The sequence below is a fragment of the Bradyrhizobium sp. LeoA1Lang genome (assembly GCF_055413685.1).
In genome coordinates this window covers 57672-115342 of record NZ_JBVAPG010000009.1, presented here as the reverse complement: position 1 = coordinate 115342, position 57671 = coordinate 57672, and the positions used below count along the sequence as shown (strand labels likewise).

Genomic DNA, 57671 nt, shown 5'->3' with positions numbered 1-57671 from the left:
TGAGCGGGCCGAGGAATTGACCCGCCTCGTCGTCGCGGAACAGGAGGATGCCGAGGGCCGGTGTCGAGATGTCTTCGCTCCGCACGGCAATGAGCGGCCAGAACAGGTCGTTCCAGTGGGCCACTACCGAGAAGATGCCGAAAGCGGCAAGCGCTGGCGCGCTCATGGGCATCATGATGCGCCAGATGATCTCGAACTCACCGAGTCCATCGAGCCGCGCGGCGTGGATGATCTCGTCGGGGATGGATCGGAAGAACTGGCGCAGCAGGAAGATACCGAAGGCAGAGATGATCCAGGGAAGAATGAGAGCCGCGTAGGTGTCGAGCAGCCCGAAGACGTAGAGCAGGACAAAATGGGGAATGGCCAGGGCCTGCGGGGGTACGAGAAGCCCCACCAGTACCGTGGAAAACAAGGTGTCGCGTCCGCGGAAGCGCAGTTTGGCGAGGGCGTAGGCGCATGGCACGCAGATCACGAGCTGCAGCGCGAAGATGACCGCGCAGACGAAGACACCATTGAGCAGGAAACGGAGCATCGGCGCTGCGGTCAGCGCAACGCGATAATTTTCAAGGCCGTGGAAGGTTTTGGGCCAAAGGTGGAAGTCGGGTTGAAAGATCTCATCCGGTGGCTTCAGGGACAAGCTGACCATCCACACGAAAGGCAGCAACGCGAATGCTGCCGAAACGACAAGCAAAGCGTGGCGCGCGATGCGTCCCGCGAGCCGGGATCGGCGGCGATGCGCGCTCACGAATAGTGCACCCGGCGTTCGATGAAGCGCGCCTGGGCAAGCGTGAGGGCGATCACGATAGCAAGGTAGACCACTGTCAGGGCTGCGCCGTAGCCGGTGCGCAGATAGTCGAAGCTTTCGGAATAGAGCCGATTCAGCAGGACCTCGGAGGCGTAATTCGGACCGCCCTGGGTGAGCACGCGCACGCTATCGAACACCTCAAAGGCGCGGCTTGCGGTGAGGACGATGACGAACATGGTGACCGGCCCCAACATGGGGAGAGTCACGATGCGCAGCCGGTCAAAGAGGCCGTCCGCTCCATCGACTGCAGCGGCATCGTAGAGCTGTTGGGGCACCGCCTTCAGGCCGGAGACAAAGAGTACCATCGCGAAGCCAAAACCCTGCCAAACGCCAATAAGGGCGACGGCGAGGAGCGCGGTGTGCTCGTCCCGCAGCCAATTGATGCCGGTCACGCCGAATGCGGCGAGCGCCCGGTTGACCAGGCCGATGCTGGGATGAAGCATGGTGCCCCACACCACGGCCATCGCCGACATGGTGGACATGACCGGCAGAAAGTGCACCGCGCGATAGAAGCCGCGCAGGCCAGGGCTCGCCTCGATGAGCAGAGCTGTGGCAAGGCCAAGCCCCACCGTCCCCGGCACCACGATAGCGACATAGATGCAAGTGTTGACCAGGGCCTTCAAAAAGGGCGGGTCCGCCCACAACGCAGCAAAATTCTCGATACCGACGAAGTGGAAGGTCGTGGCGCCCAACTGCCAGTCGGTGAACGAGAACAGGATCACCGCCGCGGCCGGGCCAAAGAGCAGGCAAATCAGCAGGATCAAGGCCGGGGAGACGGCGAGCCAGCCGACCGTGGCCTCTGCAGCCTGATGCTGCCGACGACGGGCAACCGGGCGAGCGCGGCGGTGGACCAAGGCCATCACGCTCATGCTGCCACCCGCTCGATATCGCCGCAGCGCCTGCCAGCCTCGTCGAACTGCATCAGTCGCGCAGCATCGACCTTGAGCCCAACCGCGCAGCCGAGCGAAAAGCGTGGTTCGTCGGGTGCGGTGCGGATCACGACGGTTTCCGAGCCGTCGCGGAGCGCCACATGCACGAAGATATCTGAGCCGAGATTTTCAAGATCCGTCACGGTGCCACCGGGCAGGCCAGCGGTTGGCGTGGTCAGGACGGCTGCTTCTGGACGAAATGCGAGGTGCCTGGTCTGCGGTGCAAGGATTGCCGACAGAATCGGTCGATCGTCCGCCCAACGGCCGCGAGCGACCACGTTGATCTTGGGGCTGCCGATCATCTCGGCCACCCTCAGATCCTGCGGGTCCCGATAGAGCTTTTCTGGAGGGCCCACCTGGAGCAGCTCGCCGCCGATCACCACGGCCACGCGGTCCGCCATCGTCATGGCCTCTGACTGGTCATGCGTGACATAAACGAAGGTAACGCCGAGGCGGCGGTGCAGCGCGGTGATTTCCGTGCGCATCTGCACTCTGAGCTTGGCGTCGAGATTGGATAGCGGCTCGTCCATCAGAAAAACGGTGGGATGCCGCACCATTGCGCGCCCGAGGGCGACGCGCTGGCGTTGACCGCCGGAAAGCTGGCCGGGCTTGCGGTGGAGCAGATGGGCCACGTCGAGCATGGTGGCGGCCTGCTCCACCTCCATGCGAATGCTCCTTTCGATGCCGGTGCGACCCGGCAGGAGCCGTCCGATGAGCGGCAGGCGCTGTGCGAAGGAGAGCCGCCGCGTGCGCAATGGCAGCGCGATGTTGTCGAATACGGTGAGATGGGGATAGAGGGCGTAGGACTGAAACACCATGGCGACGTCCCGGTCCTTTGGACGGGCGCCATCCACGGGCCGGCCGCCCACGCTCACCTCGCCGGCGTCTTGATCCTCGAGCCCGGCGATGATCCGCAGCAAGGTGGACTTGCCGCAGCCGGACGGCCCCACCAGGGTCAGGAATTCCCCATCCTGAATCTTCAGGGAGACGCCCTTCAGGACCGACACCTCCCCATAGCGCTTCTCGATGCCGCGCAGCTCGATCTCAGCCACAGTCGCCTCGCTGTAGCGCGTTGCCGTCTGTGCCGGAGCCGGGCAGACCGAGATGAGCAAGAATGGTCGACGCGATGTCGATAACCGAGGCTGCTTTGGAGCGCACCGCGCCGGCCAAGAAGCCCGGACCCGAGATCATCAGGAAAGGCGACTGCTCGGCAGCCCCAAGCCCACCGTGCTGACCTGCGCCGATGACATCTTCCTTGCCTTCGGAACGCTTGGCGGCAAAGCTTGTCCCGACAATGCCGAAAGCGTTGGGAGCCTCGGTCTCGCGCATGGAGACGGCACAAGCGAGTCCGTTGTCGGTGGACTGGCCAATACGGTGCAACTCGGCCCTCATCAGTACGGTTCCGGTCCAGTCTTGGCCAGCCAGGAAGCTTGCGATTGCCGCCTCGCGCCCAGCGGCGTCCGGGTGAAGATAGATCAGTGCCGAAGTGCCGTTGGAGGCCACCACCACCTCGTCGGAATCGAGACTTTCCTTGAGGCCTGCGGCGACCAGCTCAGCCTCGATGTGAATGACGTCGCTCACGGTTTGATGACCGTGATCGGATCCAAGGAGAAAGAGCACATCCTCGCGGTCGGGCAATTGCGCCACCGCGTCCATGACGCGCTTCGCGTTCCGATCGGCTTCCATCAGGACGGCCAGGTGTTCGGGCGAGCCCAGCGGCAGAGCGTGCTGGGACGAGTCGGGTTCGCCCAGCCACATCAGAGTGAGGGCGGGAGGACTCGCGGCCAGCACAGTCTCCGCAATGAAACGCTCGGTCATGGCTCGATCGCCAGCCACGTCCAGGGTCACGCGAAGCTGCTCAGCTTCGGGTAGGGGAATGCGGCCTCGCCCGAACGAGCCGGCGCGATGATAGACGCGTCCGTGGCCGTCGGGATCGTGAGCATAGGCCGCACCAGGCGACACGTTGCTGAATATCACAGCGCCACCGTGCTCACGCAGCCGCTCGGCAAGAGTCGGAACGCCAAGGGACCGTCCGGTGACACGTCTTTTGTGCTGGAGAAAATCCGGCCGGCCCGCATCGTGACGCACAAGGCGGCCGTCTTCAACGAGGACCATGGTGTTGCCCTGGAGCCCGTGGCGCGCCGGCAGGCAGCCGGTGGCGAGGCTGGCGGAGACCACGCGCGTGCATGAAGGAAAGATCGTGCTGTAGTCTGAGAATTGCTCGGCACGCGCAGCAAAGGCAGCTAGGTGCGGCGTGGTCTCGGGACCGACGAGGTCCCGGCGCAGGCCGTCGAGGATGACGAGGATGGCGCGGCGCACGTTTACGCTTCCACCTCGTTGAGCAGCACGAAAGAGGCGCGGCATCCGCGCAGCACCCGTGCTGGGTCGCTGGTGCGACCGGCCTTCAACCGATGTTCGACCGTCTCTGGCCGCTCGGGCCACGCGCGGAGTTTTCCGTTCACGTCCTGAGCAAGCCGGATCGGCGTCGGTTCACCACTTTGCATGTCGTTCCATCGTTTGCGCCTGAGAGGAGGCGACTCCTAACGGTGGCCGACGACACTTTTGTGACTATACAGGTACATTTGTTCCATGCACCGAATTGCGATGTGGATCGTGCAGCATGGAGGCCGGATGTACTGGACCAAGCAAACAAAGACGAAAACGCGCGCGGCGCTGATTTTGCGCTCATGGCGCGGGTCTGCTGGCACCACTTCAAGGAAGGACAAACCCAGGATGTGATCGCCCAACATCTCCAATGTCTGTGACTACGTTCACCCTAGGTGCGCTTGCGCATGATCGAAGGCTCCTCGAAGTCTGTCCGGCGGATCTCGTTGAAGAGTGCTTCAGCGGCTGCCGATAATGTGCGACCGCGCCGACGGATCAGATAGATCGGACGAGAGATCCGTGGCGCTTGCAGAACTCTAACGCCAAGTGTCGGACGCTCGAACTGGTGGAGGCTAAGCGACGGAACTATTGTGATGCCCAGACCCGCTTCCACCATGCCGGCAAGCGTCGCCATGTAATTCGCCTCGAGATGGGCTTTTAGTTTCACGCGCTCAAAGGCAGCATCGAGGGCGCGGCGAACACTACTATTGCGTGTCAGGTGAATAAACGGATAGGACGCGATGTCAGCGGCAGCGATCTTCTTTTTCGACAGCAACTCATGATCTTTGCGGCAGACGAGGTAGAAGTGATCAGTCGCCACGACCTGCCCGTCCAAGTCTTCTGCACCGTCAAGCGTCGACAGGGCAAAGTCAACGTCGCCGTTGCGTACCAATGATACGCACGTCTCCGCCATTGCGTCGGTCAGCGACAACTGAACGTTTGGATGCCGGGCTGCAAATCTTGACAGTATTTTCGGCATCCAGCCGGCAGAGACCGATGGCAGTGCCGCGATCGACACCCGGCCCCGGCGGCGCGCCGCCCGGTCACGGAAAATCTGAATAACGTCGGACAAATCTGCATGCAACTGATGAGCGAAAGGCTCGAAGACCTCGCCATCGGGAGTCATTTCGACCCTCCGCGTGGTCCGGTCGAACAGCTTGGCTCCTAACGCGTGTTCGAGCGACGAGATGCGGGTGCTGAACGCCGATTGCGACAGCCCGCATCGCGCGGCCGCCCGCGTGAAATTCTTTTCCTGAGCAAGGGTGAGGAAGATATGGAGGTCTTGGCTCGTTATATTCATAGAATCGATCAATCATTATGATCTTTCGATTTATCAGATTTGTTGCCCACAAGTAAGCTTCCTTCACAAATCTAAAGGAGCAGGGTCACCATGGTCGGACTGTCTCGCAGGTCGTGGTTGGGCGGTGTCGGTGCGCTGTCCCTGGCCGCGTCGTGGCCCAGGAGATCGTCGGCGAACGATAAGTTCCCGTCACGGCCTATCACGCTGATCGTTCCGTTTCCGGCCGGCGGAACGGCCGATACCACGTTCCGCGTACTGGCGACTGCCGCGGCAACGCACCTCGGCCAGCCGATCGTCGTCGAAAACCGTCCAGGCGCCAGTGCCACGCTGGGTGCGGTTGCGATGCTGTCGGCGTCGCCCGATGGCTACCGCATCGCGGTCACCCATTCGGCGGTTCTGCGCGTCCAGCTCATGCAGAAGACGCCCTATGACGCGTTGCAGGATTTCACGCCGATCATCCAGATCGGCGCTTTCAACGTCGGCATGGTCGTCCGCCAGGATTCACCGTTCAAGACCTGGGGCGACTTTGTCGCCGAGGCCCGCAAGCGGCCCGAGGAGGTCAACTACGGGACGAACGGTCCGGCGACCGCGCAGAACCTGGCGATGGTTCAGGTCGCCGACATCGAGAAGATCAAGCTGATCCACGTGCCGTTCAAGGGCGACTCCGAGGGCATCGCCGCCTTGCTCGGCGCCCACATCGACGCCCACGCGGGCGGCACGATCCTCGGCGATCTGGTCGACAACGGGCAGGCACGCTGGTTGGCGGTCTTCTCTGACGAGCGGTTGAAGCGTTGGCCCGACGCGCCGACCCTTTACGATCTCGGCTATGACGTGACCGCCGCGAGCCCGAACGGCTTGATTGGTCCAAAGGGAATGCCACAGGAGGTGGTCCGGCGGCTGCACGACGCTTTCAAACTGGCGCTTTTTGATCCGCAACATGTCGCGATCCAGGAGAAGTACGGGCAGTCGATCCAATATCGCGACGGCGCCGATTTTGGCGAGGTGATCAGGAAGAACTTCGAGATCGAACGCGAGAAGATCCGCCGCGCCGGCCTTCTGCGGTCCTGAGCGACTTCAAATCCAGCGGGGTGAAGAATGCAGGTTGGCGTCGAAATTGGCGGGACATTTACGGACCTGGTCTGGGTGGACGAGGAAGGCGTGGTCTCCGTCGGCAAGGTTCCGTCGACACCGAGCCAGGTCCACAAGGCAGTTGAGAACGCGGTCGATCAGGCTGCCGTGCGGTTAAAGGAGGTAACGCGCTTCTCGCACGGTTCGACGATCGCCACCAACGCGTTGATCACGCGGCGCGGCGCGCGCACCGGGCTTCTCACTACCAAGGGCTTTCGCGACATCACCGAAATCGGCTTGCACGATCGCGTTGGCAACATCTATACGGCTTTCTATCACAAACCCCGCGCACCGGTAGAGCGGCGCTTCATCCGCGAGATTCCGGAACGCATCGACGGGCGCGGCAATGTGGTCGAAGCCCTCGATGAAGAGGTGGCACAGCAGGAAATCCAGTTTCTCCTCGACAACGGCGTGACGTCGATTGCGATCTGCCTGTTGCACGCTTACCGCAATGGAGTTCACGAGGATCGCCTGCGCGAACTCATTCTCTCGATGAGCCCCACAACGCGCGTCGGCTGTTCGAGCCGCGTATCGCCTGAGTTCCGTGAATACGAGCGCACCGTGACGACGGTGGTCAATTCCTTCGTCTCCCCGGTGGTCGTCGATTACGTCGATCGGCTGGATCGCGGTCTGACCGATCGCGGCTGCCGCAGCGGCTTGCAGATCATGCAGTCGAATGGCGGCATCATGCCGGCGGAAGCAGCGGGTGACAACGCCGTGCGCATGCTGCTGTCGGGGCCGGCCGCAGGCGTTCAGGCCGCCGCATGGTTCGCACGCCGCAACGGCATCAATGACATCATCACGATCGATATGGGGGGCACCAGCACGGATGTGGCGGTCGCGCCCATGCTGGAGCCGCGGGTGGTGCAAGAGCTTATGGTCGATGACCTGCCGATCCGCACCACCGCGCTTGACATGGTTACGGTCGGCGCCGGCGGCGGCAGCATCGCGGCGTTTGATTCCGGCGGCTTCCTCAATGTCGGGCCGGCCAGCGCGGGAGCAGAGCCTGGACCGGCATGCTACGGCCGCGGCGGCAAGCTGCCGACGGTGACAGACGCGCAGTTGATCGCCGGACTGCTTCGGCCGTCGCACTTCTTCGCGGGCAAGATGAAGCTCGATGTCGGAGCCGCGAAAGATGCATTCGCGTCGCTGAAGGTCCCCGGCGACCTCAGGCACAAGGCGGATGCCGTGTTGCAGATGGTCAACAGCAACATGGCGGCGGCGGTTCGCCTTGTCTCGACCGCGCGGGGCATCGATCCACGTGACTTCACCCTCGTAGCCTATGGCGGTGGCGGCCCGCTGCACGCAGCGACAGTGGCGGACGAGGTCGGCATGAACCGCGTTCTTGTTCCGTGGTCGCCCGGGATCACCAGCGCTTTCGGCCTGCTGATCGCCGACCTCAAGGTCGACTTCATCAAGGCGAGATTGCAGCCGTTGACTGCCGAAGCGCTCGCCGAGATCGGCGTAGCCGATCTGGCCGCGACATGTGACCGCTATGCCGCGAGTCTCGGCTTGGCCGCTGGCGGCTACGACGTCCAGATGGGACTCGATCTGCGCTACGCGGGCCAGGGATTCGAGTTGACGGTCTGGACAGACGTGGCACGGGCAAGCCCGTCGGAATTGCGTGCCGTTTTCGAAAGCCTGCACCGTGAGCGCTATGGCTACACGCGATCGAACCTGCCGGTTCAGATCGTCAACGCGCGGGCGCGGCTTACCCGCAAGAACAAGCTCAATGTCGTTACTCCCAAGGGAGATCCTGGTCGGAACGGTGAGCGCGAGACGTGCGATATCGTCCTCCAGGGCAAATCCGTTGCCGCGACCTTCATGGATCGTTCTGATCTTGATTTCGGCGAGACAATCACGGGCCCGGTCATTCTCGAAGAGCCGACGACCACGACACTGGTGCCGCCGGGCTGGACGGCGCGCTGCTGCGAGAGCGGCGATCTGCTGCTGGAGAAAAAGTGATGTTCGGTGAACAGACCAAGCTCGCGATCCTCGCCAACGCGATCCGGGCGATCGCGAACGAGATGGGGGCAATTCTTGTCCGCTCTGCGTTCTCGACGATCGTGCGCGAGGCCCGCGACTGCTCGACCGCGATCCTTGACGCGCATGGCAACGTGGTGTCGCAGGCCGAAATGATCCCGATCCACAATGGCGGGTTGAGCGAAGCGTTCAGGGCATCGGTCGCGCAACTCGACATCTCCGGAATCGGGCCCAACTCCGCGATCCTGCTCAACGATCCCTATGCCGGCGGGCAGCATCTCAACGACTTCATCATCTTCCAGCCCGTGTTCGCCGATGAGGTCCTGATCGGATGGGTCGGTAATACGGCGCATCATCTCGACGTCGGAGGCGGCGGTGCTGGAATCAACATTGATGCGACTGAATTGCTGCAGGAGGGAATCGTCATTCCGCCTCTCCTTATCGATGTCGAAAAGGACCTGATGGGCGGCGCGATCGATCGCCTGATCTTCGCCAACGTCCGGACGCCAGAAGTCGGCCGCGGCGACTTCTACGCTCAGCTTGCCGCCAACCGGACCGGCATCGAGCGTCTCCAGCAACTGGCCGAACGTCACGGCTACGATCTGGTGGTCCGCGCGATGGCGGAGACGCTCGATTATACGGAGCGCCGCATGCGGGCGGCCATCGCGACGATTCCGAACGGAACGTGGACCGGCGAGGCTTGGATCGACGCGGATGTACGTGGCGATATTCCGCTAAAGGTCGTTGCGACCGTTACGGTCGCTGACGGAGCCATGGTGCTGGACTTCACCGGCACGGCACCAGAGGTGCACAGCATGTTCAACAGCTCGAAATCGTCGTCGATCGCTGCGGCGATCTCGGCTGTTCGCTGCCTGCTCGCCGATAAGGACATTCCGGCCAACGATGCCTGCAATCGTCTGATTGATATCAGACTGCCCGAGGGCACGATCGTCAATCCGGCGCCCGGCCGACCGGTGCGCGCCCGCATTGCCGTGTCCTACCGCGTGCTTGATGCGATACATGAGGCATTCGGAAAGGCGCTTCCGGATCGGGTTCCCGCGCAGGGCTTCAACTCCACCACCGGCCTCTACCTTGTGCAGGAGCGCCCGAACGGCGGCACGCGCATCTACGCGGACGTGCTCGGCGGCGGCTATGGCGGCGCACCGGGCTACGACGGCGCGCACGCCCTTGCCGGCGTCTTGTCGTCGAGCCGCAATACGCCGATCGAGTCGATCGAGCAGATCCATCCTCATATCCGCATGCTGCGTTATGGCCTTGTTCCGAATTCCGGTGGCGCGGGAGAATGGCGCGGCGGTCTAGGCTTTACGCGCGCCATCCAGGTGCTGGAGGATAACGTCGTCCTCAGCTACTACTCGGAACACTTCCTCTATCCGGCACGCGGCAGGATGGGCGGCGCCGATGGAGCCCGCGCATCGTTGAAGGTGATCCGAGGCAAAGACGTCATCGACCTGCCAACCACCGCGGTCATGACCCTGCAGAAAGGCGATATCGTTCAGCTCACGGTCGGCGGCGGCGCCGGTTGGGGCGATCCGGCGAAGCGCCCGGTCGAACTCGTCGAGCGTGACTTCGAGCAAGGGCTGATCACCGCGGAGTTTGCGATAAGACACTACCCCCAGGCTTTCAAGCCAGCGCAGGTTGCCTGACGGGAGGTCTCGCATGTTCTACCGTCCCGAACGCACCCTGACGACCGACACGGCTGCTATCGATCTTATATCGGAGCTTGGCTTCGCGCTTCTGGTTTCGACCGAAAACGGTGAACTGCATTTCTCCCACATCCCGGTGCTGGTTGATGTGAAAAACGGTGCGGTAACCCACATTCGCGGTCATGTCGCGCGCGCCAACGAGCATTGGAAATCGCTGGAGCGCCAGCCGAAGGCGGTGTTCGTCTTCAACGGCCCAAATGCGTATGTGTCGGCTCAGTGGTACACGAAGGAATGTCCGGCGGCGCCGAGCTGGTCGTATGCGGTGGTCCATGCCCACGGTGACGTCCGCCTGCTCGACCGCGCTGGCCTCGATCAGGTTGTCGATGACCTGGTGCGTGTCAACGAAAGCCGCTTTCCCGCCCAGTGGTCGATCGCGGACTACAGCCCGCAGCGCCGCGCCGCCTTGATGCCGCACATCGTTGGCTTCTCGATGGCAGTGACGCGGCTCGAACCCAAATTCAATATCAAGCGCCACTACAGTGACGCCGACAAGCGCGGCGCCATCGCAGGGCTCATCAAGACCGGCAAGGATGATGCCCGACAGATCGCGGGACTGATGGCTGAGACGCTCTCGGCGCAGGGTGATCGCCCGGCTAACGATATTCTTGACAATTATTCAAAGGGCTAGCGCCGAGCTCGCCGTGAGCGACCACGGGTCGGCCGCCAGCGACTAAGCGTCGACGACGCAGACGGAAGAACCGTCGATCAATCCGTATGGAAGACAGGTGTCGCGCTGGGGACAACGAATAATGAGTCCCGCAGCATGTCCAACTCGGTACGCCCCGAGATTGTGAAATGCTATTCCAGAATCCGCTCGAACTATGAAGTCTATTTTTAGCTCGAAGCCCCTATAAGTCCCCGATACGCAACCGAATTGCGCAACGTCGTTGCTAGTCTTTCCGCAAGGCAGAGATGTCGTGTGGAGCGAGCAGCAGGAAATGCGAACGATTGGCTTGATCGGCGGAATGAGTTGGGAAAGCACCGCCGTCTATTACCGACGGCTCAATGAACAGGTCCGAACCCGGTTGGGTGGACTTCACTCCGCTGAAATCCTGATGCGATCGGTCGACTTCGACGCAATCGTCAATCTGCAGAAGCAGGGACGCTGGGATGAAGCCTGCAGAATTCTTGCAAGCATCGCCCGCGAGCTGGAGGAGGGCGGCGCCGGCTGCCTCCTGATCTGCACCAACACCATGCACAAGCTCGCTGACGAGGTGCAGCGGGCGGTATCGATCCCGCTGTTGCATATCGCCGATGTTACCGCCAGCGCGATCAAGGCCGGCGGATGCAAGCGCCCGTTGTTGCTGGCGACACGCTACACCATGGAACAGGATTTCTATGTGCAGCGGCTACGCGAGCAGTTTGCGCTCGATCCGATCATTCCCGACGAAGCAGATCGCATCGCTGTCCATGACATCATCTTCGATGAGCTGTGCCAAGGCGTCGTCAGCGACCGGTCGCGCCGGCGCTACCTCGATGTCATCGCGCGCGGAAAGTTAAACGGTGCCGACAGTGTGATCCTCGGTTGTACCGAAATCTGTCTGTTGGTCGGACCGCAACACATTGATCTTCCGGTGTTCGACTCGACGATGCTGCATGCTGACGCCGCCGTGGATTTCTCCATGACGAAACAAGCGTCTCATCCGCGTGCAGCGCAGGGAGTGCAATCCTGAAGTGGCACCGATCTTGCCTAAAAAATCTGCGAGCCGCGGGTAGGTTTGTAAAGAAGTGAGTGACATGGCTTTGACTATCAATGCAGTGAAGCCCGTTCTCGATCACGCCGTCATTAATGTGATGGGGAAGCTCGACGAGGCGGCCGCGCAATATGGCCGGCTCGGCTTCAAGCTGACAGAACGTGGTCATCATTCGCTCGGCTCGAGCAATAACCTCGCGATCTTTGGCGAGAACTACCTGGAACTGCTCGGATATCTGCCGGGGAGCGAGACCAGGCGCGCCGATCTGTGGACGCATCCGCCCGGGCTGACCGGGCTGGTGTTCAAATCAGTCGACCCCGATCTTGTCTTTGCCGCCTTGAAGCAGCGCGGCGTTCCAGCGGAAGAGCCGATGAGCTTTTCGCGCCCAGTGTCGCTTCCGGGCGGTACGCAGGATGCGCGCTTCAGGGTGGTTCGCGTCGGCAGCGAAGAGGTGCAGAACGGCCGTACCTTCTTCTGCCACCACGATACTCCGGAACTGGTCTACCGACCGGAATGGCGTGCGCACCCGAACGGTGTGACCGACATCGTCGAATTCGTCATCGCGTCGAAAGCGCCGTCGCGCACCGCTGCACTGTATGAGCGAATGTTCGGCGTGCCTTTGCTCAGTGAGGTGCCTGGCGGCGTATTGTTCCGTGCCGGCACCGCCACCATCCGTGTGCTGGAGCCATCGGCAGTTGCCAAACGCTATGCCGATGCTGCGCTGGTCAGCGAGAACGGCTCGGATCGCATGGTCGCGCTAGTGTTCAAGGTGCCTTCGCTCGAGGCTCCGCGGACGGTGTTCGAGAGGTCGGGGATCGGTTACCGGCCCTACGCCGACGGGATCATCGTCAGCCATACGGATGCAGCCAACGTGGCACTCGGGTTCACGGCGCCATGATGATCGATTTCACCGAGAGCTTTGCGTTGGACTATGCGGGCGCCCGCGCCAAATTCCGCGCGACTGCGGCCGAGCTGGGTGGCGCGCTTTCCGAATATCGTCATCCGACTCTAAGGGCGCCTGACGGCCAGGATCTCGTGGTCGACGTCGCGCGGCTCGGCGATGCCGCCGCTCCGTCGCAGTTGATCGTGATCAGCGGCACGCACGGCCTTGAAGGTCTCAGCGGCTCGGCGGCGCAGGTCGCGTGGATCAAGAGCGCTCCGGCGCGGGCGCTGCCGCCGCATGTCTCAGTGTTGCTGGTGCATGCGATCAATCCGTATGGTTTCGCGTGGGGCACCCGCACGACCGAGAATAACGTCGATCTCAATCGCAATTTTGTCGATCACGAAGCGCCGCATCCGGCCAATCCCGGCTATGCAACGCTGTATCCGGATCTGGTCCCGGATGATTGGACGCCGGCGGCCCTTCAAGCCTATACCGGAGCGCTCGATCGCTTTCGTGCTGCGCATGGCGATGATGCATTGTTCAATGTGCTCGCGAGCGGGCAGTACGACTTCCCCAGTGGCAACAATTTCGGCGGCGTCGCCCGCGAGTGGTCGAACGTTACGTTGGAGAAGATCGTCGCCGATCACCTCGGTCAGGCCGAGCGTGTCGGCTTCATCGATTGGCATACCGGCATCGGAGGCTGGGCCGAGGCGTTCTTCCTTTGCTTCAACGACGAAAACGGACCGCTGCACGCCGAGGCCGTGCGCTGGTGGGGCAAGGAGCGGCTCATCGGCCAGCGGCCACACAACATGGCGCGGCCGAACTATCAAGGGCTGGTGTTCCACGGACTGACGAAATTCCTCGGTCGCCGGCCGATGGTCGGCGCTGTCGTCGAGTTCGGCACCCGCGGCGTCCATGTCCGGCGCGCGCTGCAACTCGATCTATGGCTCAAATTCAAGGCCGAACGCGGCAGCGAACGGGTGCGGCTCTTGAGAGCCGATCTTCACGACTGCATCGTGCCGGTATCGGCCAATTGGCGCGAGCAGACCACCGAACAGGCGATTTCGATAACCCAACAGGCGATCGACGGACTGGCGACCTGGTCGCTTGCCGCGGCGGCCTAACACGGAGCTGAATGACAAGATGCGTGCCCTAGTCCTTCGCGAACATGGCGACAACGACAAGCTTCAATTCGTGCCCGATTATCCAACGCCGAAGGCGGCGGAGGGTGACGTCGTCGTGCGGGTCAAGGCCTCCTCGATCAACTACCACGATGTGTTCACCCGCCGCGGCATGCCCGGCATCAAGGTGCCGCTGCCGGTCATCATCGGCCTCGACGTGGTCGGTGAGATCGCGGAGATCGGCGCGGGCGTTACCGGCTGGAAGGTCGGCGATCGCGTGCTGATTGATCCGGTCAACCGCGTTGAGGGCGGCTTGATGGGCGAGACTCAGGACGGCGGCCTCGCGGAATATTGCCGGGCCAAGGCGCACCAATTGGTCAGGATTCCCGACAATGTCGGCTTCGAGCAGGCGGCGGCGCTGCCGGTGGCTTACGGCACGGCGATCCGCATGATGAACACGATCGGCAAGATCAAGCCGGGCGAAAAGGTCCTGATCCTTGGCGCGAGCGGTGGCGTCGGCGTCTGCTGCGTGCAGCTCGCCAAACTGGCGGGTGCCTATGTGATCGCCTGCGCCGGCAGCGAGGAGAAGGGGCGGCGGCTCAAGGAGCTCGGCGCCGACGAAATCATTCTCTACACACAGACCGATTTCATGAAGGCAGTCTTCGAGCGCCACGGCAAGCCGCATCGCCGGCGCTTCGTTGAAGGCGGCGGCGTCGATGTGGTGGTCAATTTTACCGGGGGCGACACCTGGGTGAAGTCGCTTCGCTGCCTGAAGCTGGGAGGCCGTCTCCTGACCTGCGGCGCCACGGCCGGATTTTCGCCCACCGAGGACCTCCGTTTCATCTGGACATTCGAGCTGCAGATCCTCGGCTCCAACGGCTGGGAGCGCGAGGATATCGAAAAGCTGTTCGATCTGGTGCAAGCGGGCAAGCTGCAGGTCCTGATCGACAAGTCCTATCCGCTCGAACAAGCCAAGGAAGCCGTGCGCGTGATCGAAGATCGGGCCGTGTTCGGCAAAGTCGTGGTGACGCCGTGAGCAAGACAGAAGTCACCACGCTAACCGCGGCCGATATCCAGAAGATGCTGGATGTCTCGCCGTTCAATCTGTTCCTCGGTCTGACTGTCATTGACGCCGATCCGGTCAAGCAAGAAGTCACCATGCGCTCGGTGATGCGTCCGGAATTCGAGCGTCGTCCCGGCTCGAAGCAATGGCATGGCGGCGTCATCGCTTCCGTCATCGACACGGTCGGCGATTTTGCCGTCGGCATGATGGTCGGACGCGGCCTGCCGACCGTCAATTTCCGCGTCGACTACCTCAAGCCTGCGGTCGATACGGCGCTGGTTGCGGTGTCTCGCGTGCGGCGCGCCGGCAAGAGCGTCGGTGTCGCTGATGTCGATGTGTTCGACGAGAAGGGTTCGTTGCTTGCGATCGGAAGGGGCACCTATTCGACGCTGGATACAAAGTAACAGCAATAACGCGGCCGGTTTGACGCAATCATAGAGGGGCCAGACGATGAGCAGGTTTTCGAGACGTGACTTTCTGATCACCACGGCGGGTGCCGCGCTCGCATCGAGCATGGCTGGACCTGCGCTGGCTGGGCTGGAAACGCCAAAGCGTGGTGGTACGCTGATCGGCACCTGGGGCGGCTTCGAGCCGCAATCCCTGTTCGTGCCGCCGGGCGGCGGCTCAAGTCCGTACTTCACCTCGACCAAGGTACTGGAGCGTCTGATCCGCCTGACGGTCGATCTGAAGTTCGAGCCGGTGCTGGCCGTCGACATCAAGCCATCGGCCGACTTCAAGAGCTACACGATCAAGCTGCGCGAGGGCGTCACCTGGCATGACGGCAATCCGTTCACCGCCGAGGATGTCGTTTTCAACGCGATGCAGTACTGGAAGCCGATCTCGGCCGGCGTCTCTCTCGATGCGCTCGAAAGCGCGGAGGCTACCGACCCGCTCACCGTGGTGCTGAAGTTCAAGGCCCCGGTCCCTGAATTCTTCCTCAAATCTGTGCTGGCCGGCAAATCCGGCTTGGTAATTCCAAAGCACATCTATGCCGGCAGCAACATCATCACCAATCCGATCAATAACGCGCCTATTGGTACCGGCCCGTTCAAAGTCAAGGAATGGGTACGTGGCAGCCATGTCGAGTATCTGCGCAACGAAAAATACTGGAATCCGGGGCTGCCGTATCTCGACCGCCTGGTCATCCGCTGGTGGCGCGATCCGGCGTCACGGGCGGCTGCCTTCGAAGCGGGGCAGCTCGACATCGGCACCTTCAATCCGATCCCGATGCCGGATATCGCGCGGCTGGCCTCCGGTGGCAAGATTATCGCCGAGACCAAGGGATATGCGAACTCGGCTTGGGTCACCACCATCGAGTTCAACCAGCGCCGCGACATCTTCAAGAAGCGCGAGGTGCGTCAAGCGCTGATGCAGGCCATCGATCGGCAGTTTATTGCGGACACCGTGTTCTTCGGCCGTGCGCGTCCCTCGCTCGGCGCCGTTCACAGTTCCAATACGATCTTCTTCACCAAGGACGTCCAGGACTATCCGTTCGACGTCAAGAAAGCAGGGAAGATGCTGGATGCCGCGGGATTTCCGGTGAAGGGCGGCTCGCGCTTCAAGCTCAGCCTGGTTTCGGCCGGCTGGTTCGAGGAGAACATCAAGATCGGCCAATATGTGAAGCAGGCGTTCGAGGACCTCGATATCGCCGTGGATCTCGCGGTGCCGGATCGTGCCACCTCGCTCAAGCGGATCTACAGCGATTACGACTATGACGTCGCGATCTCCAATAATTCCGGCGGCATCGAGCTGATCCCGAGCACGACGCAATATTACACCACAGACGGCATCGTGAAGGGCGCCGCGTTCCGTAACGCGACCGGCTATTCCAATCCGAAGCTCGACGAGATCGTTGCCAAGATGACGGTCGAGACCGATGAGCCGAAGCGGATCGTGCTGGCCAAGGATTTCGATCGCCTGGCCACGATAGAGGCTCCGCTGCTTCCCATGGTCGATCTGGAGCCGGTGACGATTGTCCGATCCGACGTCCGCAATCACTCCGCTACCGCCGACTTCATGGGGGAAAGCTGGGCTGAACTCTGGCTCGATCGCTAGATAAGGGAGCACCGACTTGAACCGCATCGTGCTTCGCCGATTGGCTCAGGTAATCCCGCTGGTTCTGGCGGTGATCGTGCTCAACTTCGTGCTGATCCACCTCGCGCCGGGCAGCCTGTTCGACGTCATGACCGCCGAGCAGCAGATCTCCGATCCGGCGATGCTGGATCAGCTACGTCACACCTACGGCGTCGACCAGCCGACCTGGGTGCAGCTTGCCAAGTATATCTGGTCGGTGATGCGGCTCGATCTGGGCTTCTCCTACCGGCAGAACGCACCTGTACTCAACGTGATCATGGACCAGTTGCCGGCCACCGTGATCCTGATGCTGGCGGCGACTTCGGTGGCACTGCTGGTGGGGGTCACGGCGGGCGTGCTGGCGTCCGTCAGAGTCAACACGATCTGGGACAATTTGATCTCGCTTGCTGCAGTGTTCTTCTTCGCCGCGCCCAGCTTCTGGCTCGGCATCATGATGACGGTGCTGTTCGCGGTCAAACTCGGCTGGTTTCCGGTCGGTGGCATGCGGACGATCGGAGCCGGCAACGGCGCGTTCGCCGATGCGCTCGATGTCATGCACCATCTGGTGCTTCCGGCGACGGCGCTCGGACTGTTCTATGCCGCGACCTATGCGCGGGTGATGCGGGCCTCGATGCTGGAAGTGTTCCGGCTCGATTTCGTCCGCACTGCGCGCGCGAAGGGACTCTCGCCGGCGCGCGTTGTGCTCGCGCATGTCATGCGCAACGCGTTGCTTCCGATCGTGACGCTGCTCGGCCTGCAGCTTGGCACCATCCTGGGTGGCTCCGTCGTGATCGAGGCCGTGTTCAGTTGGCCCGGCATCGGCAGCCTGCTGTTCGACAGCGTGATGAGCCGGAATTTTCCGATGGTGCTTGGCGTGCTCGTGCTTGGCTCGCTGCTCGTGGCGGTCGCCAACGCAACCGTTGATTTGCTCTATCTGCGGCTCGACCCGCGCATCCGGGCGAGGTAGGCGGATGCTCAGGCTCGGGATCGATTTTGGCCGTCGCTTCGCGCGCAACCGCGCCGCGCTGATCGGCCTTCTGCTCGTCATTGTCGTGATCGGCGTCGCGCTGGCGGCGCCTTGGCTGTTCCCGCGCAACCCCTTGCGCATCGTCGGCCGTCCCGAGATCTGGCCCTTCGTCAATTCGCGCTACCCGTTAGGCACCGACTCGCTTGGCCGGGACATCGCGGCGATGATCGCTTACGGCGCACGCACGACACTGTTGATCGGACTATGCGCCAGCCTCACCGCAACGCTGATCGGGATCACGATCGGCGCCACCGCCGCTTACTTCGGCGGCTGGGTCGACGAAATGCTGATGCGTTTCACCGAGCTGTTCCAGACCATTCCGAATTTGATTTTCGTACTGACCATCGTTTCGATCCTCGGCCAGAAGATTGAATATGTCACGATCGCTGTCGGTATCGTTACATGGACTCCGATTGCGCGACTGACGCGGGCGGAATTCATGGCGCTGCGCGATCGTGAGTTCGTCCAGGCCTGCCGCGCCATGGGCATGGGAAACTTGCGCATCATGCTTGGCGAGATCCTGCCAAATGCGCTGCCGCCGGTGATCGTGCTGTCTTCGCTCGTGATAGCCGGCGCCGTGCTGTTCGAATCCGCGGTGTCGTTCCTGGGGCTTGGCGATCCCAACGTCTCGAGCTGGGGGCGGCTGATCGGCGATGGCCGGACCCTGATCCGCACCTCCTGGTACATCTGCGCCGTGCCGGGACTAGCGATCATGCTCACGGTGCTGGCGCTCAACCTGGTCGGCGATGGTCTCAACGATGCGCTTAATCCGAAACTCAGGGATCGCTGACATGGCGGCTGGCAACGGCCCGGTTCTCGAGATCGACCGGCTGAAGGTGTCGCTGTTCACGCGCCGCGGCGTGCTGCCGGCGGTGGATGGGCTGTCGTTGACGGTGGCGGCGGGCGAGACGGTAGCGATTGTCGGCGAGTCTGGCTGCGGCAAATCGCTGACCGCGCTCGCGGTCATGCGGCTGTTGCCATATCCGCCGGCGAAGGTCGTCGGCGGCAGCGTGCGTTTCATGGGCCGCGAGCTGACGTCCTTGTCCGATCGCGAGATGCGGCGGGTTCGAGGCAAGGACATCTCGATGATCTTTCAGGATCCGATGACCTCGCTCAATCCGGTCACCACCATCGGCGACCAATTGATCGAGGCGATTCAGCAGCACAATGACGTCTCGCGTGCCGAGGCGCATGCCCGCGCCGTCGAATTGCTGCGCCAGGTGCGCATCCCCGATGCCGAGCGACGGCTGAACGATTTTCCGCATCAGATGTCCGGCGGCATGAGCCAGCGCGTCATGATCGCGATGGCGATCGCCTGCGGGCCGAAGCTTTTGATCGCCGATGAGCCGACCACGGCGCTCGACGTGACGATCCAGGCGCAGATCCTTGCCTTGCTCAAGGAATTGCAAGCGAGTTCGGGCATGGGGCTGATCATCATCACGCACGACCTCGGCGTCGTGGCCGAGACCGCCGACCGCGTTGTGGTGATGTATGCCGGCCGCAAGGTCGAGGAGGCGCCGGTAGAGGCGCTATTCGAGCGGCCGCTGCATCGCTACACCCGCGGCTTGCTCGGTGCCACGCCTTCGGCGACGCGTCGGCGCGGCACCCGCCTGGCAGAGATTGGCGGCAGCGTGCCGCCGCTGTCGGACCTGCCGGCCGGCTGCGCCTTCCAGAATCGCTGTCCCGACGCATTCGATCGTTGCCGCGCGCAGAGACCGGACCTGATGTCGCTATTGCCGGGACGCACTGCGGCGTGTTTCGCCGCCGAAGAGGAGCTGTCGCGACATGCCGCTGTTGTCCGTACGTAGCCTTTGCGTTCAGTACCAGACCGCGCAGGGCACTGTGCGCGCGGTCGACGACGTCAGCTTTGAGCTCGAAGCCGGAGAAACCGTCGGCTTGGTCGGCGAATCCGGTTGCGGCAAGTCGACCCTCGGCAAGGCGATCATGCGGCTGGTCCCGAGCTCCGACGGCCGCATCGTGCTTGACGGGCGGGACATCACGAGCATGTCGAGCGGGCAGCTCAAGTCCCTACGCAAGAACATGCAGATGATCTTTCAGGATCCCTATGGCTCGCTCAATCCGCGCCATGACGTCGGCACCATCATCGGCCAACCGCTCAGCGTTGCCGGCTGGTCGCGCCGTGACATTCGCGATCGTGTTGCCGAGCTGATCAGGCAAGTCGGCCTGCCGGCGGATGCCGAGCGCCGCTATCCGCACGAGTTCTCCGGCGGCCAGCGCCAGCGCGTGGGCATTGCGCGTGCGCTCGCGCTGCGGCCGAAAGTCATCATCTGCGACGAGCCGGTATCGGCGCTGGACGTCTCCGTCCGCGCACAGGTGATCAATCTGTTGCAGGACCTGCAGCAGCAGACCGGCGTGTCCTTTCTCTTCATTTCCCACGACCTCTCGGTGGTCGAACACATCTCCGATCGTCTGATCGTGATGTATCTCGGCCGCATCGTCGAAAGCGGCAGCGGTGAAGAAATTTGGCGGCAGCCGGCGCATCCTTACACGCTTGCCCTGCTGGCGGCGGCGCCGATCGCCGATCCACGACTGGCGCGCGGCCGGGCCAAGCAGGTCTTGCAGGGCGAACTGCCAAGCCCGCTCGATCCACCCCAAGGCTGCAGCTTCCATGAGCGCTGCCCGATGGCGCGCGAGCGCTGCGGCAAGGAGCGGCCGGTACTGCGAAAGGTGTCCGGCAGCCGAATGGTGGCCTGCCATTACGACTTGCTTGAGCAGCCCGCCGAGTTGCCGCGGGCAGTGAGTGCGGCCAGTTAGCTGATACGAAAGACGGAGTTCTGCCGATGCGTTGGCACAATCTGGGCGATCTGATCGATCGCAGGGGCAACCTGGACAAGGAAGCGATCATCGATCTCGCCTTGCCCGGTGGCCCGAGGATCTATACCCACCGACAGGTCGATCAGCTCGCCAACGGGGTCGCAAAATATCTGACAGACCGTGGATTTTCCCGCGGTACGCATATCGCCATCCTGTCATTCAATCGCGCCGAATATGTCGCGGCTTATTTCGGCATCATGCGCGCGGGCTGTATCGCGGTGCCCGTCAATATCAAGGTCGCGCGCGATACCATCGACTATGTGATGGACGACGCCAAGATCGCGCTCGCCTTTGTCGACGGTGCGAACCGCCCTCAGGTGCGCGAGGGCATTCCGGCGATCGACTTCGACGACGTTGGGCCGAACGGTTTTGCCGCGAGCATAAAGCCCTTCGATTCCTTCGACAGCGTCGTGGCCGGGCCGGACGAAGTGGGCCAGATGCTCTACACCTCCGGTTCGACCGGCCGGCCGAAAGGCGTGCCGTTGTCGCATCTCGGTCAGCTCTGGGCGCTCTCCACCCGAACCAGCGGCGCGCTCAACGAAAGCGAGCGCTACATCATCGCGCAGCCGCTGTTTCACATGAATGGGTTATTCGCGACCAAGACAATCTTTGCGACCAACGCGTCCGTGGTGCTGCTGCCATCGTTCGAGACCAGGAGCTATATCGAGGCGATCGCCAAGTACAAGGCAACGGCGGCGACGGCCGTTCCCACCATGTGGGCGCGGGTGGTCAAGGAGCGCGAGCTGCTGGCTCAGAACGACATCACTTCCGTCAGGCGATTGATGCTGGGCTCGGCGCCGATGACGATGGGCCTGTGGGACAAGATCAAGCAGGTCCTGCCGAACGTCACGCTCTCCATCGGCTACGGCACCACCGAAGCCGGGCCCGCGGTGTTCGGGCCGCATCCAAAGGGCATTCCAACGCCGCCGCTCGCGCTCGGCTATCCTATCGATCCCGAGACCGTCAAGCTCATCAATGGTACCGAGAATGAGGGCGTGCTGTTGATGCGCAATCCTGCGCTGATGGATCATTATCACAATCTGCCGCAGCAGACGGCGAAGGCGATCACCGATGGCTGGTATTACAGCGGCGACGTGATGCGTCGCGACGGGAACGGCTTCTACTATTTCGTCGGCCGCGCCGACGACATGTTCGTCTGCTCGGGCGAGAACGTCTATCCGGGCGAGGTCGAGAAGCTGCTCGAACGTCATCCGCAGGTGCAGCAGGCGGCGGTGGTGCCGCTGCCGGACGAGGAGCGCAGCCAGGTCCCGGTCGCCTTCATCGTCACCCGCGCCGACGCCAAGCCGACCGCGGACGATATCCGCAAGTTCACGATCGCGAATGGACCGGCCTATCAGCATCCGCGCCGCATCGAGTTCGTCAATGAGCTGCCCTGGGCTGGCACCAACAAGATCGACCGCAAATCGCTGATTGATCGCGCCCGCCAGCTCGAGGCGGCGAAAGGCTGGTCGGCGTGAGCACGCTGGCAGGCAAGATTGCATTGGTCACCGGCGCCAGCCGCGGCATCGGGCAGGCGATCGCACTCAGGCTTGCAGAAGACGGTGCGATCGTTGCGGTTCATTATCACTCTGCCGAGGGTGCCGCGCGCGCTGTTGTCGACGCGATCGTCGCTGCCGGTGGGGCTGCGTTTGCACTGCAGGCCGATCTATCGGCGCGTGGCGGTGCCGTGGCGCTTGCCGCAAAGTTCACCGCGGAACTAACCGAGCGATACGGCAACACAGCGTTCGATATCCTCGTCAACAATGCCGGTGTCGGCAAGCGTGCGACGATCGAGGAGATTACGGAAGAAGATTTTGAGCTTCTGTTGCAGACCAATCTCAAATCGCCGTTCTTTCTTATCAAGGCTCTGTTGCCCCATCTCCGCGACGGTGGCCGCATCATCAACATTTCGTCGATGGGAACGCGCGCCGCTTACCCCGCCATGGCGGCCTATGCGCCGACAAAAGCGGGCCTGGAGGCGTTCAGTCGGCTGCTCGCCGTTCATCTTGGCGGGCGACAAATCACGGTGAACTCCGTGATGCCAGGCGCCACTGCGACCGACATGAACGCCAACGCGCGCGACCCCGTCGCCAGCCGCGCGGTTGCCAATTCGATTGCGCTTGGACGTGTCGGCCAGCCCGCCGATATCGCCAAGGTCGTCGCGTTCCTGGCGTCCGACGATGGCGGCTGGGTCACGGGCCAACAGATCGACGCCAGCGGCGGCCAGCGGCTGTAAGCCGCACTGCCGCCGGAACAGGCAAGGATTGGCCGCTTTAGCTGTCCGATGCCTCGCCTGGCGGGCTTTTCATCAGCAGATTTCCCATGAGGGCGCCTGGCTCGCGGCGGGGACGCTACACGCTGCCGCGAGATTGTACAGCGTCTGATGAAAGTTCATGCTAGCCGCAGCGTGCATATGGCAATAACATTCTTCAAACAAGGTTCAGGACAACCAAAACATTCTTTTCCCTCCTGGATTCGGAGGTTTGCATGCTCGACGACTTCGACCGCAAGATCTTGGCAACGCTGCAGGTGAATAGCAGCCTCTCGATGCAGGACATTGCCGAGCGGGTCGGGTTGAGTTCGACGCCCTGCTGGCGGCGGATCCAGAAGCTTGAGAGCTCCGGCTACATCAAACGCCGGGTGGCGCTATTGGACGCGGAAAAGCTGAACCTTGGTGTCAGCGTCTTCATCGCCGTCAAGACCAACCAACACAATGCGGAGTGGGCGCAGAAATTCCGGAAAATCGTCACGAGTTTTCCGGAGGTCGTGGATTTCTATCGCTTGAGCGGCGACGTCGATTATTTGATCCGAGCTGTCGTATCTGACATTCGCGCCTATGATGATCTCTACCAACGATTGATCGCAAAGATCGACTTGCACGACGTCTCGTCGATGTTCACGATGGAGCAGATCAAGTCGACCACCGAATTGCCACTTGCGAGTCTCGCGTGAGCGACTGAGGCGGGCACCCATGTGCCTGGGCTGGATCGTCGACACGGATACCGAGATGGGACACGACGGGGACATGGACACCGGCTTCTGCCGCGGCGAAGCCGGACACGTGAGGGCTTCGGTTGTCGTCAAACCGTAATATTACGTCACTAGCGTCCGTCGCGCGTTGGCTTGGGATGTGCGCTGACGCGCAATTTGGACCGTCGGCGGGCAGGTCGGAGCACTGGGAAGCTGGAGCGGCTGTCCTGATCTGCGTGGGCGGGGACAGTGGTGATGCTTCGATCGGCCCAAGCCGAACTCAGACCGGATCGCGCCAAGCGTGTTGTCGCTGCGTCGGCCAATAGGCGGCTGGCAGCTTGGGCATGCGCGTTGGCCGTCGCGGGCATGGCTGCGGGTATCGATATGGCCGCGGCTCAGACAAGGCCAGCGAATGCGCCGATCGAATTCAATATCCCCTCGCAACCGCTCGCCGCCGCACTCAGCCGCTATGTCGATGCGACCGGACGCGACGCCCTCTACGACACGAGCCTTGCGGCCGGCCGCCTCTCCGGCGATGTCCTGGGCGTGTTTGCGCTGGACGAGGCGCTCCGAAAGCTCCTGTCGGGCACCGGTCTGGCTGCCGAGTTCGTCGCCGAGACGACTTTCGTGCTGTTGCCAGAACCGCTCGCCACTCAGCAGGCGGCGCAGCAAACACGATCGCCAGAACATCGGCGTTACTATGGACAGATTCAGGCGAGCATTGCGGATGCTCTTTGCCGATCGGGCGGCGCGCGTCCGGGCAGGTATCGCTTCGCCGCCGTGTTCTGGATCGCGCCAGACGGTGCCGTCCAGAGATCCCAACGTATCGGGTCCACCGGCACGCCGGATGCCGATGAGCGGATTGATGCGACCTTGCGCAGCGTGCGGTTCAACGAGCCGCCGCCGGCGGGCTTCCTGCAGCCGGTCTTGATCTTGATCGTGCCGCAAGGGCCCGGCGTGGTGCAGGGTTGCGGCAAGCCCGATCCCAACCTCCGATCGGCCGGGACCCGGCCATGACCGAGAACGCCTTGACGATCATCCGCCGCCTGTTTGTCGATCGCTATGACGACCTCAAGGCGCGTCTGACTCAACGCCTCGGCTCGGCCGATCTCGCCGGCGATGCCATGCAGGACACGTGGTTGCGCCTGTCGCGCGCGGAATCGATTGGCGCCGTTCAAAGTCCGCGCAGCTATCTCTTCCGAATCGCGTTGAACGTGGCAGAGGATCGCCGCCGGATGGAGCGGCGTCAACGCATATCGGCCATCGAGATCGAAAGCCTGCTTGAGCTGCCCGACGATGCGCCGACGGCTGAGCAAACCATGTTGGCGCGGTCTGACCTGGAGGCATTCGAGGCGATCGTCGACGAACTCCCCGAGCGGCGACGGGTGATCTTTCTGGCGGCGCGGGTGGGCAATGTTCCCCGCCAGGAAATCGCCGACCGGCTCGGAATCTCCCGGCAGCTCGTTGCGAAAGAACTCCGCTTGGCACTCGAACATTGTCTGGCGCGCTATAAGGAATTGAAGGGTTGAGCGTGCACTTCCGGTCGCCGAGAATCGTCTTAGAGGCAAGAATTCCTGCAATCGTCGCCGGCGTTCTCACGGAAGAAGCCGCGAAAGGTGCAGCATCGAGATGAGCAAGGCACATCCAGGTCTGGATCCGGTAGAGCGGGAAGCGGTCGACTGGCTGCAGAAGCTCACATCCGGAGACATGACGCCGAAAGACCTGGCGGCGCTGGAACTCTGGCGCGCCCGCAGTCCTCTCCATGAAGCCGCCTTTTTGGAGGCGAAGCGCCTATGGCGTACGGCCGGTGCCGCCGGCCATGCTCTGTCGGATCCGGATGAAAGCTTTGTAGCCAAGCTCGATGCGCTGGGACGGCGCCGCAGGATGAGCCGTCGCGCGGTGTTGAGCGGCGGCGTCGCGGCACTTGCCGCGGTATCGGTCTACGGCGTGCTCGACCCGCCGTTCGGACTTTGGCCGTCATTGTCCGAACTGAATTCGGATTACCGCACCGGCACCGGCGAGCAACGCCATGTCACATTCGCTGGCGACGTGGCGATCGGCCTGAACACGCAGACGAGCCTGGCCATCCGTCCCGCGGAAGGAATCGAAGATCGCATCGAGTTGCTCTCCGGCGAGGCGTCGTTTGCAATATCGACGCGCCTGGCGCGATCGCTCGTGGTCCTGGCGGCAGACGGCAGGACGACCACCGAATCCGGCCGGTTCGATGTTCGCTACACCGCAAGCGGCGAGCGGTCCCCGGTCAGCGTGACCTGTTTCGAGGGCGCGGTGCGGATTGAACGTGGAACCGACGTGGTGGCCCTGCGATCTGGCCAGCGCGTGCGCTATGATCTTGCGGGACTGAGCCAGATTGCTGCAGTCGATCCGCAGCTAGCCTCGGAGTGGCAGCGCGGCATCGTCGAATTCCGCGGTACGCCACTCATCGAAGCCGTGGAAGAAATCAATCGATATCGGCCCGGCCGCATCATTTTGATGAACGCGGCCTTGGGCCAGAAACAGCTCAGCGGTCGCTTTCGCATCGATCAGATGAATGAGGCGCTGTTGGGATTGGGGCGTGCGTTCGGCGCAAAACTGCAGCGATTGCCGGGTGGAATCGTGCTGCTGAGCTGATTCGGGCGAGGGCGGGTAAAAAATTTCTCAAAAAATCTTCCGAAAGCGTAGTCAACGGCCACTCGGGATTCGGTCTTAGCGGTGAGACCTCTCTTGACCCCCGAGGCGGCGGCGACATCCGGCTGCAGCGTCAGGGGCGTACCGTTGTCTGAAGGAGCCGCCCGATGTCCGCCCGTCCGTCCTCGACCGCCACCGGTCCCACGCGCCGCCATGCCCGTCACGCGGCGCTGCTGACCGGCGTCAGTGTGATGGCGCTGTTCCTGGCGAATGCGGCGGTGATGGCGCGCCCACTGGGCGGACAGGCGCCGACACCATCGGCGGCGGCGATGGCAGCATCGCAGTCGGCAGCGCAGGAGGCCGCGGCAGTCGCCAAGCAAAGCCAGGATGCGCTGGCGCGGGCCACGCGCGCCATCCAGGCGATGCAGGCGGTGCAGGATGCGGCGCGCCTCGCAGCGCAGGCCTCGCAGCGCTCCGCGACGCTCCCGCAGGTCGCGGTACCGAACGGGCTGGCGCCGGGCGGCCTGCAAGCCGCGCCCGGATGGCAGGGCGCGAATGCGCCGACGCAGGCCGTCGATGCCAGCGGCCAGACCCAGGTCGGCATCCAGCAGACCAGGGCGCAGGCGATCCTCAATTGGAATTCGTTCAACGTCGGCGCGCGCACCACGCTCACTTTCGACCAGCAGGGCAATGCGAATTGGGTGGCGCTCAACCGCGTGGTCGGCAGCACGGCGCCGAGCCAGATCCTCGGCAACATCAAGGCCGACGGCTCGGTCTATGTGATCAACCAGAACGGCATCATCTTCGGCGGCGCGAGTCAGGTGAATGTCGGCAGCTTGATCGCTTCGACCGCCAACATCACCAACGACCAGTTCCTCACCAGTGGCATCTACGCACGGCAGCAGGGCGGCCAGTACGTGCCGAGCTTCACCGATGCCGGCGGCACCGTGACGGTTGAGGCCGGCGCGCTGATCGTGACCAGGGCGCCGTCGTCGGCGAAGCAGGGCGGCGGCTTCGTCTTATTGATGGGCACCGAGGTCAGCAATGCCGGCTCGATCAGCGCGCCGCGCGGCCAGGTGCAGCTAGCGGCCGGCAACGACTTCCTGCTGCGGCCGGGCTACAGCACCGACTCCAACCAGGCCTCGACCACTCGCGGTAACGAGATTTCGCCGATCGTCCGTGATGCGTTCGCGGCCGTTGGCAATTCCGGCCTGATCTTCGCCCAGCAAGGCGATATCACGCTCGCGGGCCACAGCATCGGCCAGGACGGCGTGCTGGTTGCCACCACCTCGGTCAACACCCGCGGCACCATCCACCTCTTGAACGCTGCCTCCGATGCCGCCGGCAGCGTCACGCTCGGCAGCGGCAGTCTGACCGCCATCCTTCCCGAGCTCGGCAGCACCGAGACCGCGCTCGACAGCCAGCGCAACCAGTTGATTGCCGATTCCAACGCCTTCACCCACGTCCCGGCCGCCAACGCCCAGTTCAACAATCTCTCGCTGCTCGCCGATCGGCTCGACCAGGGCCGCGTCGAGATCGTCAGTGGCGGCAACGTGATCTTCAAGGATGGCTCCATCACGCAGGCGCAAGGCGGGCAGGTCGCAGTCTCCGCCGGTCGCCGCGTTTTCGCCGAGGATGGCGCGGTGATCGATGTCTCGGGCGTGCGCGGCGTGCTGCTGCCGATGTCGGCCAACAACATCATGGTCAACGTGCAAGGCAATGAGCTGCGCGATTCACCGGTCAATCGCGATCAGGACTATCTGAAGAACGCGGATGTCTGGATCGACGCGCGCAACCTGGTGCTGGTGCCGGCCGGCACCGGCGGCTATGCGACCGATCGCTATTATACGCCGGGCGGCCTGCTCGAGGTCTCGGGCTATCTCGCCAATACCGCCCACCGCATCGGGGAATGGACCGCGCTCGGCGGCGCTATCACCCTGGCGGCGCCGGAGGTGGTCGCGCAGAAGGGGGCGGTGTTCGACGTCTCCGGCGGCTCGGTCAGCTATGAGGGTGGCTATATCAGGACCACCAACTTCCTGGGAGCCGACGGCCGAACCTACAATATCAACAATGCGCGCGCGGATATGCAGTTCACGGCGCTCGGCGGCGGCTATGTGCGCAAGCATTATATCGAGGGCAAGGTTTACGATAAGCTGACCGAGATCTGGGCGTCCCCGTTCGGCAAGGGCAGCGTCTCGACCCGCTGGGAGGATGGCTACACCGTCGGCCGCGACGCCGGCTCCCTCATTCTGTCGACGCCGACGTCGATCTTCGAAGCCACCATCCTCGCCGACATCGTCAAGGGTGAGCGCCAGACCGGGAACCGGCCTTCCGGCACCACCGATGGCTACAAGCTGCCGCAGGACGTCGCGCCGCTCCAAGGCAGGCTCGCGCTCGGCAGCTACTCGGGCATCGGCCTCACCGATGCATCCGCTGCGCGGGTCGTCTTTGGCCGTGTGCCTGGCATCACCGAGGCGCTGAACGACACATCGGCGTTGCCTGACAGCCGCATCGGCACCGCGTTGTTTGATGCGGATGCGATCAATGCCGCCAAGCTGGGCGGTCTCAACTTTGCGAGCAGCAAGGAAATCGTTGTCGAGGCGCCGCTTGAGCTTGCGCCCGGCGCGGAGGTGACCTTCGCGGCGCCGCATGTCGATATCGCCGCGGACGTCACGGCTCGCGGCGGCAGCCTCACGCTGACCAATCTCATGCATGCCGTGCTCGGCAAGGGGCAGAACGAGCAATGGTGGGCGCTCAACGATGCGAACGGCAATTCGCAGGTCACGATCGGCGAGAGGGTTGCCGTTGATCTCAGCGGGTTGTGGACCAACGAATTCCGCGACACGCAAACCGATTCATCACGTCTCGCGCATCTTGATGGCGGAAATTTCACCGTCTCGACCACAGGCGGCATCACGCTTTCGAAGGGTTCGCTCATTGACGTGTCGTCAGGCGGCGCCATCCTGGTGGATGGCAAAACCAAAGGCGGCAAGGGCGGCAATGTCAGCCTCGTCGCCAATGATTATGCGCATCTAGCCTCGACGCAGTTCTTCACCAATCCGCTCATCCTTGATGGCGCTATCCGCGCCTATGGTTTTGGCGGCGGCGGCACACTGACATTGGATGCGGGCCAAGCGATCGCGATCGGCAAAAGCGTGGCCGATGCGCTGGTGCTCGATCCCGAGATCTTCCGGTCCGGCTTCTCCGCGTACAAGATCTCCAGCAACACCGGCATGGAGATCGGCGAGGGGACGCGCCTTGACGTCGAGGTGCCCGTCTATCGCTTCACGGACAAGAGCTATGACGCGGCGACGGGAAGCCCTATCGCGGATGCCGCGGAGCTGTGGACGCCGCCGAGCTTCATCATCAACCCCGTCGCGCATAGCGTCACGCAGCGCGTCGGCGCCGATGTGACGCTCTGGAGCCTGCATGATTTCACGCTGGCGAAAGGCGCGTCCATTAACGTCGATGCGGGGCGTTCCGTGTCGATCTTCGCCAATCGCCAGACCGTCATCGACGGCGCGATCTTGGCGCCCGCCGGCAATATCCTGATCACGAGCCTGCAGGACGCGCCCGGCGACAGCCGCTATAATTTCGGCTATGGCGAATTCGCCCTGACGCGGTCGATCTGGATCGGCAACGCCGCGGTGCTGGATGTCTCCGCACGCGGCGCGGTGGGACGCGATGAGCGCGGGATTGCTTACACGGCTGTGCCGGACGGCGGCACGATCCGCATCGGCGGCACGGGCGCGGTCGACAACGGGGGCGCGCCCATTGTCAGCGATGCGTTTGTGATCCTTCGTCCCGGCGCCATGATCGATGCATCAGGCACCTCTGCGCTGGTCGATGTCTCCACCGGCAACGGCTATGTCTCGACGCCGGCCGCGAGCGATGGCGGGACGATCTCGCTCTATTCCGCCTTCGGCATCACGCTCGACGGCACCTTGCGTGCAGCAAGCGGCGGCAGCGGCGCCTCCGGCGGCGCGCTGAGTCTGACAATGGCTGAACGAGGTTATACGCTGGGGCAACCCACCGCGAGTTCGCCCTATGCCGCCGGCGACTTGACGGAAGCCTTCCAGAGGTCGCGCGATATCACCCTCGTGCAGTATGCGGGTCGCAGTGGCCTCAGCGCCGATCTTAAGCCGGGTGAGGGCGATCCGGCCCTGCAATTCGGCCGCACCGTGATCGGTGTCGACCAGATCGAGGCGGGTGGATTTGCATCGCTCTCGCTCTCGACTCGCGATCTCTTTGTTTTTGGCGGCAATATCGATCTTCAGCTTTCGCGCAGCATCCGCTTGTCAGGCGGTGTGATAACGGCGCCCTCTGATCAATCCGCTGTCAACATTCGCCTTGCGGCGCCTTACGTCCGCCTGGAAGGGTTTAACTACAGCGGGACAAAGCCGGAACAGGTTGGGGATATCAAGGGGTATTATCCCGGCATCAACGTGGGGTCGGGCTTCCTTCTTGGTGCTCCTCAATCGATCGCGAAGGACAGCCATTTCACGATCTCCGCCGATCTCATCGATGTTTACGGGGATATTCATTTCGGCGCGACGGCCCAGCAAGGCTATGGCTCAGGGCTGATCCGAGATGCCGTCGCCTATGGCTTTGACCAGGTGACGTTGCAAAGCCGCGGTGATCTTCGCGTTGGTGATGCCACAATCCGTGCTGACCAAAACGAACAGGTTGGCGGCCTCAATGCCTACAATCTCACGCTGATCGCGGATCAGATTTATCCTCTGAGCGGCGCGGTCGCCATCATCAGGGCTGGGCAGCGGGCCGGATTGGACGATGGCGGCTATGCCCCAGATACCCGTCTCACCATCCGCCGCAATGACGATCAGACACCAGCGGTCCCGGCTTCGGTCTTCGGCGGTCTCGCCTTCTTCGCCGTCGACATCGACCAGGGCGGCGTTCTTCGCGCGCCGTTGGGTCATATCTGGTTAAACACTTATGATCAGTCCGCGGCCAATGCCGTGCCGCCTAACGCGCGTATCACGTTCCGCAGCGGCAGCATTACGTCCGCGAGCGCGGCCGGCCTGATCATGCCCTTTGGGGGCACCTCGGACGGGCTCACCTATCAAGGCGCGGACGGCACGCTGCGCAACCTGGCAAGCGCGTCGTATGATGACCAGCACGGCATTAAGATCTCGAGCGGCGTTTCGATCAACGCCGCATCGGTCGTGGGCGAGGTCGGGGCCGTGCTCGATCTCACCGGCGGCGGCGCGCTCACCGGCGCGGGTTTCATTTCCGGCCGCGGCGGTTCGGTCGATGTGCTGAAGACAGCGCTCGTCAATGCCAATCCGGTCAACAGCTACAGCGCCTCCGGCAACAAGGTCTATGCGATCCTGCCCGGTTACGCCGCTGATTATGCGCCAGCGATCGCAACCAACGGCGCTGGCGATCCGGCGATTGGCCAGCAGATCACGCTTCCCTCTGGCGTGCCGGGACTGCCGGCGGGCACCTATACGCTGCTGCCCTCCAGCTATGCGCTGCTGCCCGGCGGCTATCGCGTCGAGCTTGGCTCGACGGGAGCCACCACGATTGCGCCCGTGACCATCGGCAATGGCTCCGTCATCACATCGGGCTATCTCGGCGTCGCCAAGACCGGAATTCAGGACGCGCTTCCGACCAGGGTAATCCTCAGCTCCGGCCAGAACACGCGCCGTTATTCGCAGTATAACGAGACGAGCTATGCCGATTTCGAGCGCGCGCAGGCGGCCCAGTTCGGCGGTCTTCGGCATCGTCTGCCAGAGGACGGCAAGGTGCTTGAGATCAGTCTCCTGCCGCGGCTGGATAATATGAAGTCGCTGTCCTTCGCCGGCACCGCGCTGTTCGATGGTGCCAAGGGCGGTATTGACGGCACGCTGATCATCAAGCCGGCGAGCGTCTCGTCGGGCCCTGCCGTGCTCGACATCACGGCGCCAGGGGCCACGCCTATCGCCGGGCATACATCCATATCGAGCGACGACGTCAATGCCTTCAAGGCATCGACGCTCTTGCTGGGCGGCACGAGCATGTTCTTCGTGGAGGACAAACCCGGCGTCGGCGCCAACATTTATTTCGACGCAAGCTCGACTGCGGCCGTGAACCTGCTCGATGGCGCCACCATCCGCGCGGGCCAGGTGTTCCTGGTCGGCAAGGCCGTCAACATGGCGGGCGGCGCGACCATCGATACGCGTGGATTGAGCAGCAACAACGTCGATTCCACGCTCGGCTATGTCTATGCCAACATAAGCCCTTATTTGGGCGCTGATCCCAATGCCAGTCCGGCCGTGCTCGCGGTCGCCAATGGATGGTTCCAATTCCTGAATGCTGTCGGCCCCGGCAAGATCGACATCGCGAGCGGTGCATCGCTGCTCACCGACGGCAGTGTCGTGCTGGCCGGGCCGGGCGGGCTCACCATGGGTGACGTCAATTTCGGCGCACGTTATCTCAACGTCACACAGGAGCAGGTCAATGTCGGCACGGAGGCCGCGCTCGCCGCGGCGCAGGCCGCTGGCCAGCTTCCCTCGGGTTGGAATCTCACCCAGAGCGTGCTCGACAAGCTCCTGCGGCCGTCAACGACAGCCGGCGTACCCGCACTCGAACAACTCATCCTCACGGCAAATCGCGCGTTCAATCTGATCGGCACCGCCGCGCTCGACACCACGCGCCAGGAGGGGGCCGGGGATCCGCTCAAGCTCGTTCTCAACACACCGGCCATTTATGGTCTTGGCTCCGCAAGCGACACCGCGAGCATCAAGACCGATACCCTGATCTGGAACGGCATCCGCACCGGCAGCGGCACCACCGCGAGCCCTTATGGCAGCCTGGCGCCGGCCAGCGTCATGCCCGACGGTCCCGGCACGGGATTGGGTCGTCTCGCCATCACGGCCAACGAGGTCCTGTTCGGCTATGACGCCTCGCAAAGCAAGCCGACCGATGGCGCAACGCTGAACCGTCTTGCGCTCGGCTTCTCGGATGTCACGCTGACGGCGTTGAGGCGTGTCACGGCGAACAGCGATGGCACGTTCAAGGTGGGCTTAAGCCAGGACAGCCAGGGCGCCTTGCAGGGCGGGAATCTCACCATCGCGGCCCCGCTGATCACGGCGAGCAATGGGGCAAAGCTCGATGTCACCGCGGGTGGCGCTTTGCGTCTGGTCGCGCCGACTGGGGCCGCTCCCGCGGATACGCGCGGCGTGACGGATCTCGGCGGGACGGTCTCCTTTGGCGGCGACAGCGTCTTTGTCGATACCGCATTCGCCTTGCCCTCCGGCAAACTGACGTTCAACGCCGCGCATGACGTCGTGCTCGGCGGCAACGCGGTGATCGACCTGTCAGGCCGTGCTATCTCCTTCTTCGATGTCACGAAATATAGCTGGGGCGGCGATCTCGTTCTGAATAGCACGAGCGGCGATATCACCCAGGGCGCCGGCTCGGTGATCGATATCTCGGCGGTGAACAACGCCGCGGGCTCGATCACGGCCAAGGCCATCGACGCTGCACATGGGCATGTCTCGTTCGGGGGTACGATCAAGGGTTCGTCGACGGGTGATTGTGACAGCGGCCAGTTCATCGTGGCGGCGCAGGATTTTGGCGATTTCGCGGCATTGAATGCGAAGCTCAATGACGCCGGCTTCTTCAGCGCTCGCAGCTTTGATCTCCGCCAGGGCAGCCTTGTCATCGGCAATGGCGTCAAGGCGCGCTATGTGACGGTGTCGGTCGATCAAGGCAGCCTCACCGTCGACGGCAGGATCGATGCGAGCGGGGCGAAGCCTGGCACCATCCGCCTGTCGGCGCGTAACGATCTGACCTTGACGCGGAACGCCGTGCTCGATGTGCATCACTCGGTGCTGCAGACGGACAGCTACGGCGCGCCGATCGAGGCCAACAACACCGCGCATGTCGAGCTCACGAGCAAGCAAGGCACAATGACGCTGGCGCCGGGCGCGACCATCGATATGTCCTCGCCGGACAACGTGGCGCGCGGCAAGCTGGAGCTCAATGCGCAGCGCCGCGGCGGGGCGGACGGCGACGGTACCGGCGCAAACGATATCGCGATCGACGCGCGCAGTCCGCTCGATATCCGCGGTAGCAGCAGCATCGCGATGAACGGCTTCCGCACCTATGAACTTCCGGGCGGCAGCGCCATCGATCAGGCGTACCTCGATGGTTTGCATGCCGACAGTGAGGCATTCATCAACGCGGCACTCCAGAATGGCGACTTGCATAATCGCCTTGCCGGGCTTGCGGCTTATGGCTCCGCTTTCCATCTGCGGCCGGGCGTTGCCATCACGTCGGACGGCGATCTGTCAACGAACGGCGATCTCGATTTCTCCAACTATCGCTATGGGCCAAAAGCCGATCCGGCGGTGCGAGGTTCCGGCGAAGCGGGCGTGCTCGTCGTCCGCGCCGCCAGCGATCTCAAGATCAACGGCAGCATCACTGACGGTTTCGCACCGCCGCCAGCATCGCCCGACGCGCTGACCGTGCTGGCGCAAGGTTTCCTCACCTCCGACTATACGGTCACAGCGGACGGTGCGCTGCTCGCCGAGGGCTCGAGCATCCCGCGCACCGGCATGATCAACATATCACTGCCGATCGCCGAGGATACGAAGATCACGACGAACCCGACGCTCTCGGCACCTATTCCCGTCGATGTCGTCCTCTCACGGCCGTTTACGGTGGCGGCCGCGCCAAGGAGCCTGACTGGCGGCAGGATCATCGCCCCAGATGGTACGGTTCTGCACGAAGCGGGGACGGCCACAGCTTCGCTCGTAAAGGGAGAAGTCTGGCCTGCCGGCACCAGACTTTCAGCGGGCGTTGCTTTCAACCAGCCGGTCGTAAACAACTCGATAGCTCTCTACATCAAGGCGACGACTCTGCCGCCGATGACGGCGCTTAATGTGTTTGGTGGGTATACGTTCTCGCGGGATGTTACGATTCCGATCGGCACGGTTTTGCCGGCCGGCATGACGAACGTGAATCTGACCGGGCCGGGGGATCGCAGGATTTGGGCAATCTCGCCGCTGCTGGCGGCAGGCACCCAATCATGGTCGATGCGGCTTGTGGGCGGCGCCGATCTTGCGAGCGCAGACACGCGCACGCTGCAGACCGCCAACACCCTCGCTGGTTCGGGCAATGTCGTGTTGAATGATCCTTTCCAGGTCACGCTTGCCGCCGGCAATACGCCGACGCCGGGCGTCAGCGTCGTGCGCACCGGCACCGGCGATCTCGAAATTCTGGCCGGCGGCAACTACGAGCAAGCGTCACCGTTCGGCGAGTACACCGCCGGCACCGCAGTTAGGGAGACCGGCACCGCGGCGAACGATGCTTACAATGTGAGCCGAGGCAAACTGGCCGATAACACAGTGCTAGGCTCGGCAAACGCCGCGTATGAAGCGACGCTCGGCTCGCAGCGCATGTACTACACCGAGCATGGCGGCGATTTCCTGCTCGCCGCGCAAGGTGACGTCAAGGGCACGCTGACGACGCGCTCGGATGAGATTGGAAGCTGGCTGTGGCGCCAGGGTGGTTCGGAGATCGGCCAGCGCACCGCATGGGGCATCAATTTCGGCAGCTATACGTACGATCCGGTTCGCGACGAAAGCGCGCTGAATTTGGAGCTGTCTGCGTTCTCCGGCGTTGGTACGCTCGGCGGCGGTAACGTCACGCTGCAAGCAGGCGGCACGCTCGGCGGCGATGCAGGTCGCGGTGTGGTCATCGCCGTCGGTGGCAGCGGGCGTGTGATGGGCGATGGCAGCCTGGTGCAGACGGGCGGCGGCACGCTGTCGGTGAAAGCGGGCGATATCGGCACCGGCGGCAATCAATTCGTGAATCTGCGCGGGACCATGGATGTCGCGACCGGAGATTTCGGCAGTCTCACCGCGACAAATATTCGTAACGATAGCGGGACGGACCCGCGGCCGATCAATCCGCTGACGCCTTATTCGATGACCACGCTCGATGGCGGAGATTTCGCGCCGGGCGACAGCGTGATCAATCTGCGCGCGCGCGGCGATCTGGCGGTGGGAACGATCCTCGATCCGGGCCGTGTGGGCGTGACAGCCTGGACGAACGCGAATAACGGTCAAACGAGCGGTGCGGGCGCGAGCTGGTTCACGCTCTGGACGGGGCAAACCGCTGTGAACATGTTTGCCGCGGGGGGCTCGCTCCAGCCGGGCAGCGGCGCAACCTATTCCCGATACCTGCCCCCGATCATGCGGGCGATCGCCGCGAACGGCAATATCTATAACCCGGGCGGAGGGCTGATGCTGCCGTCACCGAGTGGCGAACTCGAGGTGCTGGCGCAAGGATCGATCTTCGGCGACGGTAAGGAGATGGGTCCCTTGATGACTCCGACAACGGCGTTGGCGACGCCGTTCAAGCCGGCCTGGGTGATCCTGAACAATGGGCGTAATATCACGGCCTCCAATTATTTCGGCGATTACGCGAATGTGGCTGACAAAGAAGGTGGAGGAGGTGTCGTCTATTCCTATATTCAGGGTGGTCACCCCTTCGCCTTCGATTCAAGCACGGTGAAGGATAAAGCCCCACTGGACCAAGGCGATCCGTCTCAACGCAAATCGTCACACATCTATGCGGTGAATGGCGACATCACGGGCATCAGATATGGCCGGATCGTCGACCAGATCTGGACTGTTGCAAATACCTATTATCAGGCGGCAAGGCCGCTGCGGATGCTTGCAGGCGGCGATATCGTCAACACGATGGGTCTGATCCTGCACAGCGATCAGAACGACGTGTCCACCATCGCGGCCGGCGGCAACATCATATACGCGGGCGCCCCCTCGCTCACCAACGGGTGGCGCGGAGGCTTGGCGATTGCCGGCCCCGGCACGCTCGAAATCACAGCCGCCAAGGACATCTATCAAGGCTCAATTGCGACGGTTGAGAGCCTCGGACCGTTGCTTGCGGGCGACAACCGGCCCGGCGCTGGCGTCGTCATGCAGGCCGGCGTCGGTGCCGGCGAAATCGGTGTTGGACAAGTCGACTGGACCGGTTTTGCGAAGCTCTATCTCGATCCGAAGAATCTCGCGGGCGAGGGGAAACTTGCCGACCAGCCGGGCAAGGTCGCGAAAACTTATGGGGATGAACTTTATGACTGGCTGAAGGAGCGCTTCAGCTATAGCGGATCCAAGGCCGATGCGCTCGGTTACTTCTTCACCTTGTCGGCAGCGCAGCAGCGCATCTTCTTGCGGCAGATCTATTACGCCGAACTGACGGCAGGCGGGCGCGAATACAACGAGGACGGCGGTCCACGTGCCGGCTCTTATTTGCGCGGGCGCCAGGCGATTGCAACGTTGTTGCCGAACGATGCCGCCTATGGTGGAGATATCACCATGTTCTCGGCGACGGTCGGGACCGGCACGCCGAGTAAGACAACCGTTCAAAGCGGCTATGTGCACACCGATTTCGGCGGCGACATCCAGTTCCTGGTGCCGAATGGCACAGTCACGCTCGGGACCGAGGGGCTGTCGCCGGGCGCCGATGCCGGACTGATCACGCAAGGGTCGGGCAACATCCAGGTCTACTCCAAGGGCAGCGTGCTGCTTGGCCTGTCGCGCATCATGACCACGTTCGGCGGCAATATCATCGTCTGGTCGGCGGAAGGCGACATCAATGCCGGCCGCGGCGCCAAGACCACGGTGATCTACACGCCGCCCAAACGCGTCTACGACAGATACGGCAATGTCACCGTGTCACCCGTCGTGCCGTCCAGCGGCGCCGGCATCGCGACGCTGAGACAGATCGCAGAGGTGCCGCCTGGGACGGTCGATCTGATCGCGCCGCTCGGCACCGTCGATGCGGGCGAGGCGGGCATCCGCGCGTCGAGCTTTGTCAACATCGCGGCGCTGCACATCGTCAACGCCGCGAACATCCAGGCGCAGGGCGGCGTCGTCGGCGTGCCGCAGGTCCAGGCGCCCAACATTGGCGGCCTGACCGAAGCGTCGAACACGGCGGGCGCCGCTGCCCAGCAAGCCACCGTGCCGCAGGCGCGTGCCGGTGAGCAGCCCTCCATCATCATCGTCGAGTTTCTCGGCTTCGGTGGCGGAAGTGAGGAAGATCGCCCCAATAGCGAACAACAGCGGAATCGTGGCAGGCAAAGCAACAACAATTATGACCCGAACAATATGGTCCGCGTCCTCGGCAACGGCACCTTTACCGCGGACGACACCAAGCAGTTGACGGCGGTGGAGCGCGATACGCTCGCCCGCCAGGTCGTTGCGCCGAGTTCTCCATAGTCGGCATGGAGCGATCTTCGTGAGGAACGTCCTGTCATTGGTGGCGACGGTTATGGAACAGGCAGTCCGTGCCTTGTAGTCAATGCTCGATCCAAACAGTCATACCTGGCGCGAGGCCAGCCGCCTCCTGAGGGTCAAGGCGCAAGCGCAGCGTATTGCGATCGTGATCGCCAATCACCCGCTCGGCCTGCCAGGTTGCAAAGACGCCGAGCGGCCGCAGTTCGGTGACGGCGCTCTTGATCGCGCCATCGGCGCTGTTCCGCATCACGCTCACTGTTTCTCCGACCGCGAGACCACTCAGATGGTCTTCGCGCACGTTGAATGAGAGCCATTGCTTGCCTGCCGCCTCGACCATCAGGATCGGTTGGCCCGCGCGAACGTTCTCGCCTACTTCTGCGGCGATGACGCTGACGACACCGTCGGCTGGAGCACGCAAGACCATCTTGTCGAGGCGGCGCTCGAGCACCGCGACCGCAGCCGCTGCGGCCTTCACCTGCGCGTCGGCGATCGCGCGTTCCTCCCGGGTCGGACCAGCCACGGCCGCATCGTAGTTCGCCTGGGCCTCCGCGACATCGGCGCGTGCGCTCGCGGCGTCGTTTTCGGCCTGGTCAAGCGCTTGCTGGGACTCGAAATTCTGGCGTGCCAGCGTGCTGGTTCTTGAGAGCTGGGCCTGCGTATAGTCGAGGCGGGAGCTTGCCTTGGCGATTGCAGCTTTCAGAGAGTCGACCTGTTCGCGACGCACGCCAGCATAGACGTTGTTGCGGTTTGCTATTGCCGAGGCGAGGGCGGCCCGCGCCTGGTCTACCTGTGCCGTCAGCTCCACCGCGGAGAGCCTCGCCAGGACATCGCCGGCGCGAACCTGCGCGCCCTTCTTGACCGCAATCGAGATGAGTTGGCCGTTCACCTCCGGCTCCACCCTGACCTCGGTCGCCCGCACGACGCCAACGACTGCGGCTGGCGATCCGGAACCACGGACGGAATAGATCAGAACGCCCGCGACGAGCACGAGTGCGATCGCGGCGAAGGCGGCGCGCCTAGCTTTGCGCATTTGTCTGCCCTCTCTTGACGGCAAGCGCCGAGATCACGGCGAGCGCGAAATAGGCGAGCGCCAGACACCACAGTCCGAGCCAATCATGCGCGACCTCCCAGATGCTGGCACCGAGCTGGTTGATGCGCACGAGGCCATCAATCGCGAAGTCGGCCGGGAACAGTCGGCCCAGCGCGATGGCCGCGTCGGGGATCGCTTCGCGCGGCCATGCGAAGCCGGCGGTGAAGAATTGAGGCAGGCTGGTTGCAAGGAGCAGGATGGTTGCGTTTTCCGGCCGCGTGAACCAGGCGCCGACGGCCTGCCCCATGAAGCTCGTCGCAAGCAAGAAGACGGCAGCAAGCGCGAGGAGTTGCGGAAGATGCCCGAGCGTCGAAAAGCCATAGATGCGCGGCAGCACAATGAGATAAAGCGCGAGCGCCGGAAGGTAAATCGTCAGATGGGCGAAGCCGCGGCCGAGCACGCCGGCGAATGCTCCGCCGCCGGTCGCCAGCGCAGTACGGGTCAACATCGCGGCACCGATCAGAAGGGTTTGCTGCAGGATCAGCACAAACGCCGCTGGGACGATGTAGCTTGCATAGCCGCCTACGGGGTTGAAGATCGGCTGCAGCAGAACGTCCGCGGGGCTCGAGTTCGCCAGCTTCGCCTTGACAAGGCTTCCATCCGAGCGTGCGCCTCGCGAAACAAGCTCGGACGTCAAAGTTCCGATGGCCGTGGCAACCCCGCTGGCGGTCGATCTGAATATGAACAGGTAGGTGGCATCGGCGTAGATCGGAATGTGAGCGGTGATGCCCTTGAGCACGTCGCGCTCGGTGTCTGGCGGGATTTCGACGGCGGCAAAGGCCTTCCCACGATCGATTGCGGTCCGCGCCTCGGCCAGTGTGCGGGCGCGGACTGCGACGCTCAATGCTCCACTCGCATCTAGCGTCTCGACGATCTGGCGGCTGAGATCGCTCAGATCGTTGTCGACGACCGCGATGGGAAGCTTGCGCAGGATCTGGTTCAGATAGGGTTGCGGATAATAAATACCGTAGACCAAAGGAGCCAGGAACAGGAGGGCGAAGGCGCTCCGCGCGCCGAGCACGCGCCGCCACTCCGCCATGAAGGCGCCGCCGACGCCTCGCGGCGCGCGGCCGCTCTCTGATTGCTCGGCAGGTCGCGCCATCTCAAACCAGCCCTTGCGCTTGAGGCTCGCCATGCGCAGCAATGCGAGGCCGGCATACAGCACCGTCAGGCCCGCGAGCGGCGCGAAGGGAATGGCGGAGTCAGAGACGGGCAATCCCCGCGCCGCTTGTCCCAGCAAGACGGCCATGTACCAGCGCAACGGCAGTATCGCGCTCCAAACTTGCGCAAACGCATTCATGCCGATCGTGGGGAAGCCGACGCCGGCGTAGCCGAATGCAGGAGAGGCAACGAGGCCCGCGAGTCCCAGCCCGGTTGCCAGGTCGCCGGCCAGGAGCTGCAGCAAGGCGCCCAGCGACAGATAGGCGACGATCAGGAGGGAGCCAGCGGCCACCATCAACGGCAGGTCTCCCTTGAAGGGGATTTGCAGCACACCCTCCAGGAAAAGCGGCTCGGCCAACATGATGAGGATGAAGATGCCGAAGAGGGGTGCGAGTTTGCCGGCGAGCGCAACGACCGGATCGCCTCCGGCACTTTCGAGCCAGGCCCGCGCGTCGCGACGGCGGAATTCGGAGCCGACAGAATAGCCTGCGGCGAGCGTGATCACCACATGGATGATCGTCGGCAGCAGCGCGCGGAGCAGGAACTGCGCGTAGTTCTTTTGCGGATTGACAAGCGCGATGGTCTCCCCGGCCAGCGTTCCGATGGAAGCCGGCGCAGGCGCTGCGCTCTTGGCGGGAGCCGCCACAGCCGCCGCGGCGGAAAGCGCATCGCTCAGGCCCGAGGACGCAATGCCGGCCGCCGTGAGGAACTGCTGGTTGTAGAATCCGACGACCTGCGGGCGGCGTTGAGCCTGCAGGTCGCGTTCGAAATCCGGCGGGATATAGATTGCCGAGATCGCCTTGCCGGACCGTATATCCTTCACGGCCGTGGACAGCGTACCGGAGCGGTCGACGATTTTCAGGCTCGGTGATGCCGCGACGTATTCTACCAGGGCACGCGAAGCGTCCGACTTGTCCTCGTCAACGACAGTCACCCCGAGCCCCCGGATGACCGGATGGCTGAAGACCGTCGTGAGAACCACGAACGCAAAGAGAGGCACGCCAAAGATCAAAAGCAGCGCCACACGATCGTGGAACAGCCAGCGGCATTCGCGCTGTGCGACCAGGAGAAATCCCGGTTTTGACGCTAGCCTCATTGCCGCGATCGCCAGTCGAGATAGGCGCTCATACCCGGTCGCAGCTCGGGCACGGGCTGGACCGGGTAGGCGCGGATCGAAAATGTCCGCAAGTCGAAATCGCCCGAAGCACGCGTGGCCCGCCAGCTCGCATATTCCCCCTTGGTCGCAACAAGCTTGACCTCGACCGTGACACGGCGGTCATCGAGAGCCGGAATACGGACATCAAATCGATCGCCGACCTTCAGGCCCTTGACGAGATCCTCGCGAAGATCGAAGTGGATCCATACGTCGGCTAGATCGATCAGGGTCACCAGCGGCACGCCCGGCGATACGTATTCGCCCGGCTCGATATTGCGCTGATAGATCTGCGAGGCGACGGGTGCATAGACCACAAGTTGGTCGATGATCGATTGAACGCTCTGGATATCGGCATTGGCCTTTTCGACGTTGGCCCTCGATATAGCCCGCTCCTCCTTTGTGTAGCCATTGACAGCCTGGTCGTAGGCCGATTTGGCCTGATCGACGGCGCGTTCGCTTTCGCGCAGCGCGTCGGTCACTTGGTCAAGACGGGCTTGCGGCGCATTGCCTTGCTGGGTCAATGTGTAAGTACGGTCAAAGGTCTTCTGCGCAAGCACCTGAGCAGCCTGCGTCCGCTCCATTTCCGCTTTCCGCGCGGCAATGGTTTCCACCCGCGTTCCGACGAGTACGTTGGCAAGTTGAGCCTCCGCAACAGTCTTTGCGGCCGTCATTTGCTCGTGTTTGGCCAGAGTTTCCGGGTTATCGATCCGCACGAGCACAGCGCCAGCCGGAACGTTCTGGCCACGCTCGACGGGTATTTCCTTGACCCGTCCGTCGACACGGGCGGCTATATCCAGCCGCGTTGCATCGACCTCGCCTTGCACGAGCAGCGGTTCCGGTCGCAAGAGATAGAAGACAGAAAGCGCGACGACGGCGGCTGCGACGATGCCGACAATGATGGAAGGAGCACGCGTCGCGGTGCGGGTGTTTTTCTCGCCGTCACTCGGTGCGTCGGACGTACTTTGAATTTCCTTGTCAGAGGTCGGCATTTCCGCGCCTGATTCCCCTTTGCGTGACCGGGGTAGCCGTTTGCTAGCTTTGGTTGTTAGGCCTGTCCAATCTCGATCCGCTGAATTCCGCGAGCAGGAGGATCAACTATCGGCAGGGTGCATGTCAACCTCCGCCCTTATCGGATGCCGTCTGCTCGTCACTCGGGATAGCGTATCGAACAGCACGGCTAGCTCCGCAGAATTATATGCGCTCGCCTAAGTCATCTTCGTGAGTCTGCTTCATGGAACGGGCCAACGGTATGCCGTCAGCCATCGGCCTCCAGAAAGCAGAGCCTGGTCAACAAGTCGTGTGCATGGCAGGCGAGGGTGGAATTTCGATGCTGTTCGGAGACCTGCGGTCGTGCAACAGGAGCCTTTTGCTCAATTGCGTTCCCGAGAGCGGAAGGAACGGTCGCTCAACCGGGCGCAGGCTTGATCAGCCAATCGCTTCTTAGCCTTTGTGAAACTCGGCTTGACACTCGCTCTAACATGTTCTCATTATGTTCTCTGTGGATTTTGGTCAAATTTCACCGGTGAACGGTCTGGATGGCAACGATAGCCACCATCCTTCATGCAGACCTGGATGCTTTTTATGCCTCGGTCGAGCAACTGCTCGATCCTTCGCTGCGCGGCAGACCCGTCGCTGTCGGTGGCGGGGTTGTGCTTGCTGCCTCATACGAAGCCAAGGCGTTCGGGGTGCGAGGTGGTATGCCGGGACGGCAGGCACGTCAGCTATGTCCGCAACTCACTTTTGTCAGCGGCCATTTCAAGGACTACCAACGGCTCGGCGATGCTGCCATCAAGGTGATCAGCGATTTCACGCCTCTCGTGGAGCGTATTTCCATCGACGAGGCCTTTGCCGACGTTGCGGGCTGCACTCATCTCTTCGGTGCGCCCGCCGAAATTGCAAAGACAATCCGCCGACGCGTGCGGATGGAGATTGGTCTTGCGATCTCGGTCGGCGTGGCGCGCACCAAGCATCTGGCGAAAATTGCCTCGCAAGTCGCCAAACCCGATGGACTCGTGGTCGTCGATCCCGACACCGAACTGGAGTTCCTTCACCACCTGCCCGTCGAGCTGATGTGGGGAGTGGGTCCGGTCACGAAGGCGCGGTTGGCCGAAATCGGCGTGTTGACGATCGAGCATCTGGCAAAGACGCCAGGATGGTCGCTCGAGCGGTTGCTCGGTCCCGCTGCAGGGGAAAAACTCGCAGCGCTGGCGTGGAATCGCGATCCGCGGGAGATCAAGTCTCACCGCCGAGCTAGATCGGCAGGGGCGCAGTCGGCGATCGGCAGGAAGCCGGCCGAAGAGCGGGTTATTTGCCCCACGCTGCTTCACCTCGCGGACCGCATCGCGACGCGACTCCGGGCGAAGTCCAGGCCCGGTCGAACCGTGACGGTCCGCGTTCGCTTCGCTGACCTGAACTCGGTGACGCGCTCGGTAACGCTCGATGCGCCGATCTCCGCGACTATGATCCTCGCTGAGATCGCCGAGGAACTGGTGCGAGCGATCCTTGCAGATCATCCGGACCAGAAGACCATCTCGCTATTGGCGATCTCCGTGTCGCATCTTGAGGAGCACTGGGATCTCGAGCTCGAACTCCCGCTTGGACTTCAAGATGAAGCGCGCCGCCCCGGCACCAGGATGGGCATGGCCCGTTGGGCGGCCGATTGCGCCGTCGACAAGATCCGCAATCGCTTCGGATGGGATGCGATCGGATATGGCCGGGCAGCGCTGGGCATTTCTCGTTCCGTGCCCGACGAGTTTCGCAAACTCGCCGAAAGAGACCTGTAACCCGCGAAAGCCATGGCCCGACAAGGCGACCGGTGGGCACGAGCTCCTATTTACCAGCTAGAGCATGATCCGGAAAAGTGGAAACCGGTTTTCCGAAAAAGATCATGCTCAAACAAAGAGCTAAAGCGGGATGACGATTCGAAGAAAAGTCATCGCGCTTTAGCCGCCAGCGGCAAAGACCTCCGTGTTCCTGACGCGCTTAGGTGCGCGCGCTTGCGCTGTGCAGCTCCGCTGGCACGAAAAATGCTGAGGCGCCTCCGCGATGGCGAGCGCAAAGCTCGCCGGGCAGACGGAGGACAACATGAGAGCCCAAGTATTGAGAGCGTATGACGAGAAGCTTTCCAACGACCAATGGGTCAGCGAAGAAAAAGTGTCTGATCCCAAGCTGGCTAAATCGACTGACGTCATCGTCCGCATCGGTGGTGCCGGCGTATGCAGGACCGACCTTCATATCATCGAAGGTGTATGGAAGCCGCATATGGATCCGACCGGCGACAAACTGCTACCCATCATCATGGGACACGAAAATGCAGGCTGGATCGAAGAGGTTGGCAAGGAAGTCGAGGGAGTAAAGAAGGGTGACCCAGTCATCGTTCACCCGAAGATCACCGGTGGCACCTGTCTCGCCTGTCGCCGAGGCCTCGATATGCATGGTCCCGGCACATTTCCGGGTCTTGATTGTAACGGCGGCTATGCAGAATTCCTTTGCACCTCCGAACGCAATATTGTGCCGCTGCCACGGACTCTTGCGCCAAAGGATGTGGCGCCTTATGCGGATGCGGGCCTCACGGCCTATCGCGCGGTCAAGAAGGCCACTCGTCACCTTTTGCCGGGCGAATCCTGCGTCGTCATCGGTGCAGGTGGGTTGGGCCACATTGGAATCCAGTGTCTCAAGGCGATGTGTGCGGCCGACATCATTGTGGTCGACAAGTCCGAAGCATCGCTGAAATTGGCCGAAAAATCGGGCGCCGACCATCTGGTGAAAGCTGACGGCAACGAAGTGGCAGCCGTTCTGGCATTGACTGCCGGAAACGGCGCGGAAGCCGTGATCGATTTTGTCGGCGAGAAAGGCACGACGTCCAAGGGGCTGGCGATGACCCGCCCGATGGGCAGCTACTACGTCGTTGGCTATGGTGAGGACATCCGTGTCCCGACCGTCGACATGGTGATTACCGAGAAAAACATTATCGGCAACCTGGTCGGTACATGGGCTGAGCTAACGGAGTTGATGGCGCTTGCGGATCGGGGTTTGGTTGAACTCGCAACCGCCGAATATCGCCTCGCGGACGCCAACAAGGCATTGCACGATCTCAACGCTGGCAAGATCCATGGACGCGCAGTTTTGATTCCTTGACCAGGCGCATCTAATCCATCGCGGGCATACGTTCGCTCGCGGTGGATTTGCCGTCCGCGAGTCGTATGCCATTGCGCACTTGGTCCCAGCGAGTGATCACTACCGCGGCGCAAACATTGCGATGCAAACTGGCTCCTCTGCGTTGCAGCGATTCTCATTTTGCAATTCCTGTCGCAATTTGCATCTCGATCAGTCGTCAAGCCGAGGGCCATGCGGGCACGACCGTCACTCATCCCACGCTCACGTCATCAGAAACCATCTGGCGAGGCGCTTGGACGAGCTGGCACGCCCATTGCAAAGCTCCTAAGCACAACAACGCTGACTGGTCCTCGTCTGGGGCGAGCCGCGAAAAGAACGAGGGAAGGGGATGCCTAGCTGAGGACGTAATCTTGTGCGGGACAACACAATTGCGATCGGGAAGCCGCTGGTTCCAAGATCGCCGCTGATCGCCCGCGGAGTACTCCACAGTCATCCTGAGACCCTTGCCGATATCAAACGTCCGGTCGTGAGAACGGCCGCGAGGTGGCCCGTAACGTACGGGTAAGCACTGCCCGGCCGTCGAGGCCTGGAGCAGGCGGAATATCGATGTGGTTTCTGACTCGATCAGGAGGATAGACTAGATGTCTGGAACGCTAACACTCAACAAGATCACCGCCCAGCGCGGCATTTCCGTCGGTGACGCTGCAAAGAAGATTGCAGATCTCGGTTGGAATCCTTCCTACGTCCAGGAGGCGATGACATTTCCGACGGACTACAAGATCACGAAAGCGCCGAAGGATCCGATGAAGCAGGTCCTTCGCTCTTATTTCCCAATGCAGGAGGAGAAGGACAACCGCGTCTACGGCGCGCTCGATGCGGCTCTGCGCGGCGACATGTTCCGCAACGTCGAGCCACGATGGGTTGAGTGGATGAAGCTGTTCCTGGCGATCATCCCGTTCCCCGAGATCTCGGCGGCGCGCTCGATGGCCATGGTCGGCCGTCTCGCTCCGGGTGAGGATCTTCGCACCGGCTTCACGATGCAGATGGTCGACGAGTTCCGTCACTCGACGATCCAGATGAACCTCAAGAAGTGGTACATGGAGAACTACATCGATCCGGCCGGGTTCGATATCACGGAAGAGGCCTTCGGCAAGTGCTATGCCACCACGATCGGCCGTCAGTTCGGTGAGGGCTTCATCACCGGTGACGCAATCACTTCGGCGAACATCTATCTGACCGTTGTGGCTGAGACCGCCTTTACGAACACGCTGTTCGTGGCGATGCCGTCCGAGGCCGCTCGCAACGGCGACTACGCGCTTCCGACCGTGTTCCTTTCCGTTCAGTCGGATGAAAGCCGGCACATCGGCAACGGCCATTCGATGCTGATGTCCATGCTCAAGGAGCCCGAGAACCATCTACTGATCGAGCGGGACCTGCGTTATGCCTTCTGGCAGAACCACGCGATCGTCGATGCCGCGATCGGAACCTTCATCGAGTATGGAACCACGAATCGCGACAAGAACAAGGAGTCCTATGCGGAGATGTGGCATCGCTGGATCTTCGAGGACTATTACCGCACCTATATGCTGCCGCTCGAGAAATACGGCATCAAGATCCATCACGACGACGTCCAGACAGCCTGGAAGCGCCTCACCGAGAAGCACTACGTCCACAGGGTCGCGCAATTCTTCGCGGTTGGCTGGTCGGTGAACTTCTGGCGGATCGAAGCTCAGACCGACAAGGACTTCGAGTGGTTCGAGCATAAATATCCGGGCTGGTACGCCCAGTTCGGCGAATTCTGGAAATGGTACGAGAAGCTCTCGCATCCCGGGCAGACCAACATCCTCTTCAACAGCGATGTCGGCTACGTCTATCCGCATCGTTGCTGGTCGTGTCTTGTGCCTTGCCTGATCCGTGAGGATATCGTCACCGGGGAGATCGACGGCCAGCTCTATACCTTTGCGCATGAGTTGGATCGCTGGACTACGGTGCAGGCATTCGCCGACGAATATGAGGGACGACCGACGCCCGCGATGGGCCGGTTCAGCGGACGGCGTGAATGGGAAAGCTGCTACGATGGCTGGGACCTCGCCGACGCGATCAAGGATCTCGGCTTCGTCCGCACCGATGGCAAGACGCTGATCCCGCAGCCACACCTGCGCTTCGACGAGAAGGAGATGTGGACGCTTGACGATGTCCGCGGACATGTTCTGAAGAGCCCGCTTCTCACGCTGCGCGAGATGGCGCCGGCTCAGCGCGAGGAACACCTCGCGGAGTATCGGAAGGGCTTCACTATCAATCCCTGCAATTGAGCAGCCAGGAGGGAGCCAGCCAGCTCCGGCTGGCTCCTTCCCGATCAACCCCCGGAAGACCTGCAAGCCTTGGTTTGAGGAGGCCCTATGGGCGCGCCCGCTAATGTCGTTCGCCTGCATCCGGTAGGCATAGAATTCGAGGTCGAGGAGAACGAAACCGTCCTCGATGCGGCCTTCCGCCAGGGCATCGCGTTGCCGCATGGTTGCAAGGAGGGACAGTGCTCAGCGTGCAAATGCGTCCTTACCGAAGGCGATGTGGAGCTGAAGAAATACTCGACGTTCGCCCTCAACGAGATGGAGCGTGGTCAGGATTATATTTTGTTGTGCCGCACGCTGGCCTACTCGGATCTTGAAGTAGAGCTCCTCAACTATGACGAAGAGGTGCTGTCGAAATCGATCCCGGTCAGGGACTTCACAGGCACGGTCACGAGCGTCTCCGCGCTGACCCACGACATCAGGCACCTCGAGATCTCGCTGGACCAACCTTTGAAGTTCTGGGCGGGTCAATATGTCGACATCACGCTCTCGGGGGCAGAGACGATTACGCGCTCGTTTTCCATGGCAAATTCGCCGCTCGAAGGCCAAAAGCTCGCATTCATCATCAAGAAGTACCCGAACGGACGCTTCTCCTCCCAGCTCGACGGAGACCTCGCCGTCGGAACCAGAGTCGGGGTCAGGGGACCTTACGGCACCTGCTTCCGGCGAGAAAACAGAAACGGAGCCGTGATCCTGGTCGGGGGCGGATCGGGAATGTCGCCTCTCTGGTCGATCCTCCACGATCACATCAACTCCGGAGAAGTACGTCCGGTGCGCTTCTTCTACGGAGCCCGGACGCAAAACGATCTTTTCTACCTCGATCGCTTTGCAGAACTCTCGGCAAAGCATCCGGATTTTACGTTTGTGCCCGTCCTCTCTCACGCGGCCGATGACACGGCTTGGCGCGGGGAAAAGGGCTTCGTGCACGAAGCGGTCGGGGCACACCTGCGCAACTCGGGATACGGGGAAGACGTCGACGTCTATGCCTGCGGACCATCGCCGATGATCGAGGCGCTGACGCCGGTGTTGCAGATGAACGATGTCGAATCGGATCGCATCTTCTTCGACAAGTTTACGCCGGCGGCCAACTGAGACTTTCCGAATGCCGGTCCAGCTAGTGCAAGCCACCAATGGGAGGAGGAAGACTATGACTGCAGTTCCAAGTGTTTCAGTGGGATCCGGTGCAGCGGGCGCTGCGGTGTTTCCGGATTCGGACAGCCGCAGGTACAGGTACTTCGAGCCACGCAGCAAGCGGGCGACGCACTACGAGGACGTGACCGTCGATGTGCAGCCGGATCCGGAACGCTACCTGCTGCAGGACTGGATCATCTCCTTCCCCAACGGGAAGGGCGCCTACACCAAGGACAATACTGCGGCGCTGAGCTCGAACTGGCATGCGTTCCGTGCTCCCGATCAGGAGTGGGAGCGCACCCACTACCAGCGTCAGTCCAAGATCGAAGGCATGGTTCAATCGGTGATCGCCAACGGCCGCAAGTCCGGCGCGCCGAAGGCCTTCAACAAAGCGTGGGTCAAGATTCTGCAAAACCACCTCGGCGCGTGGAAACATGTCGAGTTCGGCCTCGGCACGTCGCTGATGCAGGCTCAGCGCTATGGCTATACGCAGATGATCAACAATGCGACATTGACCAACTCGTCCTACAAGCTTCGCCTTGCGCAGGATATCACGCTCTATCTCGCCGAGATCGGAATGGACATTCCGGGCTTCGACGACACGGCGGGCAAGCGCACCTGGCTGGAAGACAAGGGCTGGCAAGGCACAAGGGAAGCGGTCGAATCGATCATGGGTTCGGCCGACTATCTCGAGCAGTACTTTGCCACCAACATCGTGTTCGAGCCGCTTGTCGGCGAATTGTTCCGTAGCGGCTTCCTGATGCAGGTGGCCTCGTCCAACGGCGACTTCATCACGCCGTCGGTCATTTCGGCCGCAGAGGCCGACTATGAGCGCAATCTCGCGAACACGATCGACCTGCTGCATCTTCTGGTGACGGACAATCAGCATGCTGCCCACAACAAGAACCTGTTCCAGAGCTGGGTGAACAAGCATGTGGCGCTCGCCAACAAGGCGGCCGTCGGCCTGCAGCCGATCTGGTCGCAGCCGCACTCGAAGCCGGTGCAGTACGCCGACGCCCGCGCACAGTCGGTCGAACGCATCAAGAAGATCCTCGGCGAGCTCGGCCTCGTCCTTCCCAAGGAGTAAATTGCAATGTCCGTTGCTTCCAGAACTGCGACCAACCAGAACATCTTCCAGAAGATGGGAGACATCGTCTTCGACCAGACGATTTCTCATCAGTGCGGCGTCACGATGAATGACAGCGTGGAAGCGCGCGCCATCGCCGAATTCATGGCGAAGAAGCCGAACGTGACCGTGACCTATCAGCCGGCCCTGATCCGCATCGACGGCGAGGGCAAGTTGATCTTCAAGATGGATGAAATCAGCGAAATTCTCGGGAAAGACATGACGGCCGAGATCTTCGAAGTGAATACCTCGACCCACTATGGCCGAATGGTGCGCATCGACGACAACACGGTGACGCTGTTCGGAAATATGGAAGAGGTCTTCGAATACATCGAGTGAACTCTTTCAACTCCCGAGCCTGGGGTGGACCACATCCGGACGGTTGTGGCTCCACCTCATTCTTGCACGATCGGCCGTCCCCGACGTTGACGTAAAGCACTTGGCAAAACCTTGGAGATTATCATGTTCATAACCCCCACCGGCGAGGAAGTCTTCGTCATCGACGGGCACACCCATTTCTGGGACGGCAGTCCGGCGAACCAGCGAAACATTCACGGCAAGCAGTTCATTGACTGCTTCTACACCTACCACACCTCGCTCAGCCCGCCCGACAAGCTCTGGCCCAAGGACCAGTTCGAGAAGTACAGCGCCGAGCAGATGTATCACGATCTGTTCGTCGACGGCCCGGACGATATGGCCATCGTACAGTCGACCTATCTGACGGAATTCTACAAGAACGGCTTTAACACCATCGATCGCAACGCCGAGATGGCGAAGAAGTACAAGGATCGCTTTATCGTCAACGGCGCCTTCGACCCGCGCGATGGCGAGCGGGCGCTCGAGTATATTCACTACATGAAGGAGACGTTCGGCATAAAAGGCGTGAAGCTTTATACGGCCGAGTGGAAGGGCGAGTCGCGAGGCTGGAAGCTCACGGATCCCAACGCCTATCGTTGCCTCGAGCTTTGCCAAAAACTCGGCATTACAAATGTCCATGTTCACAAGGGGCCGACCATCATTCCCTTGGACAAGGATGCTTTCGATGTTCACGACGTCGATCATGCCGCCACCGACTTCCAGGGTCTCAATTTCATAATTGAGCATTGCGGCCTGCCACGGCTGGACGATTTTTGCTGGATCGCGGTGCAGGAGACGAACGTCTATGGTGGCCTCGCGGTGGCGCTGCCGTTCATCCACGGCCGTCCGCGTTATTTCGCCGAGGTGATTAGCGAGCTGCTGTTCTGGGTCGGCGAGGACAAACTCCTTTTCGGCAGCGACTACGCAATCTGGACGCCTCGCTGGCTCGTCGAAAAATTCTGGAACTTCGAACTGCCCGACGATCTAAAGCAGGAGCACGGTGTCGATCTGACGCAGCAGGCAAAGAGGAAGATCCTTGGTCTCAACGCTGCGCGCCTCTACGGCGTGGACGTCGAGGCGCAGAGAGGCAAGCTCGCGGGAAGCGCGCACGCGACCGCGGCGGAGTGACAACGATGGACGCTGTCCTTCTGCATCATGACCAAAGGACCCGCGAGGTGTGGGCACGCCTCGCGCTGGTCACCGATCCCGAGTTGGACGAGTCGGTCACAGAGCTTGGATTTATTGAGCGTGTCACCATCGATGATAGTTGCGGGGTCGATATCGTCTTTCGCCTGCCGACCTACTGGTGTTCGGCGAACTTCGCGTTCCTCATGGCCGACGACATGCGTCGGGCGGTTTCCTCGCTGCCATGGGTTCGCGAGGCGCGGCCACAGCTCCGGGATCACATGGTCGCGGAGGAGATCAATCGTGGCGTCAGCGAAGGCAAATCATTCGGCGACGCACTCAAGGACTTCGCCTCTGGAGGGTCGCTCGAAGAGGTGCGTGAGAAGTTTCGCCGCAAGGCGTTCGAGCGACGCCAGGAGGTCATGATATTGGCCTTGCGCGAGGCCGGTTATGACGACCAGGCGATTTGTCAGATGAATCTGAGCACCTACGACAAGGTCGATTTCGACTCGGAGGAAGCCGCGCACCAGAAGCCGCGCTATCGCGAGCTTCTGGTTGAACGGCGCCTTGCCTGGCTGCCCGGCGATCAGGCCTTCGTCACCTATGACGGGTGCTCCATCAAACGCTACGAACTCGCCTCATATCTGCAGCGGTTGCGGGGGGTTCGCATCAACATGGAGTTCAATAGCTCGTTGTGCAGAGGTCTTCTTGCGGCGCGCTATCGTGAACCCGAAGGGAATAGCGCGGGACGGACTCCTGTCGACGCGGCGCCGTGTGGAGGCTGCGGCAGTGGCTGCGCCGCGCGGTCCGTCGAGCCGCCCGTGACGGCCGAGAATTCCGCGGCGCATGCATGAGGCAAGCGGCTTGCTGGTGCCAATAGCGGGAGCGGTCAGCAAGTCCGCCCCAGCATATAAACAAGAGACGACCACGTGGGAGTAAAACGCTATGCCGAAAGTTCTGCTGCATGACATAGAGGCCCGACGCGCTCTCGCACGCGGAGTCCAGAAGCTCGCCGCCGCGGTCGAATCGACACTCGGTCCCAAGGGCATGAACGCGATGGTCGACCGGCCGATTGGCACACCCATCGTATCGCGCGATGGCGTCACCATCGCGTCTGAAATCGAATTGCCCGATCGCTTCGAGAACATGGGGGCGCAGGTGGTGCGCGAGGTCTCGATGCAAACCAACGCAGTCGCCGGCGATGGTACAACGACGGCGATGGTGCTCGCAAACGGCCTGATTCAAGGCGGGGTTGCAGCCCTGGAGCGCGGCGCCAAGGCGGTCGATCTCTGCAAGGGTATTGACCGAGCCGTCGAGGTCGTTGTCGAGACCCTGAAGAGTTCGGCAACCAGCGTATCGGACCGCAAGACGCTGCAAGCGGTGGCGACGATTGCCTCGACCGACTCTCATCTGGGCGGTCTGGTCGCCGAGGCGGTGGAACGTGTGGGCAAGGACGGCATCATCAGTTCCGACTACGGGCTGACGACCAGCACGACGCTCGAAGTCGTCGAAGGTATGTCGTTCGACCGCGGTTACATCTCCCATCACATGGTGACCGATGTCGAGAAGATGGAAGTGGTACTGGATCAGCCCTACATCCTTCTGACCGATCTTAAGATCAAAATGCCGAGCGAACTGTCGGCGCTGCGCGCGACGGTTGCCTCGACGGGACGGCCGCTTGTCATCGTCGCTGAAGAGGTTGCGCCCGAAGTCGTCGTTACGCTGCTTGGCGATGGCAACCGCGGCAAGGTCCTGGTGGTCAATCCACCCGACTATGGCCATTGGCGCAAGGCGATGATGGACGATCTCGCCATCATAACGGGGGGGCGGGTGATCGCCCGCGAGCTCGGTGGCAAATTGGAAGAAACCAGCCTTGCCGATCTCGGAACTGCGCGGCAGGTTCGGGCCGGTGCGCGCGAAACGGTGATCATTCGCGGCGGTGGCGACGACGCGGCGATCGCGGCGCGGCGCCAGCAGGTGGCCAAGCAACATGATCTGGCACCACCCAACATCGAGCAGGACAAGCTCAAGGAGCGGCTGGCGAAGCTCTCAGGCGGGACGGCCGTGATCCTTGCGGGTGGCGTCACGCCCGTCGAGCAAAAACGGACGATCCAGTTGATCGACGATGCGCTCAGTGCGGCGCGTGCTGCAGCCGAGGAGGGCATCGTGCCGGGTGGCGGCACCGCATTGGCGCAGTGCGCGCCGGTGGTCGTGCGTACGCTCGGCAACGTCAATGGCGACCTGGGCGAAGGCATCAAGTTGGTGCGCGAAACACTATCCCGTCCCGCTGCATTCATTGCCCGGAATGCGGGCTATGATGCGGAGAAGGTCGTGGCCGACCTGCTGAGCGCGCCGGCGGGCGTCGGATTCGATGCCGCGAACGGTGTCTTCATCGACATGGTTTCAGCAGGGATCGTCGATCCGGTGCGGGTGACTTATACCGCGCTTCGAAACGCGGCTTCCGTCGCCACGCTGGTGCTGACCACCAACACGCTTGTTGCCGACGTGCCGGAGCACCTCGATCCGACACAGGGGCCGGCACTGGGCGGCGGGGCAGAGAAGCTTGGGCGTGCATGAGGCATGTGTCCGCGTTCCGTGTTCCGCCGCGCCGTCCAGGGATCCGGCGAGCGGGATATTGCGGCCAGATACTCAGTTCTATTGAGAAACCGAGTGCCCAGCGACGCGTGAATCGAACGTCGCGGCATCGAAATCATCACCGGGGAAGGAGAGGTTATGCGTAAGCACGCTGCGGCGTAACCTTTGTGGTCGAACGATTGGACGGTGACAACTATCGAGAACGGGTTACAATCTTAAAAGCTCCGGCGTGAGCCGAAGGAGGTGATGCACAAGCCTCCACGGCCGTCCGACCAACCGGGGCGGGAGGAAAACATGGTCCACATCATTTCCAAGCGCGACGGTCCGCACCGGGAAGAGGTGGCGGCGAAGGACTTCATTCAGAAGAACCGCACGAAGATCGACGCGATCGCCAATCATCTGACGGCTGGGCGCTGGCAGGAATTGCGCAATCCCGCCCCTGTTCCGCAACCCCAGCCATCAGGCAAGCTCTGGTTGACGCCGCCAGGCCGCCCCAGAGAGATGGAACCCTATGTACGGATCAGTCTTAACGGCCGTGTCGTGATCGCTGATCTCGCATCGGGGCGACAACTCCATTTTGTCGGCGAACTGCGCGGAAAGGGCCAAGCGCGATACTTCGCTCTGGCCACGCGCGAGAACGGAATCTTCGATCCGCTGGATGAGGAGCTCTGCAAGGTCCTCGCCGACCTTGAGGGAGTGAGTGTGCCCGACGAGGTGTCCGAGGAGCGCCTGGAACAGGTTATCGCCCGCCGTCTCGGGTTGGATGCGATCGCCAAAAGCGTCGAATGATCTCCATAAACCGAACCTGTGGGGATGACGATCCCGATTAGGTCCGATTCAGGTCGCTTCTGCCGATCGGGTTGCTGTTTGCCAACGTACGTATGGTGCTCCAATGCTGACGGAAACGCTCATGGCTAAGCCGCCGTTCTCCCTGGAAGGCTACAAAGTTCCGGGCGCCACGGACGCGGAGCAGGGGCGGCCATACGATGAGCGAGAAACCAACAGGGCGTGGGAAAACTTTCTGACGTTCGGAGACCTCAGGCGTGAGAACGCACCGGTGCGAGGCCTCATCGAGGACTCTTGGCAGCGCAGTGTCAAGTCCGGGGTCAATGCTCATGGCAACGGCAGCAATCTCGTCGCCTCGCCGGACGATCTTTACGAACTGCGTTTGAAGAATGATGACTTGCTTGATTCGAGCGCGGAGACCTTTCGCCGCGTCGCGCAGGTGCTTGGCGACGCGGCCACGATGGTGGTCATCACCGACAGCAATGGCGTCGTGCTGGACGTGGGGGGCGATCAGCGGACGATTGATGCGGGCCACGATATTCGCCTGGAAATCGGCGCCGCCTGGGGCGAGACGATCACCGGCACCAACGGCATCGGCACAGCGCTCGTCACCGGAAAACCGGTTCATGTCCATGCGGCCGAGCACTTTTCCGAGGGCATCAAGGCATGGACCTGCGTCGGCAGTCCCATTCGCAGTCCGATCGACGGCAGCATTATCGGCATCGTCGATTTTTCCGGACCCCAGGCGATCTTTCACCGGCATAATGTGGCGCTGGCGGTCGTCGCGGCCAATCATATCGAACTTGCGCTCTCGGAAAAGATTCGCATCGAGAGAATGCGGCTGCTCGAGGCGAGCATTTCTCGAATGCCCGGGATGAACAGCGCTGACGGCGTCGTCATTCTCGATCGGTTCGGCAGGGTTGTTCATCACAACGACATGGCGTCGGTCCGCTGGCGGCGGATTGCGCAGTCGCAGGACTTGAGCATCGGAACGCAGCTAATCCCAAGCAGCGAGGGCTTCTTGGCTAGAGAGCTTGCGAATGGACTGCCCGAGGAACTGCGCGAGCAGCGGATCGAGCCGTTGGTGGTCGACGGGGTGGTGAAGGGCGCGATGCTGGTGCTCGCATCGAGGCCGCGCGTGAATCCTGCCGCATTCCAAATGTCGCCGGCAGCCCACGCGGCACTCATGTCGGCTAAGGAAGCAATTGTCGGATGCAGTGAAGCATTGCTGCAAACCGTCGAGAAGGTTGAGCGGGCGGCGCTTGGCCGGACGGCAATTCTGCTTGAGGGCGAGACGGGGGTCGGCAAGGAACTATTTGCGCGCCTGGTTCACGCCGCCAGCCAGAAGACGGGCAAGGAGCCCTTCATTGCCTTCAATTGCGGTGCGGTATCGAAAGAGCTTCTCGGCGGCGAATTGTTCGGCCATGCGCCAGGCGCCTTCACCGGCGCCACGCGCGAGGGGAGGCCTGGACGGTTTGAGTTTGCCAATGGCGGCGTGCTCAGCCTCGACGAGATCGGCGAGATGTCACTGGATCTGCAGCCTTATCTGCTCCGCGTGCTGGAAGAGCGCGCGGTATACCGGCTCGGTGAGAGCAAGCCGCGCCCGGTGGACGTCCGGCTCGTAGCGTCGACCAATCGGAACTTGAAGCAGGAAGTGGCGGAGGGACGGTTCCGAAAAGATCTGTATTTCCGGATCGGTGTCGTCAAATTTATCATCCCGCCGCTTCGCGAGCGCTTGGGCGACGTCGAGATATTGATCGATCATTTCAATAGACAGTTCGCCGCGACCTATAGCACCGAACCGCTGCGTTTCGAGGCAGCCACGATGGAATTGCTGCGGCGCTATAGCTGGCCGGGAAACGTTCGCGA

General features: G+C 62.3%; 43 protein-coding genes (2 of these 43 cut by a window edge). 34 read left to right on the top strand and 9 right to left on the bottom strand.

Going from position 1 to position 57671, the window contains the following annotated elements; translation table 11 throughout:
* The 5 genes in view from ACZYOF_RS05700 to ACZYOF_RS05680 are tightly spaced (at most 2 nt apart) and all read right to left on the bottom strand, a layout consistent with a single transcriptional unit that may run on beyond the window.
* On the bottom strand, positions 1 to 745 hold the 5' portion of the coding sequence (locus ACZYOF_RS05700; RefSeq protein WP_463715105.1) for a carbohydrate ABC transporter permease. Its footprint begins 98 nt before the window's first position; the window shows 745 of its 843 coding nt (coding positions 1-745); its start codon is at positions 743 to 745; the stop codon falls past the left edge of the window.
* Positions 742 to 1674: a carbohydrate ABC transporter permease gene (locus ACZYOF_RS05695; protein WP_463715104.1), complete on the bottom strand. Its 933-nt coding sequence runs from the start codon at positions 1672 to 1674 to the stop codon at positions 742 to 744. Before ACZYOF_RS05695 ends, ACZYOF_RS05700 begins: the two co-directional genes overlap by 4 nt.
* Positions 1671 to 2786, bottom strand: coding sequence for an ABC transporter ATP-binding protein (locus tag ACZYOF_RS05690; protein ID WP_463715103.1), 1116 nt, complete (start codon positions 2784 to 2786; stop codon positions 1671 to 1673). The genes ACZYOF_RS05695 and ACZYOF_RS05690 overlap by 4 nt, the downstream gene beginning before the upstream one ends.
* A complete protein-coding gene (locus tag ACZYOF_RS05685) occupies positions 2779 to 4053 on the bottom strand; it encodes an alkaline phosphatase family protein (RefSeq protein ID WP_463715102.1) in 1275 nt (424 codons plus the stop codon). Before ACZYOF_RS05685 ends, ACZYOF_RS05690 begins: the two co-directional genes overlap by 8 nt.
* Positions 4054 to 4055: 2 nt before the next feature.
* Complete coding sequence (locus ACZYOF_RS05680; RefSeq protein ID WP_130578632.1) at positions 4056 to 4238, bottom strand: hypothetical protein; 183 nt, start codon at positions 4236 to 4238, stop codon at positions 4056 to 4058.
* Positions 4239 to 4280: 42 nt separating this feature from the next.
* Between ACZYOF_RS05680 and ACZYOF_RS05675 the strand changes: the two genes are divergently transcribed.
* Positions 4281 to 4499, top strand: coding sequence for a hypothetical protein (locus ACZYOF_RS05675; RefSeq protein WP_463715101.1), 219 nt, complete (start codon positions 4281 to 4283; stop codon positions 4497 to 4499).
* Positions 4500 to 4510: 11 nt separating this feature from the next.
* On the opposite strand, the gene ACZYOF_RS05670 is transcribed toward ACZYOF_RS05675, so the two are convergent.
* On the bottom strand, positions 4511 to 5419 hold the full coding sequence (locus ACZYOF_RS05670) for a LysR family transcriptional regulator (protein WP_463715100.1): 909 nt from the start codon (positions 5417 to 5419) through the stop codon (positions 4511 to 4513).
* A 90-nt stretch (positions 5420 to 5509) separates the two neighbouring features.
* Between ACZYOF_RS05670 and ACZYOF_RS05665 the strand changes: the two genes are divergently transcribed.
* From ACZYOF_RS05665 to ACZYOF_RS05565, 21 genes are all read left to right on the top strand, one after another.
* Positions 5510 to 6487 carry a Bug family tripartite tricarboxylate transporter substrate binding protein gene (locus ACZYOF_RS05665; RefSeq protein ID WP_463715099.1) on the top strand — a complete coding sequence of 326 codons (978 nt, stop codon included), beginning with the start codon at positions 5510 to 5512 and terminating at the stop codon, positions 6485 to 6487.
* 27 nt (positions 6488 to 6514) lie between these two features.
* Complete coding sequence (locus tag ACZYOF_RS05660; RefSeq protein WP_463715098.1) at positions 6515 to 8512, top strand: hydantoinase/oxoprolinase family protein; 1998 nt, start codon at positions 6515 to 6517, stop codon at positions 8510 to 8512.
* Positions 8512 to 10194 carry a hydantoinase B/oxoprolinase family protein gene (locus tag ACZYOF_RS05655; RefSeq protein ID WP_463715097.1) on the top strand — a complete coding sequence of 561 codons (1683 nt, stop codon included), beginning with the start codon at positions 8512 to 8514 and terminating at the stop codon, positions 10192 to 10194. The genes ACZYOF_RS05660 and ACZYOF_RS05655 overlap by 1 nt, the downstream gene beginning before the upstream one ends.
* A 13-nt stretch (positions 10195 to 10207) precedes the next feature.
* Complete coding sequence (locus tag ACZYOF_RS05650) at positions 10208 to 10882, top strand: FMN-binding negative transcriptional regulator (RefSeq protein WP_463715096.1); 675 nt, start codon at positions 10208 to 10210, stop codon at positions 10880 to 10882.
* Between the two features lie 310 nt (positions 10883 to 11192).
* Positions 11193 to 11927 carry an aspartate/glutamate racemase family protein gene (locus ACZYOF_RS05645; protein ID WP_463715113.1) on the top strand — a complete coding sequence of 245 codons (735 nt, stop codon included), beginning with the start codon at positions 11193 to 11195 and terminating at the stop codon, positions 11925 to 11927.
* A 64-nt stretch (positions 11928 to 11991) separates the two neighbouring features.
* Complete coding sequence (locus ACZYOF_RS05640) at positions 11992 to 12846, top strand: VOC family protein (protein WP_463715095.1); 855 nt, start codon at positions 11992 to 11994, stop codon at positions 12844 to 12846.
* Positions 12846 to 13955: a M14 family metallopeptidase gene (locus tag ACZYOF_RS05635; RefSeq protein WP_463715094.1), complete on the top strand. Its 1110-nt coding sequence runs from the start codon at positions 12846 to 12848 to the stop codon at positions 13953 to 13955. Before ACZYOF_RS05640 ends, ACZYOF_RS05635 begins: the two co-directional genes overlap by 1 nt.
* A gap of 19 nt (positions 13956 to 13974) precedes the next feature.
* Entirely contained in the window at positions 13975 to 14988 is a 1014-nt protein-coding gene (locus ACZYOF_RS05630) for a quinone oxidoreductase family protein (RefSeq protein ID WP_463715093.1), read from the top strand.
* Entirely contained in the window at positions 14985 to 15419 is a 435-nt protein-coding gene (locus ACZYOF_RS05625) for a PaaI family thioesterase (protein ID WP_463715092.1), read from the top strand. Before ACZYOF_RS05630 ends, ACZYOF_RS05625 begins: the two co-directional genes overlap by 4 nt.
* A 46-nt stretch (positions 15420 to 15465) precedes the next feature.
* Positions 15466 to 17070, top strand: a complete 1605-nt coding sequence (locus tag ACZYOF_RS05620) for an ABC transporter substrate-binding protein (RefSeq protein ID WP_463715091.1) — start codon at positions 15466 to 15468, stop codon at positions 17068 to 17070.
* A 16-nt stretch (positions 17071 to 17086) separates the two neighbouring features.
* Entirely contained in the window at positions 17087 to 18055 is a 969-nt protein-coding gene (locus ACZYOF_RS05615) for an ABC transporter permease (protein ID WP_225117592.1), read from the top strand.
* 4 nt (positions 18056 to 18059) lie between these two features.
* The gene (locus tag ACZYOF_RS05610) at positions 18060 to 18905 is read left to right on the top strand and encodes an ABC transporter permease (RefSeq protein WP_463715090.1); all 846 of its coding nucleotides are present in this window, start codon (positions 18060 to 18062) and stop codon (positions 18903 to 18905) included.
* Position 18906: 1 nt separating this feature from the next.
* Positions 18907 to 19923: an ABC transporter ATP-binding protein gene (locus ACZYOF_RS05605; protein WP_463715089.1), complete on the top strand. Its 1017-nt coding sequence runs from the start codon at positions 18907 to 18909 to the stop codon at positions 19921 to 19923.
* Positions 19901 to 20890, top strand: coding sequence for an ABC transporter ATP-binding protein (locus ACZYOF_RS05600; protein WP_130578618.1), 990 nt, complete (start codon positions 19901 to 19903; stop codon positions 20888 to 20890). Before ACZYOF_RS05605 ends, ACZYOF_RS05600 begins: the two co-directional genes overlap by 23 nt.
* Before the next feature lie 26 nt (positions 20891 to 20916).
* On the top strand, positions 20917 to 22428 hold the full coding sequence (locus ACZYOF_RS05595; RefSeq protein ID WP_130578617.1) for a class I adenylate-forming enzyme family protein: 1512 nt from the start codon (positions 20917 to 20919) through the stop codon (positions 22426 to 22428).
* Positions 22425 to 23186, top strand: a complete 762-nt coding sequence (locus tag ACZYOF_RS05590) for an SDR family oxidoreductase (RefSeq protein ID WP_130578616.1) — start codon at positions 22425 to 22427, stop codon at positions 23184 to 23186. The genes ACZYOF_RS05595 and ACZYOF_RS05590 overlap by 4 nt, the downstream gene beginning before the upstream one ends.
* A gap of 251 nt (positions 23187 to 23437) precedes the next feature.
* Entirely contained in the window at positions 23438 to 23902 is a 465-nt protein-coding gene (locus tag ACZYOF_RS05585; protein ID WP_130578615.1) for an Lrp/AsnC family transcriptional regulator, read from the top strand.
* 384 nt (positions 23903 to 24286) lie between these two features.
* Positions 24287 to 24937: an STN domain-containing protein gene (locus tag ACZYOF_RS05580; protein WP_463715088.1), complete on the top strand. Its 651-nt coding sequence runs from the start codon at positions 24287 to 24289 to the stop codon at positions 24935 to 24937.
* Positions 24934 to 25449 (top strand): RNA polymerase sigma factor, encoded by a 516-nt coding sequence (locus ACZYOF_RS05575; protein ID WP_130578613.1) that lies wholly within the window; start codon positions 24934 to 24936, stop codon positions 25447 to 25449. Before ACZYOF_RS05580 ends, ACZYOF_RS05575 begins: the two co-directional genes overlap by 4 nt.
* A gap of 100 nt (positions 25450 to 25549) precedes the next feature.
* Entirely contained in the window at positions 25550 to 26548 is a 999-nt protein-coding gene (locus tag ACZYOF_RS05570; protein WP_282529728.1) for a FecR family protein, read from the top strand.
* Between the two features lie 164 nt (positions 26549 to 26712).
* Positions 26713 to 38793, top strand: coding sequence for a filamentous haemagglutinin family protein (locus tag ACZYOF_RS05565; protein ID WP_463715087.1), 12081 nt, complete (start codon positions 26713 to 26715; stop codon positions 38791 to 38793).
* A 79-nt stretch (positions 38794 to 38872) separates the two neighbouring features.
* Here ACZYOF_RS05565 and ACZYOF_RS05560 read toward each other — a convergent pair whose 3' ends face one another.
* The 3 genes from ACZYOF_RS05560 to ACZYOF_RS05550 are packed head-to-tail and all read right to left on the bottom strand — an operon-like array spanning position 38873 to position 43207.
* On the bottom strand, positions 38873 to 39841 hold the full coding sequence (locus tag ACZYOF_RS05560) for an HlyD family secretion protein (RefSeq protein WP_463715086.1): 969 nt from the start codon (positions 39839 to 39841) through the stop codon (positions 38873 to 38875).
* Positions 39828 to 42158 (bottom strand): ABC transporter permease, encoded by a 2331-nt coding sequence (locus tag ACZYOF_RS05555; RefSeq protein ID WP_463715085.1) that lies wholly within the window; start codon positions 42156 to 42158, stop codon positions 39828 to 39830. Before ACZYOF_RS05555 ends, ACZYOF_RS05560 begins: the two co-directional genes overlap by 14 nt.
* Positions 42155 to 43207: an HlyD family secretion protein gene (locus ACZYOF_RS05550; protein ID WP_463715084.1), complete on the bottom strand. Its 1053-nt coding sequence runs from the start codon at positions 43205 to 43207 to the stop codon at positions 42155 to 42157. The genes ACZYOF_RS05555 and ACZYOF_RS05550 overlap by 4 nt, the downstream gene beginning before the upstream one ends.
* A 242-nt stretch (positions 43208 to 43449) precedes the next feature.
* Here ACZYOF_RS05550 and ACZYOF_RS05545 point away from each other — a divergent pair, with 242 nt between their 5' ends.
* From ACZYOF_RS05545 to ACZYOF_RS05490, 12 genes are all read left to right on the top strand, one after another.
* The gene (locus ACZYOF_RS05545) at positions 43450 to 43662 is read left to right on the top strand and encodes a thiamine pyrophosphate-dependent enzyme (protein WP_463715083.1); all 213 of its coding nucleotides are present in this window, start codon (positions 43450 to 43452) and stop codon (positions 43660 to 43662) included.
* Between the two features lie 91 nt (positions 43663 to 43753).
* Positions 43754 to 45001, top strand: a complete 1248-nt coding sequence (dinB, locus tag ACZYOF_RS05540) for a DNA polymerase IV (protein ID WP_463715082.1) — start codon at positions 43754 to 43756, stop codon at positions 44999 to 45001.
* 301 nt (positions 45002 to 45302) lie between these two features.
* Complete coding sequence (locus ACZYOF_RS05535) at positions 45303 to 46355, top strand: NAD(P)-dependent alcohol dehydrogenase (protein WP_349017011.1); 1053 nt, start codon at positions 45303 to 45305, stop codon at positions 46353 to 46355.
* A 620-nt stretch (positions 46356 to 46975) separates the two neighbouring features.
* Positions 46976 to 48646 carry an aromatic/alkene/methane monooxygenase hydroxylase/oxygenase subunit alpha gene (locus ACZYOF_RS05530; RefSeq protein WP_463715081.1) on the top strand — a complete coding sequence of 557 codons (1671 nt, stop codon included), beginning with the start codon at positions 46976 to 46978 and terminating at the stop codon, positions 48644 to 48646.
* A gap of 87 nt (positions 48647 to 48733) precedes the next feature.
* Positions 48734 to 49774, top strand: coding sequence for a 2Fe-2S iron-sulfur cluster-binding protein (locus ACZYOF_RS05525; RefSeq protein WP_282528466.1), 1041 nt, complete (start codon positions 48734 to 48736; stop codon positions 49772 to 49774).
* A 55-nt stretch (positions 49775 to 49829) separates the two neighbouring features.
* Positions 49830 to 50900, top strand: coding sequence for an aromatic/alkene monooxygenase hydroxylase subunit beta (locus ACZYOF_RS05520; protein WP_463715080.1), 1071 nt, complete (start codon positions 49830 to 49832; stop codon positions 50898 to 50900).
* A 6-nt stretch (positions 50901 to 50906) separates the two neighbouring features.
* Positions 50907 to 51278 (top strand): MmoB/DmpM family protein, encoded by a 372-nt coding sequence (locus ACZYOF_RS05515; protein WP_130577625.1) that lies wholly within the window; start codon positions 50907 to 50909, stop codon positions 51276 to 51278.
* Positions 51279 to 51401: 123 nt separating this feature from the next.
* The gene (locus tag ACZYOF_RS05510; protein ID WP_463715079.1) at positions 51402 to 52424 is read left to right on the top strand and encodes an amidohydrolase family protein; all 1023 of its coding nucleotides are present in this window, start codon (positions 51402 to 51404) and stop codon (positions 52422 to 52424) included.
* 5 nt (positions 52425 to 52429) lie between these two features.
* Positions 52430 to 53275 (top strand): metal-sulfur cluster assembly factor, encoded by an 846-nt coding sequence (locus tag ACZYOF_RS05505; protein ID WP_463715078.1) that lies wholly within the window; start codon positions 52430 to 52432, stop codon positions 53273 to 53275.
* A 91-nt stretch (positions 53276 to 53366) separates the two neighbouring features.
* Positions 53367 to 54998, top strand: coding sequence for a chaperonin GroEL (groEL, locus tag ACZYOF_RS05500; RefSeq protein WP_463715077.1), 1632 nt, complete (start codon positions 53367 to 53369; stop codon positions 54996 to 54998).
* Positions 54999 to 55310: 312 nt separating this feature from the next.
* Positions 55311 to 55805, top strand: a complete 495-nt coding sequence (locus ACZYOF_RS05495) for a hypothetical protein (protein WP_130577621.1) — start codon at positions 55311 to 55313, stop codon at positions 55803 to 55805.
* A gap of 121 nt (positions 55806 to 55926) precedes the next feature.
* Positions 55927 to 57671, top strand: the 5' portion of a protein-coding gene (locus ACZYOF_RS05490; protein ID WP_463715076.1) for a sigma-54-dependent Fis family transcriptional regulator. Its footprint extends 298 nt past the window's final position; only the first 1745 of its 2043 coding nucleotides appear in the window; the start codon lies at positions 55927 to 55929; the stop codon falls past the right edge of the window.

Coding starts and splice junctions, on each gene's coding strand:
- ACZYOF_RS05665 (WP_463715099.1), top strand. CDS start 5,510: ATGGTCGGACTGTCTCGCAGGTCGTGGTTGGGCGGTGTCGGTGCGCTG.
- ACZYOF_RS05670 (WP_463715100.1), bottom strand. CDS start 5,419: ATGAATATAACGAGCCAAGACCTCCATATCTTCCTCACCCTTGCTCAG.
- groEL (WP_463715077.1), top strand. CDS start 53,367: ATGCCGAAAGTTCTGCTGCATGACATAGAGGCCCGACGCGCTCTCGCA.
- dinB (WP_463715082.1), top strand. CDS start 43,754: ATGGCAACGATAGCCACCATCCTTCATGCAGACCTGGATGCTTTTTAT.
- ACZYOF_RS05630 (WP_463715093.1), top strand. CDS start 13,975: ATGCGTGCCCTAGTCCTTCGCGAACATGGCGACAACGACAAGCTTCAA.
- ACZYOF_RS05655 (WP_463715097.1), top strand. CDS start 8,512: ATGTTCGGTGAACAGACCAAGCTCGCGATCCTCGCCAACGCGATCCGG.
- ACZYOF_RS05650 (WP_463715096.1), top strand. CDS start 10,208: ATGTTCTACCGTCCCGAACGCACCCTGACGACCGACACGGCTGCTATC.
- ACZYOF_RS05680 (WP_130578632.1), bottom strand. CDS start 4,238: ATGCAAAGTGGTGAACCGACGCCGATCCGGCTTGCTCAGGACGTGAAC.
- ACZYOF_RS05635 (WP_463715094.1), top strand. CDS start 12,846: ATGATCGATTTCACCGAGAGCTTTGCGTTGGACTATGCGGGCGCCCGC.
- ACZYOF_RS05555 (WP_463715085.1), bottom strand. CDS start 42,158: ATGAGGCTAGCGTCAAAACCGGGATTTCTCCTGGTCGCACAGCGCGAA.
- ACZYOF_RS05605 (WP_463715089.1), top strand. CDS start 18,907: ATGGCGGCTGGCAACGGCCCGGTTCTCGAGATCGACCGGCTGAAGGTG.
- ACZYOF_RS05585 (WP_130578615.1), top strand. CDS start 23,438: ATGCTCGACGACTTCGACCGCAAGATCTTGGCAACGCTGCAGGTGAAT.
- ACZYOF_RS05525 (WP_282528466.1), top strand. CDS start 48,734: ATGGGCGCGCCCGCTAATGTCGTTCGCCTGCATCCGGTAGGCATAGAA.
- ACZYOF_RS05495 (WP_130577621.1), top strand. CDS start 55,311: ATGGTCCACATCATTTCCAAGCGCGACGGTCCGCACCGGGAAGAGGTG.
- ACZYOF_RS05545 (WP_463715083.1), top strand. CDS start 43,450: ATGGAACGGGCCAACGGTATGCCGTCAGCCATCGGCCTCCAGAAAGCA.
- ACZYOF_RS05595 (WP_130578617.1), top strand. CDS start 20,917: ATGCGTTGGCACAATCTGGGCGATCTGATCGATCGCAGGGGCAACCTG.
- ACZYOF_RS05660 (WP_463715098.1), top strand. CDS start 6,515: ATGCAGGTTGGCGTCGAAATTGGCGGGACATTTACGGACCTGGTCTGG.
- ACZYOF_RS05570 (WP_282529728.1), top strand. CDS start 25,550: ATGAGCAAGGCACATCCAGGTCTGGATCCGGTAGAGCGGGAAGCGGTC.
- ACZYOF_RS05535 (WP_349017011.1), top strand. CDS start 45,303: ATGAGAGCCCAAGTATTGAGAGCGTATGACGAGAAGCTTTCCAACGAC.
- ACZYOF_RS05580 (WP_463715088.1), top strand. CDS start 24,287: ATGGCTGCGGGTATCGATATGGCCGCGGCTCAGACAAGGCCAGCGAAT.
- ACZYOF_RS05600 (WP_130578618.1), top strand. CDS start 19,901: ATGCCGCTGTTGTCCGTACGTAGCCTTTGCGTTCAGTACCAGACCGCG.
- ACZYOF_RS05520 (WP_463715080.1), top strand. CDS start 49,830: ATGACTGCAGTTCCAAGTGTTTCAGTGGGATCCGGTGCAGCGGGCGCT.
- ACZYOF_RS05575 (WP_130578613.1), top strand. CDS start 24,934: ATGACCGAGAACGCCTTGACGATCATCCGCCGCCTGTTTGTCGATCGC.
- ACZYOF_RS05610 (WP_463715090.1), top strand. CDS start 18,060: ATGCTCAGGCTCGGGATCGATTTTGGCCGTCGCTTCGCGCGCAACCGC.
- ACZYOF_RS05550 (WP_463715084.1), bottom strand. CDS start 43,207: ATGCCGACCTCTGACAAGGAAATTCAAAGTACGTCCGACGCACCGAGT.
- ACZYOF_RS05565 (WP_463715087.1), top strand. CDS start 26,713: ATGTCCGCCCGTCCGTCCTCGACCGCCACCGGTCCCACGCGCCGCCAT.
- ACZYOF_RS05510 (WP_463715079.1), top strand. CDS start 51,402: ATGTTCATAACCCCCACCGGCGAGGAAGTCTTCGTCATCGACGGGCAC.
- ACZYOF_RS05505 (WP_463715078.1), top strand. CDS start 52,430: ATGGACGCTGTCCTTCTGCATCATGACCAAAGGACCCGCGAGGTGTGG.
- ACZYOF_RS05560 (WP_463715086.1), bottom strand. CDS start 39,841: ATGCGCAAAGCTAGGCGCGCCGCCTTCGCCGCGATCGCACTCGTGCTC.
- ACZYOF_RS05530 (WP_463715081.1), top strand. CDS start 46,976: ATGTCTGGAACGCTAACACTCAACAAGATCACCGCCCAGCGCGGCATT.
- ACZYOF_RS05515 (WP_130577625.1), top strand. CDS start 50,907: ATGTCCGTTGCTTCCAGAACTGCGACCAACCAGAACATCTTCCAGAAG.
- ACZYOF_RS05695 (WP_463715104.1), bottom strand. CDS start 1,674: ATGAGCGTGATGGCCTTGGTCCACCGCCGCGCTCGCCCGGTTGCCCGT.
- ACZYOF_RS05620 (WP_463715091.1), top strand. CDS start 15,466: ATGAGCAGGTTTTCGAGACGTGACTTTCTGATCACCACGGCGGGTGCC.
- ACZYOF_RS05640 (WP_463715095.1), top strand. CDS start 11,992: ATGGCTTTGACTATCAATGCAGTGAAGCCCGTTCTCGATCACGCCGTC.
- ACZYOF_RS05645 (WP_463715113.1), top strand. CDS start 11,193: ATGCGAACGATTGGCTTGATCGGCGGAATGAGTTGGGAAAGCACCGCC.